The sequence below is a fragment of the Paraburkholderia atlantica genome (genome assembly GCF_000092885.1).
GTDB lineage: Bacteria > Pseudomonadota > Gammaproteobacteria > Burkholderiales > Burkholderiaceae > Paraburkholderia > Paraburkholderia atlantica.
Map to the genome: position 1 here is coordinate 918,578 of NC_014117.1, position 57,671 is coordinate 976,248.

The 57,671-nt window shown below is 64.6% G+C and carries 49 protein-coding genes, 1 tRNA gene and 1 pseudogene (2 of these 51 running past the window's edge); 25 read left to right on the forward strand and 26 right to left on the reverse strand.

Annotated elements, in window-relative coordinates:
* On the forward strand, positions 1-97 hold the 3' portion of the coding sequence (locus BC1002_RS04105) for a hypothetical protein (protein ID WP_013088813.1). Its footprint begins 743 nt before the window's first position; only the last 97 of its 840 coding nucleotides appear in the window; its start codon lies off the left edge, out of view; its stop codon occupies positions 95-97.
* A gap of 24 nt (positions 98-121) precedes the next feature.
* Here the strand turns inward: BC1002_RS04105 and BC1002_RS04110 are convergent, their stop codons facing one another.
* From BC1002_RS04110 to BC1002_RS04120, 3 genes are all read right to left on the reverse strand, one after another.
* Complete coding sequence (locus BC1002_RS04110; RefSeq protein ID WP_013088814.1) at positions 122-1,060, reverse strand: class I SAM-dependent methyltransferase; 939 nt, start codon at positions 1,058-1,060, stop codon at positions 122-124.
* 217 nt (positions 1,061-1,277) lie between these two features.
* A tRNA-Arg gene (locus BC1002_RS04115) sits at positions 1,278-1,352 on the reverse strand.
* Between the two features lie 234 nt (positions 1,353-1,586).
* A complete protein-coding gene (locus tag BC1002_RS04120) occupies positions 1,587-1,778 on the reverse strand; it encodes a rubredoxin (RefSeq protein WP_013088815.1) in 192 nt (63 codons plus the stop codon).
* A gap of 309 nt (positions 1,779-2,087) precedes the next feature.
* Here BC1002_RS04120 and BC1002_RS04125 point away from each other — a divergent pair, with 309 nt between their 5' ends.
* From BC1002_RS04125 to BC1002_RS04145, 5 genes are all read left to right on the forward strand, one after another.
* Positions 2,088-2,489, forward strand: coding sequence for a DUF4399 domain-containing protein (locus BC1002_RS04125; RefSeq protein WP_013088816.1), 402 nt, complete (start codon positions 2,088-2,090; stop codon positions 2,487-2,489).
* 160 nt (positions 2,490-2,649) lie between these two features.
* Positions 2,650-4,584, forward strand: a complete 1,935-nt coding sequence (locus tag BC1002_RS04130; protein WP_013088817.1) for an ATP-binding cassette domain-containing protein — start codon at positions 2,650-2,652, stop codon at positions 4,582-4,584.
* 495 nt (positions 4,585-5,079) lie between these two features.
* Complete coding sequence (locus tag BC1002_RS04135; RefSeq protein ID WP_013088818.1) at positions 5,080-7,065, forward strand: DNA topoisomerase IV subunit B; 1,986 nt, start codon at positions 5,080-5,082, stop codon at positions 7,063-7,065.
* Between the two features lie 60 nt (positions 7,066-7,125).
* A complete protein-coding gene (parC, locus tag BC1002_RS04140; RefSeq protein ID WP_013088819.1) occupies positions 7,126-9,447 on the forward strand; it encodes a DNA topoisomerase IV subunit A in 2,322 nt (773 codons plus the stop codon).
* 291 nt (positions 9,448-9,738) lie between these two features.
* A complete protein-coding gene (locus BC1002_RS04145; RefSeq protein ID WP_013088820.1) occupies positions 9,739-10,197 on the forward strand; it encodes a CopD family protein in 459 nt (152 codons plus the stop codon).
* 51 nt (positions 10,198-10,248) lie between these two features.
* On the opposite strand, the gene BC1002_RS04150 is transcribed toward BC1002_RS04145, so the two are convergent.
* The 6 genes from BC1002_RS04150 to BC1002_RS04175 form a co-directional block, all read right to left on the reverse strand.
* Complete coding sequence (locus tag BC1002_RS04150) at positions 10,249-11,457, reverse strand: chromate transporter (RefSeq protein WP_013088821.1); 1,209 nt, start codon at positions 11,455-11,457, stop codon at positions 10,249-10,251.
* A gap of 37 nt (positions 11,458-11,494) precedes the next feature.
* Positions 11,495-13,858 (reverse strand): bifunctional diguanylate cyclase/phosphodiesterase, encoded by a 2,364-nt coding sequence (locus BC1002_RS04155; protein ID WP_013088822.1) that lies wholly within the window; start codon positions 13,856-13,858, stop codon positions 11,495-11,497.
* A 486-nt stretch (positions 13,859-14,344) separates the two neighbouring features.
* Entirely contained in the window at positions 14,345-15,244 is a 900-nt protein-coding gene (locus tag BC1002_RS04160) for a PhzF family phenazine biosynthesis protein (RefSeq protein ID WP_013088823.1), read from the reverse strand.
* Between the two features lie 184 nt (positions 15,245-15,428).
* The gene (locus BC1002_RS04165; protein WP_013088824.1) at positions 15,429-15,893 is read right to left on the reverse strand and encodes a RidA family protein; all 465 of its coding nucleotides are present in this window, start codon (positions 15,891-15,893) and stop codon (positions 15,429-15,431) included.
* A 103-nt stretch (positions 15,894-15,996) separates the two neighbouring features.
* Positions 15,997-17,193, reverse strand: coding sequence for an aminotransferase-like domain-containing protein (locus BC1002_RS04170; RefSeq protein WP_013088825.1), 1,197 nt, complete (start codon positions 17,191-17,193; stop codon positions 15,997-15,999).
* A 120-nt stretch (positions 17,194-17,313) separates the two neighbouring features.
* Positions 17,314-18,009 carry a VOC family protein gene (locus tag BC1002_RS04175; protein WP_013088826.1) on the reverse strand — a complete coding sequence of 232 codons (696 nt, stop codon included), beginning with the start codon at positions 18,007-18,009 and terminating at the stop codon, positions 17,314-17,316.
* A gap of 223 nt (positions 18,010-18,232) precedes the next feature.
* On the opposite strand from BC1002_RS04175, the gene BC1002_RS04180 reads away from it, so the two are divergent.
* The 4 genes from BC1002_RS04180 to BC1002_RS04195 all read left to right on the forward strand — a co-directional run bounded on the left by BC1002_RS04180 (position 18,233) and on the right by BC1002_RS04195 (position 23,116).
* The gene (locus tag BC1002_RS04180; RefSeq protein WP_013088827.1) at positions 18,233-19,690 is read left to right on the forward strand and encodes an aminotransferase-like domain-containing protein; all 1,458 of its coding nucleotides are present in this window, start codon (positions 18,233-18,235) and stop codon (positions 19,688-19,690) included.
* Positions 19,691-19,823: 133 nt separating this feature from the next.
* Complete coding sequence (gene htpG / locus BC1002_RS04185) at positions 19,824-21,722, forward strand: molecular chaperone HtpG (protein WP_013088828.1); 1,899 nt, start codon at positions 19,824-19,826, stop codon at positions 21,720-21,722.
* A 201-nt stretch (positions 21,723-21,923) separates the two neighbouring features.
* A complete protein-coding gene (locus BC1002_RS04190) occupies positions 21,924-22,640 on the forward strand; it encodes a chorismate--pyruvate lyase family protein (protein WP_013088829.1) in 717 nt (238 codons plus the stop codon).
* On the forward strand, positions 22,640-23,116 hold the full coding sequence (locus BC1002_RS04195) for a DNA-deoxyinosine glycosylase (protein WP_013088830.1): 477 nt from the start codon (positions 22,640-22,642) through the stop codon (positions 23,114-23,116). The genes BC1002_RS04190 and BC1002_RS04195 overlap by 1 nt, the downstream gene beginning before the upstream one ends.
* 17 nt (positions 23,117-23,133) lie before the next feature.
* On the opposite strand, the gene BC1002_RS04200 is transcribed toward BC1002_RS04195, so the two are convergent.
* The 3 genes from BC1002_RS04200 to BC1002_RS04210 all read right to left on the reverse strand — a co-directional run bounded on the left by BC1002_RS04200 (position 23,134) and on the right by BC1002_RS04210 (position 24,929).
* On the reverse strand, positions 23,134-23,610 hold the full coding sequence (locus tag BC1002_RS04200) for a GNAT family N-acetyltransferase (RefSeq protein WP_013088831.1): 477 nt from the start codon (positions 23,608-23,610) through the stop codon (positions 23,134-23,136).
* An 8-nt stretch (positions 23,611-23,618) separates the two neighbouring features.
* Positions 23,619-24,020, reverse strand: a complete 402-nt coding sequence (locus tag BC1002_RS04205; RefSeq protein ID WP_013088832.1) for a cupin domain-containing protein — start codon at positions 24,018-24,020, stop codon at positions 23,619-23,621.
* An 81-nt stretch (positions 24,021-24,101) separates the two neighbouring features.
* Positions 24,102-24,929 (reverse strand): AraC family transcriptional regulator, encoded by an 828-nt coding sequence (locus tag BC1002_RS04210; protein ID WP_013088833.1) that lies wholly within the window; start codon positions 24,927-24,929, stop codon positions 24,102-24,104.
* 359 nt (positions 24,930-25,288) lie between these two features.
* On the opposite strand from BC1002_RS04210, the gene BC1002_RS04215 reads away from it, so the two are divergent.
* From BC1002_RS04215 to BC1002_RS04235, 5 genes are all read left to right on the forward strand, one after another.
* Positions 25,289-27,529, forward strand: a complete 2,241-nt coding sequence (locus tag BC1002_RS04215) for an NADP-dependent isocitrate dehydrogenase (RefSeq protein ID WP_013088834.1) — start codon at positions 25,289-25,291, stop codon at positions 27,527-27,529.
* Positions 27,530-27,658: 129 nt separating this feature from the next.
* Positions 27,659-28,594, forward strand: a complete 936-nt coding sequence (locus tag BC1002_RS04220; RefSeq protein ID WP_013088835.1) for a class I SAM-dependent methyltransferase — start codon at positions 27,659-27,661, stop codon at positions 28,592-28,594.
* Positions 28,595-28,890: 296 nt separating this feature from the next.
* The gene (locus BC1002_RS04225) at positions 28,891-29,133 is read left to right on the forward strand and encodes a DUF3311 domain-containing protein (RefSeq protein ID WP_013088836.1); all 243 of its coding nucleotides are present in this window, start codon (positions 28,891-28,893) and stop codon (positions 29,131-29,133) included.
* Positions 29,130-30,680, forward strand: a complete 1,551-nt coding sequence (gene mctP, locus BC1002_RS04230) for a monocarboxylate uptake permease MctP (protein ID WP_013088837.1) — start codon at positions 29,130-29,132, stop codon at positions 30,678-30,680. Before BC1002_RS04225 ends, mctP begins: the two co-directional genes overlap by 4 nt.
* 129 nt (positions 30,681-30,809) lie before the next feature.
* A complete protein-coding gene (locus BC1002_RS04235) occupies positions 30,810-31,934 on the forward strand; it encodes an FUSC family protein (RefSeq protein ID WP_013088838.1) in 1,125 nt (374 codons plus the stop codon).
* 40 nt (positions 31,935-31,974) lie between these two features.
* Here the strand turns inward: BC1002_RS04235 and BC1002_RS04240 are convergent, their stop codons facing one another.
* From BC1002_RS04240 to BC1002_RS04260, 5 genes are all read right to left on the reverse strand, one after another.
* Complete coding sequence (locus BC1002_RS04240; RefSeq protein WP_013088839.1) at positions 31,975-32,394, reverse strand: VOC family protein; 420 nt, start codon at positions 32,392-32,394, stop codon at positions 31,975-31,977.
* 207 nt (positions 32,395-32,601) lie between these two features.
* Entirely contained in the window at positions 32,602-33,555 is a 954-nt protein-coding gene (tal, locus tag BC1002_RS04245; RefSeq protein WP_013088840.1) for a transaldolase, read from the reverse strand.
* Positions 33,556-33,779: 224 nt separating this feature from the next.
* Positions 33,780-35,000, reverse strand: a complete 1,221-nt coding sequence (locus BC1002_RS04250; RefSeq protein ID WP_013088841.1) for a benzoate/H(+) symporter BenE family transporter — start codon at positions 34,998-35,000, stop codon at positions 33,780-33,782.
* 61 nt (positions 35,001-35,061) lie between these two features.
* The gene (locus BC1002_RS04255; RefSeq protein WP_013088842.1) at positions 35,062-36,237 is read right to left on the reverse strand and encodes a vWA domain-containing protein; all 1,176 of its coding nucleotides are present in this window, start codon (positions 36,235-36,237) and stop codon (positions 35,062-35,064) included.
* 28 nt (positions 36,238-36,265) lie between these two features.
* Positions 36,266-37,108 (reverse strand): AAA family ATPase, encoded by an 843-nt coding sequence (locus tag BC1002_RS04260; RefSeq protein ID WP_013088843.1) that lies wholly within the window; start codon positions 37,106-37,108, stop codon positions 36,266-36,268.
* Positions 37,109-37,435: 327 nt separating this feature from the next.
* On the opposite strand from BC1002_RS04260, the gene BC1002_RS04265 reads away from it, so the two are divergent.
* Entirely contained in the window at positions 37,436-37,804 is a 369-nt protein-coding gene (locus BC1002_RS04265; protein ID WP_013088844.1) for a c-type cytochrome, read from the forward strand.
* A gap of 46 nt (positions 37,805-37,850) precedes the next feature.
* A complete protein-coding gene (locus tag BC1002_RS04270; RefSeq protein WP_013088845.1) occupies positions 37,851-38,231 on the forward strand; it encodes a c-type cytochrome in 381 nt (126 codons plus the stop codon).
* Positions 38,232-38,323: 92 nt separating this feature from the next.
* On the opposite strand, the gene BC1002_RS04275 is transcribed toward BC1002_RS04270, so the two are convergent.
* From BC1002_RS04275 to rsxB, 3 genes are all read right to left on the reverse strand, one after another.
* Entirely contained in the window at positions 38,324-38,758 is a 435-nt protein-coding gene (locus BC1002_RS04275) for a DUF1841 family protein (protein ID WP_013088846.1), read from the reverse strand.
* Between the two features lie 151 nt (positions 38,759-38,909).
* Positions 38,910-39,554 (reverse strand): endonuclease III, encoded by a 645-nt coding sequence (gene nth / locus BC1002_RS04280; protein ID WP_013088847.1) that lies wholly within the window; start codon positions 39,552-39,554, stop codon positions 38,910-38,912.
* Positions 39,555-39,597: 43 nt separating this feature from the next.
* The gene (gene rsxB / locus BC1002_RS04285; RefSeq protein ID WP_013088848.1) at positions 39,598-40,503 is read right to left on the reverse strand and encodes an electron transport complex subunit RsxB; all 906 of its coding nucleotides are present in this window, start codon (positions 40,501-40,503) and stop codon (positions 39,598-39,600) included.
* Positions 40,504-40,744: 241 nt separating this feature from the next.
* Here rsxB and BC1002_RS04290 point away from each other — a divergent pair, with 241 nt between their 5' ends.
* Positions 40,745-41,377 carry a TetR/AcrR family transcriptional regulator gene (locus tag BC1002_RS04290; protein WP_013088849.1) on the forward strand — a complete coding sequence of 211 codons (633 nt, stop codon included), beginning with the start codon at positions 40,745-40,747 and terminating at the stop codon, positions 41,375-41,377.
* Positions 41,378-41,500: 123 nt separating this feature from the next.
* On the opposite strand, the gene BC1002_RS04295 is transcribed toward BC1002_RS04290, so the two are convergent.
* From BC1002_RS04295 to BC1002_RS38375, 3 genes are all read right to left on the reverse strand, one after another.
* On the reverse strand, positions 41,501-42,778 hold the full coding sequence (locus BC1002_RS04295; protein ID WP_013088850.1) for a polyhydroxyalkanoate depolymerase: 1,278 nt from the start codon (positions 42,776-42,778) through the stop codon (positions 41,501-41,503).
* Between the two features lie 179 nt (positions 42,779-42,957).
* Positions 42,958-44,847 (reverse strand): glycoside hydrolase family 15 protein, encoded by a 1,890-nt coding sequence (locus tag BC1002_RS04300; protein ID WP_013088851.1) that lies wholly within the window; start codon positions 44,845-44,847, stop codon positions 42,958-42,960.
* Between the two features lie 69 nt (positions 44,848-44,916).
* On the reverse strand, positions 44,917-45,057 hold the full coding sequence (locus BC1002_RS38375; RefSeq protein ID WP_184139220.1) for a hypothetical protein: 141 nt from the start codon (positions 45,055-45,057) through the stop codon (positions 44,917-44,919).
* A 35-nt stretch (positions 45,058-45,092) separates the two neighbouring features.
* On the opposite strand from BC1002_RS38375, the gene BC1002_RS04305 reads away from it, so the two are divergent.
* The gene (locus BC1002_RS04305; protein ID WP_013088852.1) at positions 45,093-45,338 is read left to right on the forward strand and encodes a hypothetical protein; all 246 of its coding nucleotides are present in this window, start codon (positions 45,093-45,095) and stop codon (positions 45,336-45,338) included.
* Positions 45,339-45,547: 209 nt separating this feature from the next.
* On the opposite strand, the gene BC1002_RS36050 is transcribed toward BC1002_RS04305, so the two are convergent.
* Positions 45,548-45,700 (reverse strand): DUF3096 domain-containing protein, encoded by a 153-nt coding sequence (locus BC1002_RS36050; protein WP_013088853.1) that lies wholly within the window; start codon positions 45,698-45,700, stop codon positions 45,548-45,550.
* A 420-nt stretch (positions 45,701-46,120) separates the two neighbouring features.
* On the opposite strand from BC1002_RS36050, the gene BC1002_RS04310 reads away from it, so the two are divergent.
* Positions 46,121-47,287, forward strand: a complete 1,167-nt coding sequence (locus BC1002_RS04310; RefSeq protein WP_041734303.1) for a lactonase family protein — start codon at positions 46,121-46,123, stop codon at positions 47,285-47,287.
* Between the two features lie 103 nt (positions 47,288-47,390).
* On the opposite strand, the pseudogene BC1002_RS39970 reads toward BC1002_RS04310, so the two are convergent.
* Both BC1002_RS39970 and BC1002_RS04320 read right to left on the reverse strand, forming a co-directional pair.
* A pseudogene (locus BC1002_RS39970) lies at positions 47,391-48,974 on the reverse strand (DNA translocase FtsK); the annotation flags it as partial.
* Between the two features lie 2,606 nt (positions 48,975-51,580).
* The gene (locus tag BC1002_RS04320; protein ID WP_013088856.1) at positions 51,581-52,117 is read right to left on the reverse strand and encodes an META domain-containing protein; all 537 of its coding nucleotides are present in this window, start codon (positions 52,115-52,117) and stop codon (positions 51,581-51,583) included.
* A 247-nt stretch (positions 52,118-52,364) separates the two neighbouring features.
* Here BC1002_RS04320 and purT point away from each other — a divergent pair, with 247 nt between their 5' ends.
* The 5 genes from purT to BC1002_RS04345 form a co-directional block, all read left to right on the forward strand.
* Positions 52,365-53,579, forward strand: coding sequence for a formate-dependent phosphoribosylglycinamide formyltransferase (purT, locus tag BC1002_RS04325; RefSeq protein ID WP_013088857.1), 1,215 nt, complete (start codon positions 52,365-52,367; stop codon positions 53,577-53,579).
* Between the two features lie 78 nt (positions 53,580-53,657).
* The gene (locus BC1002_RS04330; protein ID WP_013088858.1) at positions 53,658-53,870 is read left to right on the forward strand and encodes a DUF6726 family protein; all 213 of its coding nucleotides are present in this window, start codon (positions 53,658-53,660) and stop codon (positions 53,868-53,870) included.
* Positions 53,871-53,982: 112 nt separating this feature from the next.
* Complete coding sequence (locus BC1002_RS04335) at positions 53,983-54,366, forward strand: MliC family protein (RefSeq protein ID WP_013088859.1); 384 nt, start codon at positions 53,983-53,985, stop codon at positions 54,364-54,366.
* Between the two features lie 233 nt (positions 54,367-54,599).
* Positions 54,600-56,252: an acetolactate synthase large subunit gene (locus tag BC1002_RS04340; protein WP_013088860.1), complete on the forward strand. Its 1,653-nt coding sequence runs from the start codon at positions 54,600-54,602 to the stop codon at positions 56,250-56,252.
* Positions 56,253-56,297: 45 nt separating this feature from the next.
* Positions 56,298-57,671: the 5' portion of an aldehyde dehydrogenase family protein gene (locus BC1002_RS04345; RefSeq protein ID WP_013088861.1), read on the forward strand. Its footprint extends 63 nt past the window's final position; the window shows 1,374 of its 1,437 coding nt (coding positions 1-1,374); the start codon lies at positions 56,298-56,300; its stop codon lies beyond the right edge, outside the window.

Here is a 57,671-nt window from a genome sequence, read left to right on the forward strand (position 1 = left end):
CTTCGAGCGAGTATTCGGTGAGCGCCCAAAGGATCAGATGAACGTCGTCGATCCGTCGGTATACGAGCAAAGTCTCCGTCGGCCGATGCAAAAATAACGGAGCCGTCCGACTGGGGTCACCTCAGACGCGTTTCGCGATCACCGTCGTCGAACTCGCAATGGCGAGATTCTTTTTTGCGCTCAGCTGTTTCACGAACGATCGATTCAGTAGCGTCGGCGGTCCCTGCAGAATTTCCTCGACCGTGAGCGCCTTGAATTCCTTCAGGGCATGCTCGTCGAGACCTTCGGCCCACTCGCTCATGATCCAGTAAATCGACCAGATGGCCGTTGTCGATTCCGGCACGTATACGCGTTCGGCTTTGATCTCGGATCCGAAGAGATTGAGAATCCCCTCGGCAGTCATGTTGTAGTAGTGATGCGGGTAGCCGTGAGTGGGTTGAGTGAGCGGAACCACGACGACCAGATCGCCTCCCGGCTTCAACACGCGAAGAATTTCTTTGGCGGCGGTGAATGGGTCCTTCACATGTTCGAGGACATTCAACGACAGAAGGCCATCGAACGATGCATCTTTGAATGGCAGAGCTTCGCCGACACCTCGCACATCGGTGGAGGGATAGTTCGTGATGTCGAAATTGATCACGTTTTCGTAGATCGCGGGACGGCTGCCGGCCCCGCAATCCAGAATGATCCCCGACGGATGGCGCTCGATCATATTCAGCGCATCCTGATCGTACAGATTGCTTCCAGCCAGTTCCGAGTCGTAGATGTCGAACTGGGAGCGCAGATCGGGCGACAAGAAATCGAAAAACTTCCCGTCGTCGCTAAAGGGCATATCAGTGCGAAGGACCGACTCTATTCTTTTTCTGCGTGCCTGCCTGGATTGAGCGGCCACCTGTGCATCTTGCCTGCGATGACTTTCGGAAACGCCGAATACTTCGAAATGCGATCTTCCCGATCGTAATGCGCCGAGTCTGACGGCCTCAGCGACGTCCGGATTTGCGGCGAGATAGGCCTGCTCGCAGAAATTCAACGCGGTAACGCATTCAAGCGTTTGATCCATGTCGGTCCTCGGAAACGTTTCGAAATCGGCTCGCAGATTATAGCGATCCGGGATTTCAGGGCAGTGCTGGTTTGTTGCTGTGGCCGAGCGGGTGGATCGCGTGATGTGTAGGGATCGAACTAATTCCGCGTCGAAAGCAGATGAACAGCAAAAAGCCCCGCAGCGCAACGCATACGGGGCTTTTATGAGCGAATCTGTGAGCCGGTTTGGCTCTGCTTGGTCCCCCTGACAGGAATCGAACCTGTATCTAGCGCTTAGGAGGCACTTGTTCTATCCATTGAACTACAGGGAGAGGACCGGGCCGGACAGATCGGCGAGGACTGGGTGAGTCCATACTGACCGGCGAGCGCAGAGTATATCAAACCGGCGCGGGCAAAAGGAGAGCCAAGCCAGCAGCGCCCGTGCGCACCAAAACCCCCGGAAAAACAAACGGCCCCGCAGACATCGCCTGCCGGGCCGTGCAAACCACCCTGACCATCTGGCGAAGCGCACGCAACCGCGCCCATCGCCCGACGTCATCCCAACCTTAGAACTCCACCACCGCGAACTCCGCCTTGCCCACGTCGCACAGCGGGCAGCGCCAGTCTTCCGGGATGTCGGCGAAGCGCGTGCCCGGCGCGATGCCTTCTTCGGGCAGGCCATCTTCCTCGTTGTAGATCCAGCCGCAAATCAGGCAGACCCAGCTCTTGTATTCTGTCACTTCGATTACTTCGCTCACGACACACTCTCTCGTTCAATGCAATGGCCGGCTTGCTCTGCCCCTTTATGGGGCGGCGCGGCGACCCGCAATATTACCGGAATTAGTCAACCCAGCCGCAGACGACCAGTGCGGCGCGGTGGCAACGGCTCTACGTCGTGCCCGGGCCCGCGGCGACCAGCCTCGTCACATGAGGCGTGTACGCTTTGATCTGCAAGCTGTTTGATTCGACAGATATGGCGCCCGCCCGGCATGGATTGCGACGATCGGTCCCAGAACAGGCCGCTGGCGGCGCCGGATGGCCGGATTTCGTTTCCAAAGGAGAAAACGATGTTTAAAAACAGACGGTTGATCGGCATCGTGGCGGCAGGACTGCTCACCTTGTCGGGCGTGGCGCAGGCGGAGGGCGTGACCTTCGTGCAACCGGCGGACGGCGCGACCGTCACCAATCCGGTGCACGTCGTGTTCGGCCTCGACGGCATGAAGATTGCCCCCGCGGGCACGATGACGGAGGGCACCGGGCATCATCATCTGCTGGTCGACGGCAAGCCGCTGCCGAAAGGCGAGGTCATCGCGGCGACCGACAAGTCGTTGCACTTCGGCAAAGGCCAGACCGAAACCGATCTGACGCTGCCGCCGGGCGACCACACGCTGACGCTGCAATTCGGCGACGGCGCGCATCGCTCGTATGGGCCGCAGATGAGCAAAACGATCACGGTGCATGTGAAATAAGCCGTCGTTCGAAAGGCCGGGCGGGCGCGCGGGTGTCGCCGGCCCGCACCGATCGCGTTGCACGCTGCCTTGCACGCCTCTGCCGCCCGGCATCCCTGCGACCGGCCGCGCGCCCGGTACAATGAGCGGTTCCGACTCATCGCTGTCTTCTCCCATTCCCATGTCGCTTTACACCATTACCGGAGCCCAGCTCGCGTTCGGTCACGTCGCGTTGCTCGATCACGCGGATTTCTCGCTCGAAGCGGGCGAGCGCGTCGGGCTGATCGGGCGCAACGGCGCGGGCAAGTCGTCGCTGTTGAAGATCGTCGCTGATCTGGCCAAACCCGACGACGGCCTCGTCTCGCGTCAACAGCACCTGAGCACGGTCTACGTGCCGCAAGAGCCCGAGTTCAACGCCGACGACACCGTGTTCGAAGCGGTCGCCGCCGGTCTCACCGAGGCGCGCGCGCTGCTCGACGAATACGACGCGGTCGCGCATCAGCTCGCCGATACGCCTGAAGGCGCCGAACACGACGAGTTGCTCGCGCGCATGAACACGCTGCAATCGTCGCTGGATGCCGCCGACGCCTGGAACTGGAGCACCCGCGTCGCGACCACGCTGCAGCAGATCGGCCTGAACGGCGAAGAGCGCGTCGGCTCGCTGTCGGGCGGCATGCAGAAGCGCGTGGCGCTCGCGCGCGCGCTCGTCGTGCAGCCCGACGTGCTGCTGCTCGACGAGCCGACCAACCATCTCGACTTCGACGGCATCCGTTGGCTCGAAGATCTGCTGGTGTCGCTGCGCGCGGGGCTGCTGTTCATCACGCACGATCGCGCGTTTCTCGACCGCGTCGCGACGCGCATCGTCGAGCTCGATCGCGGGCGGCTGCTGTCGTATCCGGGCAATTTCTCCGCGTACCAGACGCGCAAAGCGCAGCAGCTCGAAGTCGAGCGTATCGAGAACGAGAAGTTCGACAAGCTGCTCGCGCAGGAAGAAGTGTGGATCAGGAAAGGCGTCGAGGCGCGCCGCACGCGCAGCGTCGGGCGCATCGCGCGGCTCGTGCAGATGCGCAATGAGCGCGCCGAACGCCGCAACGTGCAGGGCAACGTGAAGCTCGACGTCGGTCAGGGCGAGAAGTCCGGCAAGATAGTCGCGGAACTGACGGACGTGACGAAGCGCTACGGCGAGCGCACGGTGGTGGACCGCTTCACGGCCACGGTAATGCGCGGCGACAAGATCGGCTTCGTCGGTCCGAACGGGGCGGGCAAGACCACGCTGCTGAAGCTGATCCTCGGCGAACTCGCGCCAGATGAAGGCAATGTGCGCGTCGGCACCAATCTGCAGGTCGCCTATTTCGACCAGATGCGCGCGGCGCTCGATCTGGAAAAGAGTCTCGCGGACACGATCAGCCCCGGCAGCGAGTGGGTCGAAATCAACGGCCAGAAGAAGCACGTGATGAGCTACCTCGGCGACTTCCTGTTCGCGCCGGAGCGCGCGCGTTCGCCGGTCAAGTCGCTGTCGGGCGGCGAGCGCAACCGGCTGTTGCTTGCGCGTCTGTTCGCGCGTCCGGCCAACGTGCTGGTGCTCGACGAACCGACCAACGACCTCGACATTCCGACGCTCGAACTGCTCGAAGAACTGCTGATCGATTACGACGGCACGGTGCTGCTCGTCAGCCACGACCGCGCGTTTCTCGATAACGTGGTGACGTCGGTGATCGCATCGGAAGGCGGCGGCAAGTGGCGCGAATACGTCGGCGGATTCACGGACTGGCAGACGCAGCGCGATCGCTCGGAGCAACTCGCGCTCGAAGCACAGAAAGAGTCGAGCAAGGAAGCGCCGAAAGAAGCGGCGACGAAGGAAAGCGCCACGGGCCGCAATGCTCAGCGCAGCGCGAAGCTGTCGTTCAAGGAGCAGCGCGAACTGGAGGCGCTGCCGAAAATGATTGCCGACCTCGAAGCCGAACAGAAGGCGATCGGCGCGCAGCTCGAAGACGGCTCGGTGTTCGCGAAGGATGCACGCGAAGGCGCGCGTCTGACCGAGCGCTATGCCGAGATCGACGAAGAGTTGATGATCGCGCTCGAGCGTTGGGACGAACTGGAAAACCGCGTCAAGTGATACAACGTGGTGCGCGCGCCGCATGGCGCGCCCCCTCACGCATGACCTGATGCAGCATGCGCGGGCGGCACAAAAACAACAGAGAGAACGCCGCCGCGCATGCATTAAATATTCAGCGGGCGCACGTCCGTGCAGTTCCGCCGCTACCCGCCGCTACCCATTGCGCCGCCGTCCCGCGAGACGTTCCTCCTCCGGCGCATGTCCGCCAGTGCCCGCCGCGCCTTATCCAGTCGGCCAATTCAGCGCGACGTCAATTGCCGCCGTGGTCGAAATCAGTACAATACCCCGCGAACAGGCTTCCCCGGCGGGCTGTGAGTCGATGTCCGGCCTTCGAGCACGCCAACGGAAGCCGCGCAACAAAACAGCTTGCCCGCACTGCGGGCACCCCGCCTAACCCTGTTGTTTCGTTTCGCTTTTTTTGAAAACTCAACGCATTGTCCACGGCCCTGTCCACAGGACCTGTGGACAACGATGAACCGACGCACCGAGTCAATCATGTCTACGAAAAAGCCAAACGCCGCGTATAGCGAAGCGTCGATCAAGGTGTTGAAGGGTCTGGAGCCGGTCAAGCAACGACCAGGCATGTACACCCGCACCGAGAATCCGCTGCACATCATTCAGGAAGTCATCGACAACGCATCGGACGAAGCCCTCGGCGGCTACGGCCGGCAAATCACGGTCACGCTGCACGCGGACCATTCGGTGTCGGTCGACGACGACGGCCGCGGCATTCCGTTCGGCCTGCACCCCGATGAGGGCGTACCGGTCGTCGAAATCGTTTTCACGCGCCTGCACGCGGGCGGCAAATTCGACAAGGCCGCCGGCGGCGCTTACACGTTCTCGGGCGGTCTGCACGGCGTCGGCGTGTCGGTCACGAACGCGCTGTCTACGCGGCTCGACGTCACCGTGTGGCGCGACGGCAAGGTGGCCGAACTGAGCTTCGCGCACGGCGACGTCGCGAAGCCGCTCCAGGTGCGCGCCGCCACCAAGGCCGACAAGAAATCCGGCACGCGCGTGACCGCGTGGGCCGATCCGAAGTACTTCGATTCGCCGAACCTGCCGCTCGGTGAGTTGCAGCGTCTGTTGCGCTCGAAAGCGGTGCTGCTGCCGGGCGTCGAAGTCACGCTCGTCAACGAAAAGACCGGCGAGCAGCAAAGCTGGAAATACGAAGACGGCCTGCGCGGCTATCTGCTCGAAGGCATGAACGGCAGCGATCTGCTGATCCCGCTGTTCGAGGGCGAGCGCTACGCGGAAAGCTCGCGTTCGAGCGAAGAGACGTTCGCCGAAGGCGAGGGCGCGGCGTGGGTCGTCGCGTGGAGCGAGGAAGGGCCGCTCACGCGCGAGTCGTACGTGAACCTGATTCCGACGCCCGCGGGCGGCACGCATGAGTCGGGTCTGCGCGACGGTCTTTATCAGGCGGTCAAGAGCTTCGTCGAGTTGCATAACTTGCAGCCGAAGGGCGTGAAGCTGCTCGCCGAAGACGTGTTCGCGCGGGTGTCGTTCGTGCTGTCGGCGAAGGTTCTGGACCCGCAGTTTCAAGGGCAGATCAAGGAGCGCCTGAACAGCCGCGATGCAGTGAAGCTCGTGTCGTCGTTCGCGCGGCCGGCGCTCGAACTGTGGCTGAACCAGCACGTCGAGCACGGCAAGAAACTCGCGGACCTCGTGATCAAGCAGGCCCAGGCGCGCACGCGCGCGGGCCAGAAGGTCGAGAAGCGCAAGAGCTCGGGTGTCGCGGTGCTGCCCGGCAAACTGACCGATTGCGAATCGACGGAAATCGGCCGCAACGAGTTGTTCCTCGTCGAGGGCGACTCGGCGGGCGGCTCCGCGAAGATGGGGCGCGACAAGGAATATCAGGCGATCCTGCCGTTGCGCGGCAAGGTGTTGAACACGTGGGAAACCGAGCGCGATCGCCTGTTCGCGAACAACGAGGTGCACGACATTTCGGTGGCGATCGGCGTCGATCCGCATAACCCGGACGACAAGGTCGATCTGTCGAATCTGCGCTACGGCAAGATCTGCATTCTGTCGGATGCGGACGTCGACGGCTCGCACATCCAGGTGCTGCTGCTCACGCTGTTCTTCAAGCATTTCCCGCAGCTGATCGAGCGCGGCCATGTGTGCGTCGCGCGTCCGCCGCTGTTTCGCGTCGATGCGCCCGCGCGCGGCAAGAAGCCCGCGCAGAAGCTCTATGCGCTCGACGAAGGCGAACTCGAGGCGATTCTCGACAAGCTGCGCAAGGACGGCGTGCGCGACAACCAGTGGTCGATCAGCCGCTTCAAGGGTCTCGGTGAAATGAGCGCCGAGCAGCTGTGGGACACGACGATGAATCCCGACACGCGCCGCCTGCAACCGGTCGCGCTCGGCAAACTCGACTACGACGCGACCGTCGCGCGCATGACGATGCTGATGGGCAAGGGCGAAGCGGCGTCGCGCCGCAGCTGGCTCGAAGAGAAGGGCAACGAAGTGGAAGCGGACATCTGAGCGCCAGGCGCTCCACCGCCGCATACGACACTTCAAGCCAAACACGGACACGGAATCTAGATGGACGACGATAACACTCTCGACCTTTTCAACGAGCCGCCGGCGGACGGCGACGTGCTGACCCTCGGCAACTACGCGGAGCGCGCGTACCTCGAGTATGCGGTCAGCGTGGTCAAGGGCCGCGCGCTGCCGGACGTTTGCGACGGCCAGAAGCCGGTGCAGCGCCGCATCCAGTTCGCGATGAACGAGATGGGCCTCAGCGACAACGCGAAGCCGGTGAAATCGGCGCGCGTGGTCGGCGACGTGCTCGGTAAGTATCACCCGCACGGCGACCAATCCGCATACGACGCACTCGTGCGTCTCGCGCAGGACTTCTCGATGCGCTATCCGCTGATCGACGGTCAGGGCAATTTCGGCTCGCGCGACGGCGATGGCGCGGCGGCGATGCGATACACCGAAGCGCGTCTGACGCCGATCGCGAAGCTGCTGCTCGCCGAAATTGACCAGGGCACGGTCGACTTCATGCCGAACTACGACGGCTCGTTCGACGAGCCGAAGGTGTTGCCGGCGCGTCTGCCGTTCGTGCTGCTCAATGGCGCATCGGGCATCGCGGTCGGTCTCGCGACGGAAATTCCGTCGCACAACCTGCGCGAAGTCGCAAGCGCAGCGGTCGCGCTGATCCGCCATCCGAAGCTGTCGCACGCGGAGCTGATGCAGCATGTGCCGGGTCCGGACTTCCCTGGCGGTGGCCAGATCATTTCGAGCGAGGCGGAAATCGCCGCTGCGTACGAAACCGGCCGCGGCAGCCTGAAGGTGCGTGCGCGCTGGAAGATAGAAGATCTGGCGCGCGGCCAGTGGCAACTCGTGATCACTGAACTGCCGCCGAACACGGCCGCGCAGAAGGTACTCGAGGAAATCGAAGAACAGACCAACCCGAAGATCAAGCTCGGCAAGAAGACGCTGACGCCCGAGCAGTTGCAGACAAAGCAAACGCTGCTCGGGCTCGTCGACGCGGTGCGCGACGAATCGGGCAAGGACGCGCCAGTGCGTCTCGTGTTCGAGCCGAAGTCGAGCCGCATCGATCAGACAGAGTTCGTCAACACGCTGCTCGCGCATACGAGCCTCGAATCGAACGCGCCGCTGAACATGGTGATGGTCGGCGGCGATGGCCGGCCGCGTCAGAAGGGCTTGAGCGAAATCCTGCACGAGTGGATCGCGTTCCGTTTCGCGACGGTCACGCGCCGCACGCGGCATCGTCTGTCGAAGGTCGACGACCGCATCCATATTCTCGAAGGCCGGATGATCGTCTTCCTGAATATCGACGAAGTCATCCGCATCATTCGCGAATCGGACGAGCCGAAGGTCGCGCTGATGGCCGCGTTCGGCCTCACGGATCGCCAGGCCGAGGACATCCTCGAAATCCGGCTGCGTCAGTTGGCGCGTCTCGAAAAGATCAAGATCGAGAAGGAACTGGCCGAGCTGCGCGAAGAGAAGGCCAAGCTCGAAGAGCTGCTCGGCAGCGAACCGGCGATGAAGCGCCAGTTGATCAAGGAAATCGAAGCCGACGCGAAGCAGTACGGCGACGAGCGCCGCACGCTGATCCAGCAGGAAAAGCGCGCTACGTTCGAAGCGCGCGTGGTCGACGAACCGGTCACGGTCGTGGTGTCGCAGAAGGGCTGGGTGCGCGCGCTGAAGGGCCACGGGCTCGATACCGCGGGCTTCACCTTCAAGGCCGGCGACGGTCTCTATGCGGCGTTCCAGTGCCGCACCCCGGACACGCTGATCGCGTGGGGCAGCAACGGGCGCGTCTATTCGGTCGCGGTGGCTCAATTGCCGGGCGGACGTGGCGACGGCGTGCCGGTCACATCGCTGATCGAACTCGAATCGGGCAGCCATCTGATGCATTACTACGCGGCGTCGGCGGATCAGGCGCTGCTGCTCGCGTCGAGCAACGGCTTCGGCTTCATCGCGAAGGTCGGCGACATGGTGAGCCGCGTGAAGGCCGGCAAGTCGTTCATGACGATCGACGCCGGTGCCGCACCGCTCGCACCGATGCCGATGCTGCCGGATGCGGCGCAAGTCGCGTGTCTGTCGTCGGGCGGACGTCTGCTAGTGTTCGGCCTCGATGAGATGAAGACGCTGTCGGGCGGCGGCCGTGGCGTCACGCTGATGGCGCTCGACGACAAGGAAACGCTGGTGCAGGCGCTCGCGATCAACAAGGCCGGCGTGATGCTGATCGGCACACGCCGCGGCGGACGCGTCGACGAGGAGAAACTGGCCGGCGCCGAGCTTGCGGCGCATGTCGGCAAACGCGCGCGAAAGGGACGCACACCCGACAGTAAGATGAAGCTCGACGGCATGCGTCCGGTGCTGCCGGCTTAGTGGTGTCGATTTAACGAAATTTGACGCTGTAAAGCCACGGGCGCCTGCTAGCATGCGGGGCGCTCGCGGTCTGTCGCAAAAAAGTCCGTCGCGCGAAGGGTGTGGAAGCAAACGGGGCGCGGCGGCGTCGCGGCCGGATGATGGTGCCGCGATCACCACGACAAAATACGATGCAATAGACGTCGATACCCGGAACTGCCCGCATCACGTATGGTCGAACGCGCTCAGTTGCTGCTGAGCAGGATCAAGTGTCCAAACGGTGTGGCGTCGTCGTCGGGAGAGGAAAACTACATGAACAAGGCTATCGAAGTCGCGCTTTTTCTGCATCTGCTCGGGGTCGCGGTGTGGGTCGGCGGTATGGTGTTCGCGCATTTCTGTCTACGCCCGGCGCTCGGCGATCTGTCGCCGCAACTGCGCTTGCCGCTGTGGGAGTCGGTGTTCGGCCGCTTCTTCAACTGGGTCGGGGTGTCGGTGCTCGTGATCCTGATCAGCGGCGGATTTCTGCTAATGCAATTCGGCGGCGGTCATGCTACCTGGCCGCTGCATGCGATGGCCGGTCTCGGCATCGTGATGATGCTGATCTTCGGGCATATCCGCTTCGCCGTGTATCCGCGCATTCGCCGCGCCGTGCAGGCGCAGAAGTGGCCCGATGGCGCGCGGGCGGTCGGTACGGTCCGCCGTCTCGTGCTGATCAATCTCGTGCTGGGTGTCGTGACGATCGGCGTCGCGGTGCTGTCGCGCGGGTTCTGATCATCCGCCGATCGCCAACGGCGCAACAGGCGTCGTGCGGCCCGCGACGCGTCACGTCGTGACGCCGTACGCGAGCCATAAACCGCACGCCACCGCCACCATTGCGTACACGGCGTACACCGGTACCTTCAGCTTCGCGAAGCACATTGCGGAGAACGTCGCGGTCAACAGATAGATCGGTTCCAGCGGTACATGCGCGGCAATGCGCAGTACCGCGACCGCGAGAAAGGCGGTCGTGACCGCGCGCAGAATCCTCATGCCGTGCTCGAAGCGCGGGTTCACCTTCAACTGATGAAGATGCCGCTGCGCGAGCACGACGAGGCAGCCCGACGGCACGAATAGCGCGAGCGTCGCGATCAGCGCGCCGAGCCAGCCATCGACGAGATAGCCGAAGAACGGCACTACGTTCAGCAGCGGACCGGGAGACAACGGCGACAGCGTGAACGCGAGCGTGAAGTCGTTATCGGATACGCCGACCGCCGGCGTGACGAACAGCGTCTTCAGCACCGGCAACGCCGAGAAGCCGCCGCCGAACAGCGTCATGCCGGCGCCCGCGAGGCGCGGCCACAGCAGCGCGAGGTCATAGCGGTGCGGCAGCGGCAGCGCGAACAGCACGAGCAGCACGCCGAGCACGGCCAGCAGGCGATAGTCGCCGCGCCGGAGCGACACGGCCAGCCGCGAATCGCGCTCCGGACTCGCGAACCAGCCGGTGCCGAAAGCCGCGCCCAACATCACCACATACGCCGCGGCGCTGTGCGCGTACAGCAGCGCAATGCTGGCGAGCAGCGCCGCCACCCATTCAAGCTTGCCGCGCACGAGCGCGCGCGTCTGCTTGTACCAGGTCACCGCGATCAGTGTCGCAAGCACGACGCTGAAGTGATGCAGCAATGTCTGCGACGCGATCGTGTGCACGACGGGCGTGCGGTAGAAGATCGCGAACAGCGTCATCAGTGTGAAGAAGGGCAGCACGCTCGCCACACCGGCAACCCATGCGCCCGCGCGTCCGCGCAATGCGTGCCCGAGCTGCACGGCGACGTTGCAGCCGACGGGTCCCGGCACCATCCACGCGAGCGCGATCAGATCCGAGAACGCCACGCGCGAGAGCCGCCCCTCGCGTTCCACGTAGTGGTGTTCGAGCTGCGCCATCAACGCGAGGCCGCCCCACGACAGCGCCGACAAGCCGCACACGACCCGGAACAGCGTCCATAGCGGTTCTCGTCGCCCGCGGCGGGCAGCCTCCTCGTTCGTGATGGTCGGCATCGGCGCTGCGGGGGCCCGCGGCGCGGGCGCCCGTCCTTTAATTGTTGGTGCTGGATACGCTGCTTGCGCTGTCGGCTTCGTGCGCGACGCGGCGGCCGCTGGTGTTGTTCATGCCGCATACCCCGAAGCGCTCGAGCAGCGCCGGAATCGCCTCGACCGGCACCGGGCGCGAGAACAGGAAGCCCTGCGCCTCGATATGGCCGAGCGCGGCCAGCCAGGCAATCTGCTCTTCGGTCTCCGTGCCTTCGACCACCACCGTGAGCCCGAGCGAGCGCGCGAGGTTGACGATCGCGGTGACCATCACGCAGACGCTGCGGTCGCCCGGGATCGCCTGCACGAACGAGCGGTCCACCTTCAGCGTGTCGACGGCGAAGCGGTTCAGATAGGACAGCGATGAGTAGCCGGTGCCGAAATCGTCGAGCGCGATGCGTACGCCGAGACGCTTCAACGCGAAGATTTTTTCGGAGACGACTTCCGGAAATTCCATCATCGTCGTTTCGGTGATTTCGAGTTCGAGGCGGCGCGCTGAGATGCCGGTTTCCTCGATCGCACGCGAGATCGTTTCGTACAGGTCGCCGCGCCAGAACTGCACCGCCGATATGTTCACCGCGAGCGACAGCGTGTCGTAGCCCTGCTGCTGCCATTGCGCGAGCTGACGGCATGCGGTCTCGATCACGAAGTCGCCGATCGGCACGATCAAGCCGGTCGACTCGGCAACGGGGATGAACTCGTTGGCAGGGATCAGCCCATGCTGCGGATGGTTCCAGCGCACGAGCGCTTCGAAGCCGGTGATGCAGCGACGCGCCAGATCGATCTTCGGCTGGTAGGCGAGGAACAGTTGCCCTTGGGCCAGCGCGACCCGCAGCTGCTGTTCCCACTTCATCAGGTGGTCCGCGCGATGCGACAGATGCGGCGAATAGAACTGGTAGCAGTTCTTGCCGGCGTCCTTCGCGCTGTACATCGCGAGGTCGGCTTTCTTCAGCAGGTCGATCTCGCTTTCGTTGGCGACCGAGTACAGTGCGATGCCGATGCTCGCATGCAGCACGAACGAACTGCCGCGCACGTCGAACGGCTTCGAGAACGCTTCGCTGGCAGCTTCGGCGAGCGCGACCGCGCGCTTCTCCACATCGTCGCCCTTGATCACGACGACGAACTCGTCGCCGCCGATGCGGCTCAGCGTGCCTTCGTCGCCGACCGCGGTCGCGAGGCGCGAGGCCGTCATCTGCAGCACGATGTCGCCGGCGTTGTGGCCGAGCGTGTCGTTGACGGTCTTGAAGTTGTCGAGGTCGATAAAAAGAATCGCGAGGCGGCCGAGATTGAACGGCTGCGCGACGTCGTGGCGCAGCGCCTGCAGCGTCGCGTAGCGATTGTGCAGCCCGGTCAACAGGTCGTATTCGACGAGGTGCGTCATCTCGCGCTCGCGGCCGAGCAGCTTGCCGATCAGGCCGGTCGCGACGCCGAAGAAGCTGAGCATCGCGAGCGAGATGAAGCCCGCCATCAACAGATAGACGTTGCGCGTGTGGTTGTAGTCGGCGAATTCTTCGCCCTGCGAAAGACCGACGAGCACGCCGAGCGGATAGCCGTCGATGTGCCGATACGACACGATGCGTGTGACGTTGTCGATCGAATCGACGTAGGTGCCCGACACGTGCTCCGAGGTCGGATACGTGCCGCTCGCGGTGAACGTGCTGCTGGTTTTGTTGGCGTTGCCGGTACGACGCGCGAGCACGGTGCCGTTGTCGGAGATCACCGCGATCACGCCTTCGCGGCCGATCGCCGCGTTGTTGTAGAAGTCCGAGGTGAAGTAGCTCGGATCTTCGGACACCACGACGACGCCCGCGAACGAGCCGTCAGGATGATTCAGGCGCCGCGTCATCTGCAGCGTCCAGTGACCCGAGATGCGGCCGAGCACCGGCTTGCTGATGTATAGCTGGTCGTCGTTCTCGTGCTCGTGGACCTTGAAGTGCTCGCGATCGGACAGGTCGATGTGAGCGGGATTGAGTTCCGCCGTATTGGCGATCAGTCTGCCGTGCTCGTCGATCAGCGACACCTGCACGAGCGTTTCGCTTTGCACGACGCCTTTTTCGACCGTGCTCGCGAGATCGAAATGATTAGGCGTCTTTTCGAACTCGTACTTGACGAAGCGCGTGATCTGATCGACCTGGTGAATCGCCTTGACGGTGTGCTGCTCGAGCGCAGAGGAAAGAATGGCGGAAGACGCCATCGCTTCGCGATACGTCGCGTCTTTCTCGACCGATAGCCGCGCGAAGATCACGGTCCACAGCAGGATCAATACGAGTACGCCGAGTGCTGGAATAACGAGCAATGCGCGCCGCCGCGTGATCATCGGATCGCGTCGCGGCCTGGCTTCGCGCGAATCGGAGAAGCGGGACTGAGTCATCGCGCGGCCCTTGGCTGGGGATGGATCGCTTGCAAACGCACGGGCATCGACTGCGCGAAATAAATGGAAGGCTGCATGGTGGCCAAGGTGCCAAAGCTGCTGCGCAGGAGGAGAGGGCGTGGCGCCGCGCCTGACCGTCCACAGGTCATCGGATACGACCGCTATATACCGTTCGATATTACTGAATGCCACTGGATTAAGGAAGGGTCCGGGCATGGGGTATACGCGGGCGCGGCGGGCGCCTCGGCCCCGCCGTTCATGAGCCCTCCATGGCCGGTCTCCAGGTCGCGATCGATCATTGATTCTTCGAGTATTTCATCGGGGATGGGGCGGCGCAGTGCGCGGTCTCTGGCAAGGGTTTTGCCATCCATTCGCCATGAATTCGGACAACCAGGTATGGCGACGCCATAGTGCTGCGGCTTTTTGTGGTGTGAAGCGGCGACATGCGGCATGTCGCGGTGCTTTGCACGCGAGGCCGCGGCCCGCTCACGCAAGCCGGCACGTGCCTTCGATGATCGTCACCGAAGGCCCGCCGATCCAGATCTTGCCGCGTGCATCGTCATAGTGGACCGACACGTCGCCTGCGCGCCCGAGCACGGTGCCCTGACGCGCCGTGTAGCGTGTGCCGGGACGACGTTGCTGCAGGCTCAGCAGACCCGCGAGCGCGGCGTTGGCGCTGCCGGTCACTGGGTCTTCGCCGGTGCCGAAGCCGCCGCCTGCCATCAGGCAACGGACTTCGAACGTCGCTGGGCCGTCGGCGTCGTGCGGCCCGTACACGGCGACGCCGTGCGTGTCGACCGAATGCACGAGTTCGGCGAGCGCCGCCGCATCGGGTTCGAGCGCGAGGCAGGCGCGTGCCGACTCGACCCGCACGACGAGCCACGGCGCGCCGTTATCCACCGCGCATGGCGGCGCGCTGAAGTCGATCGCCTGACTACGTAAAGCCGTAGACAGCGCCTCGTAACGATTCTCGGCGAGCGGCGTCACGCGCGCGGGCGGCGCGGCGAACGCCCATGCGCCGTGCGTAGTGTCGCCGCCATCGAGCGCTTCGAGTTCGACCAGACCTACGCCGCATTGCTGAATCAGCTTGCCGGCCTGCTTCGGCCGGTAGCCGCTTTCGCGCAAAGCATGCGCGGTGCCAAGCGTCGGATGACCGGCGAACGGCAACTCGCCGCCCGGCGTGAAGATGCGCACGCGATAGTCGGCGGCGGCATCGGTCGGCTTCAGCAGAAAGGTGGTTTCGGACAGATTGGTCCAGCGCGCGATGGTCTGCATCTGCGTGGTATCGAGCGTGTCGGCATCGAACACGACGGCAAGCGGATTGCCCTTGAACGGTGTCGACGTGAACACGTCGACCTGTTTGAAGCGAACGGTGTGAGCGGACATCGACAGGCCCCGGCGCAATGGACGTTGAATTCTATCCTCCTGCGCGGCGGCGATCCACCGTCGCCATAAAACAAAAACGCGCCGCCGGTGCGTTACACCAGACAGCGCGTTCGCATCGCGATGCGGCGTGAATTATTTGCGAATCTCACGCGGCATCGCCTGCATCGGCATATCGCTTCGATGCTTATTCGACCTCGGCGATCAGCTCGATCTCGACGCACGCGCCCAGCGGAATCTGCGCAACGCCGAACGCCGAGCGTGCGTGCTTGCCGCGCTCGCCGAACACGTCGGCGATCAGCTCGGACGCGCCGTTGGTGACCACATGCTGCTCGGTGAACTCGAGCGTCGAGTTCACGAGGCTCATCAGCTTGACGATGCGCGTGACGCGGTTCAGGTCGCCGACGTGCGCATGCAACGTGGCGAGCAGATCGATCGCGATCGAGCGCGCGGCGGCCTTGCCTTCGTCGGTGCCGAGCGTCGCGCCGAGCTTGCCGACCCAAACCTTGCCGTCCTTCTTCGCGATGTGACCCGACAGGTACACCGTGTTGCCGCTTTGCGCGCTCATCACATAGGCCGCTGCCGGCGCACCCGCTGCCGGCAGTTCGATGCCGAGTTCCTTGAGCTTGTCGTACACATTCGATTGAGCCATGTCGTGTCCTCGTTTCGGTGAGATTGCATGAATGCAGGCTGGGCGAAGTCCGCACGCAACGCGCGTGCGAACTTCGCCCCGGGGGCAGTGCGGCTAACGCCGTTTAGATTTTCGCGCGCACGAGTGCGCCGAGACGCGCCACGCCTTCGTCGATTTTAGCGGGTGGCACGGTGACGAACGACAGACGCAGCGTGTTGTGCTGCGCCTCGCTCGCAAAGAACGGAGCGCCCGGCACGAACGCGACGTTCTGCGCGACCGCTTCCTCGAGCAGCTTCATCGTGTCGATGCCCGCCGGCAGCTTGACCCAGATGAACATGCCGCCTTCCGGACGGTTCCAGCTGACGCCCTCGGGCATATAGCGTTCCAGCGCGGTGAGCATCGCGTCGCACTGGTTGCGATACAGCTCGCGGATCGTGGGCACGTGCGTGTCGAGGAAGCCGTCCTTGACCACTTCGTGCACGATGCGCTGCGTGAAGCTCGGCGTGTGCAGGTCGGTGGCCTGCTTGGCCTGCACGAGTTTGAAGATCAGCTCCTCGGGCGCGATGATGAAGCCGACGCGCAGACCCGGCGCGAGCACCTTCGAAAACGAGCCCAGATAGACGATGTGATCCGGCGCCATCGACAGCATCGTGGGCAGCGGTTCGCCCGCGTAGTCGAGCGCGCCGTAGGGGTCGTCCTCGATCACCGGGAACGGCGCTTTCTTCGCGAATTCGGCGAGCGCGCGGCGGCGCTCGACCGGCAGACGGCGGCCGGTCGGATTCTGGAAATTCGGCTGCGTGTACAGCAGACGCGCGCCTTTGGTCAGTTCCGGCTCCAGGCCTTCCGGGATCAGGCCGTGGTCGTCGGTCGGCACCTGCACGTAGTGCGGCTCGTACATCGAGAACGATTGCAGCGCGCCGAGATAGGTCGGCGTTTCGACCAGCACCGGGCTATCGACACAGACCAGCACCTTGCCGAGCAGGTCGAGCGCCTGTTGCGAGCCGGTGGTGATCAGCACCTGCGACGGACGGATCTGCGCGCCGTTGATCGAGTAGCGTTGCGCGACCCATTCGCGCAGCGGCAGATAGCCTTCGGTCGCGCTGTACTGCAGCGCCGCGGCGGGCGTGTCGCGCAGTATGCGGTCGGATGCCTCGCGCATGCGCTCGGCCGGGAAGGTGGCCGGCGACGGCAGGCCGCCGGCGAAGGAGATGACTTCGGGCCGTTCCGTGACCTTCAGGATCTCGCGAATCGCGGAGCTGGTGAGCTTGCGCGCGCGTTCGGACAATTGCCACGTCGGGGCTTTCAGGTCGCTTTGGTCCATGATCTCCTCTGCTGGTATTTCTGGAACCGGTCAAAACTTCAATTATCGCGCGACTCGGCAACCGTTGCCGCTGGGGATGCCACCGGGATGGCCACGGCGGTTGCCCCGATCACGCGCTGCTTATCCGAGGGTTCGCGGACCCTCGGGTGTTTCAAATTCGGCGACGAGCGCCGCGGCGCCATCGGCCGGCTGGACGTCGAGCAGGTGCGCAGCACCGAGCCAGCGCAGTTGCTCGCCAATCAGCTCTGGCTGCGGATGCGCGGCTCTCAACGCTTTCAGCGCGAGGTTCGTGGGCGCCAGCGACTGCGACGGATGCCGCGTCGAGTCCCACTGGATCAGCGAAGGCAGCACGCCGTCGCCGGCGCCTTGCCAGGCGGGGAACGATCCGTCGTCGGGCACCGTCAGGCCCCACGTGAACTCGCCGCGCGTCATCGGCACGACCGGCGCGATGCGCTGTGGATACTGGGCCTGCCACGTCGCGAGATGCTTCGGCCGCTCGACGCGCGCGACCCAATGCGACAGATACGGCCCGCTCTCCAGTCGCGCCTGCGTCGCCGGGTCGTCGAGCGCGAACAGGCGCGGGCGCGGCTCGGTGCCATCGGTTGCGTTGGCGACGGCGCGCGGATCGATCGCGATCACTTCCAGGTAGACGCCGCCCCACAGGCCGAGCAGGCGATTGTGGGTCCGCATCAGCGGATGCGCGCCGCCGCCGGCCGGCGCGACGCCGAGCGTATCGGCGACGTACTGGACGCCTTCGTCCAGCGTGCGCGCGGAGACGACGAGATGATCGAGACTGATGAGCGATGGGGCTGTCATGGCGGATCGACGGAAAACGCTGTTCTGCGCAGGGGCCAGTTGCGCGCCACGCTTGAAGGCTGCGCTGCCGGGGCCGTAAGCATAACCGTTTGCCGGATCGGCGGGCCATGCGGATGGTTTTGTATGCCGTGACCATCCTTCGCTGGAATCAAATGTAACGGCCGTGACCTGCACAGTAACGGTACAATCGACTCGATACTGTTCGGTACAGTTGGAGCCCGTCATGTCCGTCCCGCTTGCCCAGATTCCCGCCCCGCACGATACCGCGTCGCTGACGCTGGTCGAACAGCTCGTCCAGTGGGCGCGGCGCCGCATCGAGGAGCGCGTGTTCCGCCCCGGCATGCGCATGCCGTCGATCCGCAAGCTCGCGCTCGACAAGGGCGTGTCGCGCTTCACGGTGGTCGAAGCGTACGAGCGGCTCGTCGCGCAGGGTTTCCTGGAGTCGCGGCGCGGCTCCGGCTTCTATGTGCGCGAGCGCCAGGGCGGCGCTGCGACCGTCTCCGAACTGCACGCCCGCGCCGAGACACTGCCCGCGCCGGCCAATATCGACGTCGTCTGGCTGCTGCGTAACATGCTGCACACGGGCGCGCGGCCCGAGCGCAGTCCGGGGCTCGGCTATCTGCCGGCCCGCTGGCTCGACGGCGACCTGATCACCAACGCGCTGCGCACGCTCGGCCGGCAAAGCGGCATGCAGATGCTCGGCATCGGCACCGCGCAAGGCTTCCTGCCGCTGCGCCAGCAGTTGCAGACGCGTCTCGAGGAGCTGGAGATCGGCGCGTCGCCCGAGCAGATCGTGATGGTCTCCGGCATCACCCAGGCGATCGACCTGATTTCGCGCATCTACGTGAAGCCGGGCGACGCGGTAATCGTCGGCGATCCGGCGTGGTTCCAGATGTTCGGCTGCTTCGCGTCGCAGGGCGCGCGGTTGGTCGGCATGCCGTACACGCCTGACGGTCCCGATCTCGACGCGCTCGAAGCCCTGGTCCAGGAATGGCGCCCCAAAATGCTGGTGATCAACTCGGTGCTGCAAAACCCGACCGGCACCTCGCTGAGCGCCGCGCAGGCGTTCCGCATCCTGCGGCTCGCCGAGGCATACGACTTCATCGTCGTCGAGGACGATATCTACGGCGACCTGTGCCCGCCCGGCTACCCAGGCACGCGGCTCGCGAGCCTCGACCAGTTGAAGCGCGTGATCTACCTCGGCAGCTTTTCGAAGACGCTCGCGCCGAATCTGCGCGTCGGTTTCATCGCGTGCGCGCCGGAAGTCGCGATGGTGGTCAGCAATCAGAAGATGCTGGTCGGCATGACGAGCCCCGAACTCAACGAGCGCGTGATCTACAAGATCCTGACCGAGGGCCACTACCGGCGGCACGTCGAGCGCATCCGCGCGCGGCTCGACGGTGTGCGCGAGAAGGCCGTGCGGATGATCGAGAAGGCCGGCATGAAGCTGTTCCTGACGCCGACGGCCGGCATGTTCCTGTGGGCCGACACCGGCGTCGACGCGGGCGCGCTCGCCGCGGCCGGGCACGAAGCTGGCTTTCTGCTGACACCGGGCGGTCTGTTCTCGCCGCAGCAGTCGCCGAGCACGTGGATGCGCTTCAATATCGCCAATTGCGGCGACCCTGAATTACCGGCGTTCCTGAGCCGATATCTCGACGGCGTCGCGCGCCGCGCCTCTTGAAACAGTGCCGGAGCGTCCCCATTTGCGCGGACGATCCGGCGGTCCGGCGATCCGGCACGGCAGGGCCGAACCGGGGTTTGAATCCGCTTCGGCCGCCACCTATCCCCATTCGCAACAGAGAGGAAGTCCGACCATGGCACAAGAAACCATGAGCTTTCAGGCAGAAGTGAAGCAGCTTCTGCAACTGATGATCCATTCGCTGTACAGCAACAAGGAAATCTTTTTGCGCGAGCTGATCTCGAACGCGTCCGACGCGGCCGACAAGCTGCGCTTCGAGGCGATCGAAAACAGCGCGCTGTACGAGAACGATCCGAACCTGCGGATTCGCGTGTCGTACGACAAGGCCGCGCGCACCGTCACGATCGACGACAACGGCATCGGCATGAGCCGCGACGAAACGATCGCGCATCTCGGCACGATCGCGCGTTCGGGCACCAAGGAGTTCTTCGGCAAGCTGTCGGGCGATCAGCAGAAGGACGCGGCGCTGATCGGCCAGTTCGGCGTGGGCTTCTACTCGGGCTTCATCGTTGCCGACAAGATCACCGTCGAGACGCGCCGCGCCGGTTTGCCGGCCTCGGAAGGCGTGCGTTGGGTCAGCGCGGGCGAGGGCGATTTCGCGGTCGAGACGATCGAGCGCGCCGCGCGCGGCACGACCATCACGCTGCATCTGCGTGCCGACGAGGACGAGCTGCTGTCGTCGTATCGCTTGAAGTCGATCATCCAGAAGTACTCGGACCACGTCGCGCTGCCGATCCTGATGCAGAAGGAAGAGTGGGACGCGGAAAAGAGCGAGATGGTCACGAAGGACGAGGACGAGACCGTCAACCAGGCGAGCGCGCTGTGGACCCGTTCGAAGAACGACATCACCGACGATCAGTACAAGCAGTTCTACCAGCACATCTCGCACGACCACCAGGACCCGCTGACGTGGACGCATAACCGCGTCGAAGGCCGCAGCGAATACACGCAACTGCTGTACGTGCCGGCGCACGCACCGTTCGATCTGTGGAACCGCGAGCAGCGCGGCGGGCTGAAGCTGTACGTGAAGCGCGTGTTCATCATGGATGACGCCGAGCAACTGCTGCCCACGTATCTGCGTTTCGTGAAGGGTGTGGTCGATTCGGCCGATCTGCCGCTCAACGTGTCGCGCGAAATCCTGCAGGAAAGCCGCGACGTGAAGGCGATCCGCGAAGGCGTGACGAAGCGCGCGCTGTCGATGCTGGAAGAACTGGCGAATTCGGATGAAGCCGCCGACAAGGAAAAGTACGCCAGCTTCTGGAAGGAATTCGGCCAGGTGCTGAAGGAAGGCATCGGCGAGGACTTCGCCAATCGCGAGCGCGTCGCGAAGCTCGTGCGTTTCGCGACGACGCATACGGGCACGGCCGAGCAGACCGTGTCGCTGGCCGACTACGTCGCTCGCATGAAGCCCGAGCAGACGAAGATCTACTACGTGACCGCCGACACCTGGCAGGCCGCGTCGAACAGCCCGCATCTCGAAGTGTTCCGCAAGAAGGGCGTCGAAGTGCTGCTGCTGACCGATCGCGTCGATGAATGGATGCTGTCGTTCCTCAACGAATTCGACGGTAAGCCGCTGCAAAGCGTCGCGCGCGGCGACCTCGATCTCGGCGCGCTGAACGACGAGGAAAAGCAGGCGCAGGAGAAAATTGGCGAAGAGTTCAAGCCGCTCGTCGAGAAGATGAAGGAAGCGCTGAAGGACAAGGCGAAGGACGTGCGACTGACGTTCCGCCTGACCGACTCGCCGTCGTGCCTCGTCGCGGACGACGGCGAAATGAGCGGCTACCTGCAGCGCATGCTGAAGGCCGCGGGCCAGCAGGCGCCGGAATTCCATCCGATTCTCGAAGTGAACCCGGAGCACGCGCTGGTCAAAGGTCTGCATGCCGATAGCGCGAATTTCGACGACTGGTGCCATCTGCTGTTCGATCAGGCACTGCTCGCCGAAGGCGGCGCGCTGGAAGATCCGGCGAGCTTCGTGAAGCGGACCAATGCGTTGCTGCTGTCGCGCGTGGGTTGAGTTTTAGTGAAGGTGAACTGGGAGCGTTGATGGCGTTGTCATCGGATTGACGCTCTGTGGTTCGGCAATGCGCTGCTTCGGCAGCGCATTTTTTTTTGCCCTTCGGTTTGCGCCGGCTTCTTGCCAGGCGCGGCGCGCGCGATCAGCGCAAGCGTTGCCCCGAAAAATTGCCGTCGGAGCGCGCCGCTATAATCCGACACCATGCCTATCCGTTTCGATCCCGCCGACATCCACTGGCGCGTCGCGCCGTTACCCACTTTCAGCGCTGCCCAGAAAGACTGGCTGACCCGCGGCGGTTCACTGACCGCGCATTTGCGCGCGCTCGGCGCGGTCGCGGTGCGCGTGACGCGCGAAGCGGTCGCGCTGCCGTGGCCCGACGAAGCCGCCGCGCTCGGACTCGCGCCACGCGCGCCCGTGTGGGTACGCGAAGTGGTGCTGTCGGTCGACGGCGTGCCGTTCGTCGCCGCGCATAGCGTGACGCCGCGCGCGGCGAGCGTCGGCATCTGGCAGGCGACGCGCCGGCTGCGCACGCGGCCGCTCGCGGAGTTGCTGTATAGCGATAGCAGCGTCGCGCGTTCGTCGCTGGTGAGCCGCAGGGTGGGGGCGCGGCATCCGTTGTATCGGCTGGCCGCGCGTGAGATCGGGGGAGGCGCCGCGGGTGCGCCGCATGCGCTGGTCGCGCGACGCTCGGTGTTCGAGCGGCACGGCGCGCCGTTGATGGTGACCGAATGCATGTTGCCGGCACTGTGGGAGCATCTGGCGCGGCTGGACGAAACGGGGCGCTCGAGCGCCGCGACCGAGCCGACGTCAGGCGCGCACGTCGCGCACGAGCGCATACGCGACCACGGCCGTCCGCTCGATCACACCGCGTCGCGCGCGCATGCCGCGCCGCGCGCGTCGGACGATCGGAGCCGCTGATGTTGCGCGGCTTTCCGCCGGTCGTCGCGGCCGACACGCATACGCTGATACTCGGCAGTTTTCCCGGCGAAGCGTCACTGGCCGCGGCGCAGTATTACGCGCATCCGCGCAATCAGTTCTGGCGCCTGCTCGGCGCGGTGCTCGGCGAACCCGCGCTGCACGAGTTGCCCTACGAAGAGCGCCTCGCACGCGTGCTCGCGCATCGAATCGGCATCTGGGATGTGCTCGATGCATGTCACCGTCAGGGAAGTCTCGACTCAGCGATCCGCCATGCGCAGCCGAACGACTTCGAGTCGTTGCGCGAGCACGCGCCGATGCTGAACAAGGTTTGCTTCAATGGGAAAACGGCGGGGCGCTTCGCGCCGGTGATCGGTGCGGCAGGTTATCGAACCCTCGTGTTGCCGTCGTCGAGTCCGGCGCATGCCACGCTCTCTTTCGATCAGAAGCTGGCGGTTTGGCGCGAAATCGTCTGCTGAGCTCGGCGCATTCGTCATCAAAGCTCGAGCGCCAGAAACCGCGTGCCCTCGACCGGATTTGCGTAGTACGGCGCCGTTTCGACGAACCCCAATCGCTCATAGATGCGTTGTGCGAAGGCGGTTTTCGGCACCGAGTCGAGGACCAGTTTCGAGAAGCCCAACGATTTGGCTTTTCCGACCACCGACGTCACCAGCGTTTCGCCCAGACGCATCCCTCTGAATGCGTCGCGAACGAAGAGCCGCTTGATTTCGGCGGTCGTATCACTATGGCGCAGCAGCCCCGCGCAACCGGCGAGTTCGCCGCCCGCATCGGCGACGAAGAACATCCCGGATGGCAACGTGTAGACCGCTTCGAACGCGTCCATTTCGGCATCGAATCCACGATACGAGAGATCCAGATCCAGCCACTGGACATACTCGCGGATCACGGCGACGAGCTTGCGCGTATCGGCGGGGAAAACGGCTTCGCGAACGATCGGCAGCGGAGTTTGCATGGCGCTTCTCAAATCCATACGTCGTTTTCGGCCGTTCTTTCGTTGGTCGTATCGCCGGTATTGACGACGCCACGCGGTTCGATCAGCAGCAGCTTCACTTCGGAGCCGGCATACGGCTTGTGCTCGACTCCCTTCGGAACCACCGCCATTTCTCCGGCGAGCAGTTCGATCGAGCGGTCGCGGAAGTCGATGCGCAAGCGGCCTTCGAGGACGATGAAGGTCTCGTCGGTGTCGGCGTGCCGGTGCCAGACGAAATCGCCCTCTATCTTTACGACCTTGAGCTGATAATCGTTCATTTCGGCAACGACGCGCGGCTGCCAGTGGTCGTCGATCTGACGGATCTTGTCGAGCAGATTGATCGTCTTGTATTGGCCGCGCTGCTCCGGTGTCGGCTGGGAATCGCTGTGCATGGTGGCTCCATTCGGGTGATACCTGGAACAGAGCTTAGGCCCGCCGCCGGCGGGTGTCTTGAACGATTGTGCAAGCGTGCGCTAGCCGACGCGCCGATCGCGCGTCATCGCGAGCCAACGGGCGGGCGGGATCCCGTATGCGTGGCGAAAATGTCGGGTCATGTGGCTCTGGTCGGCGAAGCCGGCGGCCGCCGCCGCGTCCACCAGGGAAAAGCCGCGCAGCATCATCGCGCGCGCCGCTTCGAGTCGGCGCATGACCAGGTAGTGATAGGGGCTGGTGCCGTAAAAGGTTCGGAAATCGCGCGACAGGCTCCAGCGGTCCTGTCCACTGACGGCGGCAAGTTCATCCAGCGAGACGACGCGGGTGCTCGATGCGTGCAGATATTCCCGTGCGCGCTGCGCTGCCGCGAAATCCGCGGACCTGCGCGCCGCTCTGGCGCCCGACACGCTATCCAGCGCGAGCGCGAGGCCGGCGAGCGCGTCGTCGCGCTCGAGCGGCTCCGGGTCGCCGCGCATCTGGCGCAGCGCTGTCTTCGTCGCCTCGAGCAGCCGTGGATCGTTCGTGACGCCGCCTTCGACGAATGGCAGCGGCCGCCCTCCGAGGACCTCCTGGATGGCGGCCGGGTGCACGTAAATCATCTGATAACGGAATCCCTCCTGGGTGCCGGCCTGACCGTCGTGCGCTTCGTCGGGATGCAGGACCATCGTCTGTCCGGGCAGGCTGGTGCGCAATCCGCGCCGGTAGTGAAAGCACTGAACGCCGGCGAGGGTCACGCCGATCGCGTAGGTGTCGTGCCGATGCAAGGAGTACGCGTTGCCGTGGAAAAAGGCTTCGATGCGTTCGACTCCGCCGCTGGATTCCGAACGGAAAATCCAGTCGGATTGGGCTTTGCTGGTATTGCCGTCCATGACGCTCTCCGGCTTCGCTTGGCAGATCTGCGGGATTTCCCGTATCAGCTCATTGTATCGATGTGGAGGTGCGACGCACGGGGTGACAGTCTGGCTGACGAATCGCACGTTCGTGCGCGCCGGTTCGGCCGCTTTTCCGCCAGCCCAAAAATGAGGCAGAATCCAAAGGTGCGACCCGCTGCGCGACGCAGTCCGCCGTGTTCGCTTAATCATTCCGCTTTGGCGTTCCGGGTTACCGCGTCGCCGTCCGCCGCGCACAGCGTTTGTGTCCTCGTGTTGTCGTTTTCCTGATCGACGTTTGCGCATCCTGCGGGTATCACGCGCGAGATGCCTCTCAACCGCCCGCCCAGAGCCTAGCAATGACGACCCAGCAACCGACCATCATCTACACCCTCACCGACGAGGCCCCGCTGCTCGCAACCGCCGCGTTCCTGCCGATCATCCGGACCTTCACGAGGCCGGCCGGCATCGAGGTCGAGACCAGCGACATCTCGGTCGCGGGCCGCATCCTCGGTGAGTTCCCCGAGTTTCTGACCGAAGCGCAGCGGGTGCCCGACAACCTGGCTGAACTCGGTCGCCTGACCTCGTTGCCCGACACCAACATCATCAAGCTGCCCAACATCAGCGCATCGGTGCCGCAACTGACGAGCGCGATCAAGGAGCTACAGGCGAAGGGCTACAAGGTGCCCGACTATCCGGAAGATCCGAAGACCGACGCAGAGAAGGCGATCCGCCAGCGCTACTCGAAGTGTCTCGGCAGCGCGGTGAACCCGGTGCTGCGCGAAGGCAACTCGGACCGCCGCGCGCCGGCCGCGGTGAAGAATTACGCGCGCAAGCATCCGCACAGCATGACCGAATGGAGCATGGCGTCGCGCACGCACGTCGCCACCATGCGACATGGCGACTTCTATCACGGCGAAAAGTCGATGACGCTCGATCGCGCGCGCGACGTCAAGATGGAACTCGTCACGAAGAACGGCAAGACGATCGTGCTGAAGCCAAAGGTCGCGCTAGAGGACGGCGAGATCATCGACAGCATGTTCATGAGCAAAAAGGCGCTGCTCGCGTTCTACGAAGACCAGATGGAAGACGCGCGCAAGACCGGCATGATGCTGTCGCTGCACGTGAAGGCGACGATGATGAAGATCTCGCACCCGATCGTCTTCGGCCACGCGGTGAAGGTGTTCTACAAGGACGCGTTCGCGAAGCACGGCAAGCTGTTCGAAGAACTCGGCGTGAATGTCAACAACGGCCTCGTCAATCTGTACGAGAAGATCGAGGCGTTGCCGGAATCGCAGCGCGAGGAAGTGATCCGCGACCTGCACGCGTGCCACGAGCATCGTCCGGAACTGGCGATGGTCGATTCGGCGAAGGGCATCTCGAACCTGCACGCGCCGAACGACGTGATCGTCGATGCGTCGATGCCGGCGATGATTCGCGCCGGCGGCAAGATGTGGGGCGCCGACGGTCGTCCGAAAGACACCAAGGCGGTGATCCCGGAGAGCACGTTCGCGCGCATCTACCAGGAGATCATCAACTTCTGCAAGACCAACGGCGCGTTCGATCCGGTCACGATGGGCACCGTGCCGAACGTCGGCCTGATGGCGCAGAAGGCGGAAGAATACGGCTCGCACGACAAGACTTTCGAAGTGCCGGAAGACGGCGAAGCGCGCATCGTCGATCTCGCGAGCGGTGAAGTGCTGCTCACGCAGAACGTCGAGCAGGGCGACATCTGGCGCATGTGCGAGGTGAAGGACGCGGCGATTCGCGATTGGGTCAAGCTCGCGGTCACACGCGTGCGCAATTCGCGCACGCCCGCGGTGTTCTGGCTCGACCCGTATCGTCCGCACGAAGCGGAGCTGATCAAGAAGGTCGAGGCCTACCTGAAGGACTACGACACCACCGGCCTCGACATTCAGATCATGTCGCAGGTGCGCGCGATGCGTTACACGCTCGAGCGCGTCGTGCGCGGGCTCGATACGATCTCGGTCACCGGCAACATCCTGCGCGATTATCTGACCGACCTGTTCCCGATCATGGAGCTGGGCACGAGCGCGAAGATGTTGTCGATCGTGCCGTTGATGGCGGGCGGCGGCATGTACGAGACCGGCGCGGGCGGTTCGGCGCCGAAGCACGTGAAGCAGCTCGTCGAAGAAAACCATCTGCGCTGGGACTCGCTCGGCGAATTCCTCGCGCTCGCGGTGTCGCTCGAGGAACTGGGCATCAAGACCGGCAACAACCGGGCGAAGATCCTCGCGAAGACGCTCGACACCGCAACCGGCAAGCTGCTCGACAACAACCGCAGCCCGAGCCCGAAGACGGGCGAGCTCGACAATCGCGGCAGCCAGTTCTATCTGGCGATGTACTGGGCGCAGGAGCTGGCCGCGCAAACGGACGATGCCGCGCTCGCCGCGCAATTCGCGCCGCTCGCGACGCAGCTGACCGCCAACGAGCAGGTGATCGTGGCGGAACTCGCGTCGGTGCAGGGCGCGCCGGCGGACATCGGCGGCTATTACAAGCCGGACTTCAACAAGCTCGAAGAGGTGATGCGGCCGAGCCGTACGTTCAACGAGGCGCTCAAGGCGGTGCGCGTCGAGTGACGTGCTGGGTCTGAAGTGAGGTGATGTGCACACGGGCCGCCGGCGGGCGGCTCGGCGTAATCGTGCGCGCCGCGAATGCTATGCTCTCGGTCGACCAAAAATCATGCGCCCGCGGCGCGAAATCCACACATGACGAAACTGATCAAGCGCGCTTCGGCCGAGGCGCGCGCTTTCCGTAACCGGGACGCCGAAGCCATCGGCGGCAAGCAGAAAATCGCGCCCAGACAGGCGCCAAAAACCGCGCGCAACGCGAACCGCGCCGTCGACCACGAGCTTCACGACGCGCCGCAAATCGAAGCGCCGCGCAAGCCGCGCTTCGCACCGGTGACGTTCTCCGAAGAGAGCGGCGTGCGCTACCTGCATTTCGGCACGGAATGGGTGCAAGGCGCGATGCGCCTGCGCAAGCCCGATCACATCGAACTCGAATACGCGCAGCAGATGATGGCCTGGCTGCTGTTTCTCGAAACGCCGAAGCGCATCGTGCAGCTCGGGCTCGGCGCGGCGGCGCTGACCAAGTTCGCGCACCGCTTCCTGAAGAGCGCGCAGGTCGAGGCCGTCGAGCTGAATCCGGCGGTCGTCGTGGCCGCGCGCACGATGTTCGAACTGCCGCCCGACGATGCGCGCCTGACCGTGCACGAAACTGACGCGTGGGACTTCGTCAACGACAGCGCGAACCACGGCACCATCGGCGCGCTGCAGATCGACGTCTACGACGCGACCGCGCGCGGCCCCGTGCTCGACAGCGTCGGCTTTTACCGCGCGGCACGCGCATGTCTGACCGACGCGGGCATCGTCACGGTGAATCTGTTCGGCGATCATCCGAGCTTCGTGCGCAATATGAAGCGTCTGAACGAAGCCTTCGACGGCCGCGTCGTCGCGCTGCCCGAGGTGCACGACGGCAACCGCATTGCGATCGCGTTCTCGGGCCCCGCGCTGGACGTGCCGTTCACCGCGCTCGACGCGCGCGCGAAGCTGATCGAAGCCGAGCTCGGCTTGCCGGCGCGCAAGTGGATCAAGGGCCTGCGCGAATCGACGGGGCAGACGGGCGAATCGTTTGCGATCTGAGTGATGAATTCCGGTCAGTGAGCGGAGAACCAGGCGGCCGTGCCGGCGTATCAGTCGGCACGGCCGTTTTGCTTCCGGTATTTTTTTCACGTCGATGCTGCAGCGTCATCCAGTCTGCATCGTTGGACGCCGATGTGCCTCGGGGTCGCCCCGGCTTGACCGGGCGTTCGCCACTCCTATACTCTTTCGAGGCTTTCGGGGAGCCCGTGGCGGACCGCGGGACGACCACCCGCTGAGTTCCTCCTCCCGTCGACCACGGGCAGATAAATTCAAAATAGGAAAAAACAGGAGACGTCATGGCTCACGACGCCGACGTGAAGAAAGCCAGCAAGCATTGGCTCTGGCTATTGCTGCTACCGTGGATCGCGATGATCTGGGTGCCGTCCTACAACCGGATCGAGCCGCAGCTATTCGATTTCCCGTTCTTCTACTGGTATCAGCTGCTGTGGGTGCTGATCAGCGCGGTCATTACCGCGTTCGTCTATTTGAAGACCAAGTCCCGCTATACGGGTCGCCCGAACGGGGGCGCACAACGATGAATCCCATTGCAACTTTCGTCTTCGTTCTGTTTTTCATCGGTGTCACGATTCTCGGTTTCGTCGCGGCCCACTGGCGGCGCGGCGATCTCGCGCATCTCGAAGAGTGGGGTCTCGGCGGCCGGCGCTTCGGCACGATCGTCACGTGGTTCCTGCTCGGCGGCGACCTGTACACCGCCTATACCTTCATCGCGGTGCCGGCGCTCGTGTTCGGCGCGGGCGCAACCGGCTTCTTCGCGCTGCCGTACACGATCCTGATCTATCCGTTCGCGTTCGTCGTGTTCCCGAAACTGTGGAGCATCGCCAAACGCCACGGCTACGTGACGTCGGCGGACTTCGTGTCGGCGCGCTACGGTAGCCGCATGCTGGCGCTCGCGGTCGCCGTGACCGGCATCGTCGCGACGATGCCGTACATCGCGCTGCAACTGGTCGGTATCGAAGTGGTGATCGGCGCGCTCGGTTTCGACACCACCGGCTTCGTCGGCGATCTGCCGCTGATCATCGCGTTCGCGATCCTCGCGGCCTACACGTACACGTCGGGCCTGCGCGCGCCGGCGATGATCGCGGTCGTCAAGGACATCCTGATCTACGTGACGATCTTCGCCGCGATCATCGTGATCCCGCCGCAGCTGGGCGGCTTCGGCCATATCTTCGGCGCGGTGCCGCCGGCCAAGCTGCTGCTGAAGTCGCCGGACGTGTCGAGCCTGAACGGCTATAGCGCGTACGCGACGCTCGCGGTGGGTTCGGCGCTCGCGCTGTTCCTGTATCCGCACTCGATCACCGCGGTGCTGTCGTCGAAGTCGGGCAACACGATCCGCCGCAACATGGCGTTGCTGCCGGCGTATTCGCTGGTGCTCGGCCTGCTCGCGCTGCTAGGCTTCATGGCGCTCGCGGCCGGCGTGAAGGACATGCCCGAGTTCGCGCCGTACTTCAAGGCCTTCGGCCCGAACTTCGCGGTGCCGGCGCTGTTCCTGCACTTCTTCCCGTCGTGGTTCGTCGGCGTCGCGTTCGCGGCGATCGGTATCGGCGCGCTGGTGCCGGCGGCCATCATGTCGATCGCGGCGGCGAACCTGTACACGCGCAACGTGCACAAGGAGTTCATCAACCGCAACATGACGCATGACCAGGAGACCAACGTCGCGAAGCTGGTGTCGCTGATCGTCAAGGTCGGCGCTGTCGCGTTCATTCTCGGTCTGCCGCTGACCTACGCGATCCAGCTGCAGCTGCTCGGCGGGATCTGGATCATCCAGACGCTGCCGGCCATCGTGCTCGGTCTCTACACGCGTGTGCTCGACTATCGGGGGCTGCTGCTCGGCTGGGCGGCAGGTATCGCGACCGGCACGTGGATGGCCATTTCGTTGAACCTCGCGAGCTCGATTTTCACGATCCATCTGTTCGGCATGGCGATTCCGGGCTATGCGGCGGTGTGGTCGCTGATCGTGAACCTCGTGGTGTCGGTCGTCGTGAGTCTGATCGTGCGGGCGGTGGGCATGCAGCGCGCCGAGGACCGCACCCGTCCGGAAGACTACCTGGACATCGTCGAAGGCTGATTCCGGCTGCAACTTCAGGTTTTGACACACGCAACGCCCGCCGACGCAAGTTGGCGGGCGTTTGTGTTTGCGGGGCACTCCAGGGCAGGATAGCGGAACCGTCCTTTCACGCGTTCGCCGCGCGCCGCCATGGCTGCTGCCGATACTCCCCCCGTGATCCCGCGCCGCGCGGCGCTGAGCCGGATGGTGCGCGCGGTCACGTCGCCGTATTACCGCTACCGCCACGCGAAAGTGCTGCATAGTCTGCGCGTGGGCCTCGCGATGCTGGTGTCGATTCTGGCGACGACCGGCATCGATGTTCCGCACGGCATCTGGTCGTCGGTGACGCTGCTGGTGGTGATCGGCGGTTTGCAGCATCACGGCAACATCCGCAAGAAAGCGGCCGAGCGCGCGGCCGGCACGCTGCTCGGCGCGTCGATCGGCCTGTTGCTGATCGTGCAGCAGAACATCATCGGCTCGCTGCCACTCACCTACGTGCTGGAGGCGATCATCGCGTCGGTCTGCGCGTGGTTCGCGATCGGCTCGTCCGGCTATATCGGGCTCCTGACCGCGATCACGATGTGCATCGTCGCGGGCCACGGCGATAATCTGATCGACGTCGGCCTGTGGCGCACGCTGAACGTGCTGATCGGCATCGTGATCGCGCTGGCGTTTTCGTTCGCGTTTCCGCTGCACGCGACGTATTCATGGCGCTACGGGCTCGCCGCCAATCTGCGCGAATGCGCGGGCATCTACGCGCGGCTGCTCGATGGCGAGACGATCACCGAGGAGGAGCAGGTCGAGCGCTTCCTGCAGATCAACAAGCGGCTCGTGCAACTGCGTTCGCTGATGCCGTCGGTTGCAAAGGAAATCAACGTGCCGCAATCGCGGCTCGAGGAGATCCAGAGGCTGCATCGCTCGCTGCTCAGTTCGCTCGAACTGCTGGCCACCGGGCCGCTGATGAACGCTGCCGCGGCCGCGCGCAGCGCCTATGCAGCGTATTGCGGCGCCGAGATGCGCGCCGTGCGCGCGATCCTGTTGTCCACCGCGCGCGGACTGCGGTTTGGCCGTCCGTCGCGCCTGGGCATTCCGGCGGCGGCGCCGCTCGCGAAGGGGCGGGGCGACATAGCCACCGCGTTGCCGCCCGACTGGCAAGGGCCGTACTGGCTCGGTCAGCGGCTCGCGGAGCAGGTGGACCGGCTGCGCGCGCTGCTGCTGGAGACCGAACCGAACTGGAAGATCGAGCGGCACGAGCGGGCGACGCGTGGCGGGTAGGGGGCGAGCGGTCGAACCCAAAGGCTCCGGCCCCTGAGCCTCAAACCTGCGGCGGCAGCGTGACCATCCACATCAGGCCGAAGCGGTCCACCACCATTCCGAAGCCCTTGCTCCAGAACGTTTGCTGGAACGGCATCACGACCTGGCCGCCATCGGCGAGCGCGTTGAAGCATTTTTCCGCCGACGCGCCGTCTTCGACGGTCAGCGACAGGCTGAAGCCATTGAACGGGCCGGCCGCCGGATCGCAGTTGCCGTCGGAAGCCATCCACGTGCTCGAGCCCAGCTGCACGTTCGCGTGCATGATCTTGTCGGCGAGTTCGGGGCGCGGCGGATTTTGCGCGTCGGGTGGCGCGTCCTTGAACAGCATCTTGAAGGTCACCTGGGCGCCGAGTTTGTCGGTGTAGTAGTCGAGCGCTTCCTGGCAACGGCCGTTGAAGAACACGTAGGGCTGAACGTACATGATCGTCTCCTTGGTCAGGCGTTGGGCGGGCGCCGTCGTTCCTCGCCAGCACAGGCGGGGGAGGGGCGTGCTGTCGATTGTAGTCGCAGCGTAAACGGGGAGCGGCGCTGAACCGTGAGGTTCAGCGCCGCTTGTCATGGATGGCATGCGCGCGGCGCGGCGATCGGAAGCTTCAATCAGCCAGCCACGTCCGCCGCCTCCGGCATCTCAGCGCAGCGTTTCGATCAGCTTTTCCAGCTTGATTGCGTCTGCCGCGAACGTGCGGATGCCTTCGGCGAGCTTCTCGGTCGCCATTGCGTCGTCGTTGACGAGGAAGCGGAACGACTTTTCGTCGACCGGCACTCGCTCGATGTCCGCGTCGTTCGATGCCTCCGGCGACAGCTTGCGCTCGATCTTGTCGGTGCTGTCGTGCAGCTTCTGCAGCAGGTCGGGGCTGATCGTCAGCAGATCGCAGCCGGCCAGTTCCAGAATCTGCGAGGTCGTGCGGAAGCTCGCGCCCATCACCTCGGTCTTGTAGCCGAACTTCTTGTAGTACGCGTAGATGCGGCGCACCGATTTGACGCCAGGATCGTTGGCGCCGCCGTCTTTCGCTTCGTCCCACGCGCTGCCGGCGCTCTTCTTGTACCAGTCGTAGATGCGGCCGACGAACGGCGAGATCAGCTGTGCGCCGGCTTCCGCGCAGGCCGCCGCCTGCGCGAGCGAGAACAGCAGCGTCATGTTGCAGCTGATGCCTTCCTTCTGCAGCACCTCGGCCGCGCGAACGCCTTCCCACGTCGACGCGAGCTTGATCAGCACGCGGTCGCGTTCGACGCCGTGCTCCTTGTACAGCGCGATCAGCTCATGGGCTTTCTTGATCGAGCCTTCGACGTCGAACGACAGGCGCGCGTCGACTTCGGTCGACACCCGCCCGGGGATGATCTTCAGGATTTCGGTGCCGAACGCGATCAGCAACTGGTCGATGATCGCACCGACCGGCTTCGACGCATGCGCCTTCACGGTCTTTTCGAGCAGCGGCCGGTAGTCGTCTTTCTGCACGGCCTTCAGAATCAGCGACGGATTGGTGGTCGCGTCGCGCGGCTTGTACTGCGCGAGCTGCTGGAAGTCGCCAGTGTCGGCCACCACGGTGGTGTATTGCTTGAGTTGGTCGAGTGCGGTTGTCATGTTCGGGCCTTCAGGGCGCGTGTGCGCCGTGGTTCAGGAGAAGTGAGGACGCCGCCGCGCCGGCTGGATAAAACAGAGCGATCAGCCGGTGCCGGTGGCCGCGGGTCAAGCCGCAGCGCATCCCGCGATGGCGCGGGGAAACGCTGCCGGATACATCTATTCTATGGCGGATCGCCGAGGACGGCATGATCACCGGGTAGCGACAGCCGGGCGTGGCGATCCGTTCACACGCGGCGCGCGTTCAGCACGACTTGCGTGATCACACCGGCGACGAGCCCCCAAAACGCCGAGCCGATCGACAGCAGCGTGAGCCCCGAGGCGGTCACCATGAACGTGACGAGCGCCGCCTCGCGCTGCCGCGTATCCTGCATTGCGTTGGCGAGCCCGCTCATGATCGAGCCGAACAGCGCGAGCGCCGCGACGGAGACGACCAGCTCCTTCGGAAACGCCGCGAACAGCGCGGCGATCGTCGCGCCGAACACCCCCGCGAGCAGATAGAAAATGCCGCCCCATACGGCCGCCGTGTAGCGCCGCGCGGGGTTTTCGTGCGCTTCGGGGCCGGTGCAGATCGCCGCCGTGATCGCCGCAAGATTGATGCCGTGCGAGCCGAACGGCGCGAGCAGTAGCGACGCGACGCCGGTCGTCGCGATCAGCGGCGCGGACGGGGTCGTATAGCCGTCGGCGCGCAGCACCGCGATGCCCGGCACGTTCTGCGAGGCCATCGCGACCACGAACAGCGGAATGCCGATGCTCACGCACGCCGCCACCGAAAACGACGGCATCGTCAGCACCGGATGCGCTAGCGCGACGTGAAAGTGGCTGAAATCGAGCAGCCCGAGGCCGCCGGCGGCTGCCGTGCCGACCACCAGCGTGGTCGGAATCGCGTAACGCGGCACGAACCGTTTGACGATCAGATACGCGAAGAACATCGTCAGCACGAGCGCGGTCTGGTACTGCGCGGCACGAAAAATTTCGATGCCGATCTCGAACAGGATGCCCGCGAGCAGCGCCGCCGCGAGGCCGGACGGAATCCGCTTCATCAGCGCGTCGAACCAGCCGGTGACGCCAACCAACGTCAGCAGCGCAGCGCAGAAGATGAACGCGCCGATCGCCTGCGCATACTCGACATGCGGCAGCGACGACACCAGTAGCGCCGCGCCCGGCGTCGACCACGCGATCACGATCGGCGCGCGATAGCGCAGCGACAGGCCGATCGTGCACAGGCCCATGCCGATCGACAGCGCGCAGATCCACGACGAAATCTGCGCGTCGCTCAGATGCGCGGCCTGGCCCGCCTGGAACATCAGCACGAGCGAGCTCGTGTAGCCGGTCATCGCCGCGACGAAGCCCGCGACGATCGTCGACAGCGACGTATCGGCGAGCGGATTGAAGCGCCTCCGCGACGCGGCGGCGGGGGACAACTGGGGCGACGGGGACGAACTCATGCGAAGGCTTTGTTGTTGTGGAAGTTGAAGCGTCGGGACGTGGGTTCTGAAACGACGGGCGTTACTTGCTCAGCACCCGCATGGCCGTCTCCAGGCCCGCGAGCGTCAGCGGATACATGCGGTGGCCCAGCACTTCGCGGATCGCGCTGACCGACTGCCGGTACGGCCACAGCGCTTCCGGTTCGGGGTTCAGCCACGCGAAGTGCGGGAAGTGATCGGCGAGCCGGCGCAACCATACGGCGCCGGCCTCGGCGTTGTTGTACTCGACGGAGCCGCCCGGCTGCAACACTTCGTACGGGCTCATCGTCGCGTCGCCGACGAAGATCAGCTTGTAGTCGGGCGTGAACTTGTGCAGTACGTCCCATGTCGGCGTGCGCTCGGCGTGGCGACGGCGGTTGTTCTTCCACAGGAAGTCGTACACGCAGTTGTGGAAGTAGTAGAACTCGAGGTGCTTGAACTCGGCCTTCGCGGCGGAGAACAGCTCCTCGGTGCGCTTCACGTGATCGTCCATCGAGCCGCCGACGTCGAGCAGCATCAGCACCTTCACGTTGTTGTGCCGCTCGGGCACCATCTTCAGATCGAGCCAGCCGGCGTTCGCGGCAGTGCTGCGGATCGTGTCGGGCAGGTCGAGTTCTTCCGCGGCGCCCTCGCGGGCGAAGCGGCGCAAGCGCCGCAGCGCGACCTTGATGTTGCGCGTGCCGATCTCGACCTGGTCGTCGTAGTCGCGGTACGCGCGCGCCTCCCAGACCTTGACGGCCGTGCGATTGCCGGCCGCGTCGCCGCCGATGCGCACGCCCTCTGGGTTATAGCCGCCGTTGCCGAACGGCGACGTGCCCCCCGTGCCGATCCATTTGTTGCCGCCCTCGTGACGCTCCTTCTGCTCGTCGAACAATTCCTTCAGACGCTCCATCAGCTTGTCGATGCCGCCCAGCGCCTCGATCTGCGCCTTTTCCTCGGGCGACAGGTCGCGTTGCAGTTTCTTCTTCAGCCAGTCGAGCGGAATGTCGAACGCGAGCTCCGAGCTCGCCGCGACACCGTTGAAAAAAGCGCCGAACGCCTGGTCGAACTTGTCGAAGTACTGCTCGTCTTTCACGAGCGTGATGCGCGAAAGGTAGTAGAACTCGTCGAGCGACGGCGCGATCACGTTGGCCTTCAGCGCTTCGAGCAGCGTCAGGTATTCCTTCACCGAGACCGGCAGTTTGGCGGCGCGCAGCGAGTAGAAGAAGTCGATCAGCATGCTGGATGTCCTGCGGCGCGGTGCACGCTCAACGGTTATTGCGGTTCATGAACAGCAGCCGCTCGAACAGGCTCACGTCCTGTTCGTTCTTCAGCAGCGCGCCGTGCAGCGGCGGCACGACCTGCTTGTGGTCGGCCGAGCGCAGCGCCTCGGGCGGAATGTCTTCGGCGAGCAGCAGCTTGAGCCAGTCGAGCAGTTCCGACGTGGACGGCTTCTTCTTCAGCCCCGCGACGTTGCGCAGCTCGAAGAAGCTCTGCAGCGCGGCGGCGAGCAGGTCCTTCTTGATGCCGGGGTAGTGCACGTCGACGATCTGCTGCATCGTCGTCGCATCGGGAAACTTGATGTAGTGGAAGAAGCAGCGGCGCAGGAACGCGTCGGGCAATTCCTTCTCGTTGTTCGACGTGATGATCACGAGCGGGCGATGCTTCGCGCGCACCAGTTCGCGCGTCTCGTACACGTAGAACTCCATCCGGTCGAGTTCGCGCAGCAGGTCGTTCGGGAATTCGATGTCGGCCTTGTCGATCTCGTCGATCAGCAGCACGCTCTGCTCGTCCGATTCGAACGCCTGCCACAGCACGCCCTTGACGATGTAGTTGCGGATGTCCTTCACGCGCTCGTCGCCGAGCTGCGAATCGCGCAGACGCGACACCGCGTCGTATTCGTATAGCCCCTGCTGGGCCTTGGTGGTCGACTTGATGTGCCATTGCAAGAGCGGCATGCCGAGCGCGGCGGCGACTTCCTCGGCGAGCATGGTCTTGCCGGTGCCGGGTTCGCCCTTGATCAGGAGCGGACGCTTGAGCGTCATCGCGGCATTGACCGCGAGCTTGAGGTCGTCGGTGGCGACGTACTGCGATGAGCCTTCGAAACGCATGGCGAGATGCTCTGGTTCGGGAAAAAACCCAGTATAAGTCAGAAGGCCTGTTGGCCTGAAACCGGCTCACGTATGGTGTCAGCCGCGCCGGGAAGACGCGACGCAGCCGCTGCGGTGCCCGCCGTGGCGTCATCGCGAAGCCGCTGCGAGCACCGCGCGCGGCCCGTCCAGACGGGCGTTGCGCGGCTCCCGCGTGTTGTGGACGTTCGGCGCGGCGTCGCGGTACAATGGGCCCGATTTTTTTGGCCTGCGTGGCCACCCTATAAGAAGAACGGCCGGACCGCTGCCTTTGTGGGCACCCGTTTCCCCTCAAGCCAGGTTACATCTATGAATAAATTCGTCGGCAAACACGTCGTGATCGCAGCGCTGTCAGTGCTCGCGGGGTACGCGGTCAGTGCGCAGGCAGCGGATGTCGTAGGCAACGCCAAGGCGGGCCAGGACAAGGTCGCGATGTGTATCGGCTGCCACGGCATCCCTGAATACCGCACGGCTTATCCAGAGGTTTTCCGCGTGCCGAAGCTCGGTGGGCAAAATCAGGCCTACCTCGAGATCGCGCTGCGCGCCTACAAGAAGGGCGACCGCCATTTCGACACGATGCACGCGATCGCGACGTCGCTGTCGGATCAGGACATTGCCGACATCGCCGCCTACTACGCAGCGCAAACTGCCGCTTCGAAAAACAATCCCGACAAGTGATCGGCGTCGGTCACCAGTACATCCAATTCGCGGGATAGGAGATTTCATGATCAAGCCCCAACAGGCACTCCACACGGTATTCAAGACGGTCGGCGCGGCGGCGGTAATCGGTCTGGCCGTGGCGAACATCGCTCACGCGGCTGACGCGGGCAACGGCAAGGTGCTCGCCGACAGTCATAACTGCGCGGCCTGCCACGGTCCCGGCCTGAACAAGCCGGTGAGCCCGGAGTATCCGAAGCTGGCCGGTCAGCACTCCGACTACGTGTACTGGGCGCTGCGTCAGTACCAGATGGGCACCGGCAATCCGCACCTCGGCCGCAACAACGCGATCATGCAGGCACAGGTGCAGAGCCTGTCGCTAGGCGATATGAAGGACATCGCTGCTTACGTCGAATCGCTGGAAGGCGACCTCGTGCAGAAGAAGTAAGCGTAGGGCGCGGGTTTCGCGCCGCGGCTTCAAAAGCAAAACACCCCGCCTCGGCGGGGTGTTTTGCTTTCGGGGCGTCGCGCCCGGTTTTGTCAGTCGCGCGTCGCGCGCCGTTCGATACGCTGCAGATATGCGTCCGTGTCCGGCGGTGTGCCGGTGCGCTGCGCTTCCCAGATGGTTTCGCCGAGGCAGTCCATAATCGCGTGCTGCGCCTCGTGCGTCGAGCCGAGGCGCGCGGCGAGCCGTTCGTGCGCGGCGCGAATGCCCGGCGGCTGATCGATCGACAACTGTTCGGAGATCGCCAGATGCATCGACAGGTGCAGGAACGGATTGGTCTGGCCGCGTTCCGGCGAATAGTCTTGCGCCTGGGCGGCGGGGGCGTCGGCGAGGTCGGCGTGATATTCCGGATGCTCGACGATCCAGTCGGCGGCGATCGCCTCGAGCGGCGTCAGAATCTCGCCTTGGCGCTGTTTGCGCCAGGTGTCGGTGAAAAAGAGGCGAACTTCGTCGCGGCTGGGATTGAACATCGTGGGACCGGTGGATGCGTGGGAGTGGGGCGTGCGTGGCGCGCGACAGCGTGTGTACGCAGTGCGCACTGCATGTAAAGCATCATTTTACGCGGCGGCCGTTCGGGCTGCAGGCGCGCTGCGCGGTCCGGAGTTTCGGGCTGGGCCGCCCTTACAGATCGGGCGGCGGGGTCTTCGGCCGGAACTCGCACAGCGGCTCGATCACGCAATGCCAACATTCCGGGCGGCGCGCCTTGCACACGTAGCGTCCATGCAGGATCAGCCAGTGGTGCGCGTCCTTCTTGAATTCAGCGGGCGTGAATTTTTCGAGCGCTGCTTCGACCGCGCGCACGTCCTTGCCGGGCGCGAGGCCGGTGCGGTTGGCGACGCGGAAGATGTGCGTGTCGACCGCGATGGTCGAATGGCCGAACGCGGTGTTCAGGATCACGTTGGCCGTTTTGCGGCCGACACCCGGCAGCCCTTCGAGCGCCGCGCGATCCTCGGGCACTTCGCCGCCGTACTGGTCGAGCAGAATGCGACAGGTCGCGATCACGTTCTTCGCCTTCGTGCGATACAGGCCGATCGTCTTGATATAGCTCGCGACACCTTCCTCGCCCAGGTCGAACACCTTTTGCGGTGTGTTCGCGACCGGGAACATCCGGCGCATCGCCTTGTTGACCGACACGTCGGTCGCTTGCGCCGACAGCAGCACCGCGATCAGCAGTTCGAACGGCGTCGTGTACTCGAGCTCGGTGGTTGGATGCGGATTCAGGCTCTGGAGCGTTTCGTAGATCGCGCGGCGTTTGTTCGCGTTCATGCGGAGCGGGTCCGTGTGGGTGGGGAAGGGTGCGCGAGGGTGGTCAACGCGCGGTCGGCGGCACGTTCGACGGCGGCTCCGACTCGCCGGACTCGTTGGACGACGGCTGCGAGCCGCGTGAGTCTTCGCCGCTGGCAAGACCAAGACGGCGGCGGCGCGCTTCGGCGGCGTCGATCTGCGCCTGCACGTCGGCGCTGACGTTCTCGGTGTTCAGCGGTCCCTGGCCTTTCGCGGCCAGCTCTTCCTTCTTCTTGCGCGCGCGTTCGAGCGCGGCCTGGATGATCGCGCGTTTCTTCGCTTCGGCGTCGTCCGCGATCGGGGCGGTGGGGGCCTCGGACGGCGCTGTCGCGCCGCTGGCGCCAACCGCGCCGGACGCCGCCGCCACCGGCCCGCTCGTACTCGCGGCTCGCCGCGCCGCAGCACGCGCTTCGGCGGCGTCGCGCTCGCGCGCGAGACGGCTGTCGTGGCGGTTGTGACGCGCTCGCGCCGCGTCTGCCTCGCTCTGGCTCCATGCATCCCAGCCGGTGGCCTCGCCGGTCACGGGCAGCATCGCGATGCAGTCGACCGGGCAGGGCGGCACGCACAGGTCGCAGCCGGTACAGAGTTCGGCGATCACGGTGTGCATCTGTTTCGGTGCGCCAACTATCGCGTCGACCGGACATGCCTGCATGCACAGCGTGCAGCCGATGCACACCTGTTCGTCGATAACCGCCAAGGGGCGCGGACGTTCGACGCCATTGGCGGAATTGAGCGGAATCACCGGTTTGCCGAGTAGCGCGGCGAGGCGCGCGATGCCCTCGGCACCGCCGGGCGGGCACTGGTTATAGTTCGCCTCGCCGCTGGCGACGGCTTCGGCATATGGACGGCATGCGGGATAACCGCACTTCGTGCATTGCGTTTGGGGCAGCAGATCTTCGATGCGATCCGCGAGTGTTTTGACGTCTGTCACGGTTACGGCGCGGGGGTTTGCCGTGCGATCGCACGACCTGAACTAAATAGCACATTATCGCCGATTTCCCGGATTGCCATTCGCAATCCATGTGCCATAATCGAAGCGCTTCATTCGAAAGACCGCAGAAAAGGGTGTGTTTCCCAACCACGACGCGCCCGCTAAACGCCGCCAACAAAAAGGCTCGAGGAGAGGCCGGCGGCGCGATCCGGATAACGCGGCTCACGAAGACGATGCCACCATGAATCAGCCGAAAATCAAAAGAGATCCTGAAGGCACGAGGCGCCGCATTTTGCTTGCGGCGGCGGAAGAGTTTGCAAATGGAGGACTGTTCGGCGCACGAGTCGATCAGATCGCTCGCCGCGCCGAAACCAATGAACGAATGCTCTATTACTACTTCGGTAGCAAGGAGCAGCTATTCACCGCTGTACTCGAGCACGCGTTCAGCGCGCTCAATGAAGCGGAACGCACGCTCGAACTCAACGGAATCGCGCCCGTCGAGGCGGTTACGCGTCTCGCACATTTCGTGTGGGACTACTACCGCGATCATCCTGAGTTATTGAGACTCATCAACAACGAGAATCTGCATGAAGCACGCTATATGCAGAAATCGACGCGCATACGCGAAATGATCTCGCCGATCGTCGCCACGCTCGGCGGCATTCTCGAGCGCGGGCAGCGCGCGGGGTTGTTTCGCACGAACATCGACCCGCTGCGCTTTTACGTGACGCTTTCGGGCATGGGCTACTACATCGTGTCGAACCGCTTCACGCTCGAAGCGACGCTCGGCCGCGATTTCAGCAGCGCCGCCGAACGCAGCGAGGTGATTCAGATGAATACCGAACTGCTGCTCGCGTATCTGTTGAGAAAGTAACGGGGAGTACCGCGGTGATGATTGCCGCGGCCAAACATCAGTATCACGAATGAAGCGCGATAAAAAAGCCAACGGCCTCGAAGGAGGCCGTTGGCTTTTTATATGCTATTGCAAGTTTAATGCTCAGGCTTCGACTTTTTCTTTCGCCGGTTTTGCTGTCTTGTTGTGCTCGAGGATGAAGTCGCGCAATTGCGGATAAATGATCGTGCGCCAGCGGCGGCCCGAGAAAATGCCGTAGTGGCCGCATTTCTCCGCGGTGAAGTGACGCTTGTTCTTCTCCGCTATGCCGCTGCACAGGTCGTGCGCCGCGTAGGTCTGGCCGTCGCCTGAAATGTCGTCGAGTTCGCCTTCAATCGTAAACAGCGCGGTCGTCGTGATGTCCTGCGGCCGCACCCGCTCGCCGTTGACGACCCACGTGCCCTCGGCGAGACGGAATTCCTGGAACACGACGCGGATCGTGTCGAGGTAATAGTCGGCATCCATGTCGAGCACCGCGTTGTACTCGTCGTAGAAGCGGCGGTGCGCTTCGGCGTCGTCTTCGTCGCCGCGCAGCAGGCTCTGGTAGAAATCCCAGTGCGATGCCGCATGACGCTCCGGATTCATCGCGACGAAGCCAGTGTGCTGCAGGAAGCCGGGATAGACCTTGCGGCCCGTGCCCGGATAGTTCGGCGGCACGGTGAAGATCACGTTGTTCTCGAACCATTCGTACGAGTGCTGCGTGGCAAGCGAATTGACCGCGGTCGGGCTCTTCCGAGCGTCGATCGGGCCGCCCATCATCGTCATTGTGCGCGGCGTGTCCTCGCCGCGGCTCGCCATCAGCGAAATGGCGGCGAGCACCGGCACGGTCGGCTGGCACACCGAAATCACGTGCAGATTCTTCGCCCCGATATGGCGAATGAATTCCTGGATATACGCGATGTAATCGTTCAGACCGAACCAGCCGGCCTCGAGCGGCACCATGCGCGCGTCGATCCAGTCGGTGATGTAGACCTTGTGGTCTTGCAGCAACGTGCGCACGGTATCGCGAAGCAGCGTGGCGTGGTGTCCTGACAACGGTGCGCAAACCAGCACGACCGGCTCGTCTTTCAATTGGCTGACTGCTTCACTGTCGTCCGCGAAACGCTTGAAGCGCATCAGACGGCAGAATGGCTTCTCGATGATCGTCTGCTCGACGATCGGAATGTTATGTCCGTCCTTAACAATCTGATGAATGTTGAACTCGGGTTTTTCGTAATCCTTGCCGAGCCGGTAAAGCAGTTCGTAGCCGGCGGACAGGCGCGTGGCGCCCGGCACATAGGCTAAGGGACTGGCCGGGTTCGCAAATGATTTCGATGCGGCCTGGGCCCAGGCGGTAAGGGGGCTCAACATCGCCCGGCTGAATTCGTGCAGTTGATAGAGCATGTTTGCTCCGTTTTAAGCGGTTCGCATTGGGCTTCGCAAACACGCGTGAAGCGTTGCGGCGGGCCATTCTGGTTGTGGGCACATTGTTGTTGGCCGACAGTCGGATCGATAATATCGAACAAAGCAATCTTGTGCAATGCAACAATTTTCGCATTCAGTGTACGCAAACTGTCACGGCGTCATGCTAGTGGCGATGCTGCCCCGCCGCTATCAGGGCTTGCCTGACCCTCAAGCTCCATCGAGCGCATGCCGTTATGCGCCGGATGGCCGGTTGCCTGCGCCATCTCCTGCTCGTGCTTCATCAGGTTCAGGCCGGTGTGCACGAGCGCCACGTGTGAGAACGCCTGCGGAAAATTGCCGACCAGACGTTTTTCGGCTGGATCGTACTCCTCGGACAGCAGGCCGACGTCGTTGCACAGCGCGAGCAGCCGCTCGTACATTTCGATCGCTTCCGGCACGCGCCCCTGCAGCGCGAGGTTATCCACCATCCAGAACGAACACGCAAGAAAGGTGCCCTCTCCGGGCGGCAAGCCATCATCGTATTCGTTGGTGCGGTAGCGCAGCACGAAGCCGCCGTGCATCAGATCCCGCTCGATTGCCTCGACGGTACCCTTGATGCGTGGGTCCTGCGGCGGCAGGAAGGCGACCAGAGGCATCAGCAGCACGCTCGCGTCGAGCTGGTCGCTGCCGTAGTACTGCGAGAACGCGTTCAGCTTCGGATTCCACGCCTTCTCGCAGACCTCGGCGTGGATCGTGTCGCGCGTCGCGCGCCATTGGTCGAGCGGGCCGTCGAGCTTGAACATTTCCGCCGAGCGGATCGCGCGGTCGAACGCGACCCACGCCATCACCTTCGAAAACGTGAAATGCTCGCGGCCACCACGGGTCTCCCAGATGCCTTCGTCGGGTTCGCGCCAGATCTTGGTCAGATGCTCGAGCATCGCGCGCTGCACGCTCCACGCGGTAACGTCCGCCTGCAGGCCGCCCACGCGCGCGAGATGCAGCGCGTTCATCACTTCGCCGTAGACGTCGAGCTGAAGCTGCCCGACCGCGTTGTTGCCGATGCGCACCGGTTTCGCGCCTTCATAGCCGGGCAGCCAGTCGATTTCGGATTCGGGCAGGCGTCGCTCGCCGCCGATGCCGTACATGATCTGCAACTGGTCCGGCGCACCCGCCATCACGCGGCCGAGCCAGCTGCGCCAGGCGCGCGCTTCGTCGTAGTAGCCGCCGCGCATCATCGCGAGCAGCGTGATGGTCGCGTCGCGCAGCCAGCAGTAGCGATAGTCCCAGTTGCGCGTGCCGCCGAGCTTCTCGGGCAGCGACGTGGTGGGCGCCGCGACGATGCCGCCGGTCGGCTCGTAGGCGAGCGCGCGCAGTGTGATCAGCGAACGGCGGATCGGCTCGGCCCAGCGTCCTTCGACGGTGCCGCGCGCCGCCCATTCGAGCCAGTGGTTCTCGGTGCGCGCGAGCGACGTGTGCGGGTCGCGCGCGGGCGGAATGCGCAGATGCGACGCCGCGTAGGCGAGCGAGAACGGCACCCGCTCGCCCTCGGTCACCGTGAATTCCGCGACGGTCTTCATATCTTCGCCGTGCAGTTCGACCGGCGTGCGCAGCACGGCGTTGTCGGGGCCGACGATCGCCTTGATGCCGCTGTCATGCTTGAGTTTGTCGACCCATGGGATCGAGAAGCCGTAGTCGAAGCGCAGCACGAGTTCCATCTTCATGCGCACTGTGCCGCGCTTGCCGACGACGATGCGGATCAGCTCCGACCAGCCGTTGCCGGGCGGCATGAAATCGATCAGTGTGACGGCGCCGTCGGGTGTTTCGAAGTCGGTTTCGAGGATCAGCGTTTCGCCCCGATAGCGCCGCGTGATGGTCGGCGCGCCGTGTTCGCCCTGGGTGGCGGGGGCGATCTGCCAGCGGCCGTTGTCGGGCGTGCCGAGCAGCGCGGCGAAGCAGGCGCCCGAGTCGAAGCGCGGCCAGCAGAGCCAGTCGACGGAACCCTCGCGGGAGATGAGCGCAGCAGTATGGCCGTCGCCGATGAGTGCGTAGTCTTCGAGGTGTGAAGGCATGGAAAGCGTGTCGAAAAACGAGTCGTTATTACGGACGGCGACAGCAGCCGCGCTTCGAGTGGGTGTTAATTACCGGACCGCGATCGGCAGTGTTTGGTTCACCGCATAGTGCGGCAAAACGCGGGTTGGAAAATTGTCAAATCCATGCATAAAATCAAAGTTCATGCCGATGTCCGGTGACCTGCCGGACTGCGAATCGGCCTTGCTCATGGCGCATGCAGACGCCGTTTCCGAGGACGAAAGCCATGCTGAACCCTTCGAAATCCGATTGCATCACGATTCTCTCGGCCGCCAGCCAGCTTGCCGGCGACTCCATGCTGCCACTCGATCACGGCCGGCTCGGCCTGAGCCGCAATGGCATGTTGGCTGCAGCGTCCTTCCTGGTCGAGCGGGCCTGCTTCCGGCGCTATCAGCAGAATGCCGATCATTATGCGGTCGGCGCGCTGTCGTTGCAGGGGCGTTTGCGGCTCGAACAGCTGGCGAACGGCTGAGCGGTCGCGAGGAGCTTTCGTAGCACGGGTCGCTTGCGTCTACGCGCCTTCGCATTCCGTATCCGCATCTTCGCGCTGCGTCGCGCCACGTCACGTCGATTGTTCGCGTGGCGCGGCGAGTGCCGCTGGCACCGCGCGAAGCTTCCCTTCGCGCAAATCCATCTCGATACCGGGCGCAAACTCGCGCCCGGTATCACGTCGCCTGTCGCTCACAGATGCGACGAGCCCACGCCGAAGATCCCGATGATGCCGATGATGATCAGGTAAAGCGCGACGATGTAGTTCAACAGGCGCGGCATGATCAGGATCAGGATGCCGGCGATCAGCGAAACGAGCGGGCCCAGGCTGAGAGTGACGTTCATGGAGACTCCGTGGTTGATACGCGTGATGCGCGATTGAGAAAACGCTCGAAAAAACGCCCCGGCGCGCGGGACCAAAGCCGCTGGCGCAGCCCGCGCGTCAGCGGTGGATTCACTGCATGATCCGACCTAACGCTCTTATACTCACTTCGACAACAACAACGCGGAACGACGCTCGCTTCGCGGCGCGGCAGACCAGACACCGTTACAACCGCTCGTACCCGGGCTCGTTCGCGAGCCCGTACAGACAATCGATGTCGAGGAGGTCTCATGCTTCACCGTCGCCGTGCCGCCGGGCGAGTTGCCGCGCGCCCAGTTCCGACTTCCGCTTTTACTTCTGCTCTTGCCAGTGTTGCCGTCCAGGGTTCCGGTCCGCGGGGCGCGGACCGCGTCGCCGGTTCGATAATAAAAGGTTTCGTGCTCATGGTTTCGATGCTTGCTTCGCACGCGTATGCGCAAGATTCTGGCCCGGTTCCCGCGGACGGCGTCTATACGATGCTGGTCGGCACTTACACCAGCGGCAAGAGCGAGGGCATCTACGTGTTTCGCTTCGATACGAAGACCGGCGCGGCGACCCAGGTGTCGGTCGCACAGACGGTCAATCCGTCGTTTCTGGTCGTGAGCCGCGACCGCCGCTTCGTCTATTCGGTCAACGAACTGCCAGGCGACAACGGCCCGGCCACGCAGCGCGGCAACATCAGCGCGTTCGGCTTCGATGCCGCGCGCGGCCAGCTGACGTTTCTGAACAAGGTGTCGTCGGAAGGCAATGATCCGTGTTATCTGAGCATCTCACCGGACGGCAAGTATCTGCTGACCGCGAACTATTCGGTCGCGCCCGACCCGGGAGGCAGCTTCGCGGTGTTTCCGCTGCAGACGAACGGCCAGGTGGGCGCCGCGGTGCAGACCGTGCATCACGAGGGCGGCGGCCCGGTGAAAGGGCGGCAGGACAACTCGCACGTGCATTCGACCGTGTTCTCGCCTGACGGCCACTATCTGTTCGCGCAGGATCTCGGCGCCGACAAGCTGTACTCATACCGTTACGCGCCGCAGAGCAGCACCGGCGCGGGCCCATTCGTCGTGACGGACTGGGGCTACGCGCAGCAGAAGGCCGGCACGGGTCCACGCCATCTGATTTTCAGCGCCGACGGCAGGCACGCGTATCTGACGAGCGAACTCGCGGCGAGCGTCAGCACGTTCGACTACCACGACGGCAGACTGAAGCTCGTGCAGACGTTGCCTTTGAGCGAGCCCGGCTTCAAGGGGCAGGTGGCCGCGGCGGCGATCCATCTGTCGCCGGACGGACGCTTCGTGTATGCGTCCAATCGCGGCGACGCGAACGAGATCGTGATCTTCTCGGTCGATCCCGCCAATGGGCATCTGAAGCAGATCGGCCGGCAGTCGAGCCTCGGCAAATCGCCGCGCGAGTTCACCATCGATCCGACCGGCAACTGGCTGATCGTTGGCAATCAGTTGAGCGACACCGTCTACGTGTTCAAGCGCGATCAGCAGACGGGGCTGCTCGAGCCGAATCCGAAGCAGCATTTCGAGCTCGGTTCGCCGGTCGATTTCAAGCTGGTGTCGCCGTCATGATGCACGGTGCGCGCGGATAAATAAAAACGGACAGCTCACATCGTGAGGCTGTCCATTTTTTCACCGTGTCATTGCCGACCCGGCCTGGCTATTCACCGGCCGCTCATTCCGCCGGTCCCGGCGCCAGCACTTCGCGGCTGCCGTTGATGCTCATCGCCGACACGAGCCCGGCCGTCTCCATCTGCTCGACGAGCCGCGCCGCACGGTTATAGCCGATGCGCAATTGCCGCTGCACCGACGAGATCGACGCACGCCGCGTGCGCACGACGAACGCCACCGCTTCGTCGTACAGCGGATCGGCTTCCGCATCCGGCGCTTCGCCGAACAGGTCCTGGGCCGCGCCGCCATCGGTGGCCGGGCCGTCGAGAATGCCTTCCTCGTATTGCGGCTCGCCGAACTGCTTCAGATACTCGACGATCGCATGCACTTCCTCGTCGGCGACGAACGCGCCGTGCACGCGCTGCGGATAGCCGGTGCCCGGCGGCAGGAACAGCATGTCGCCCTGGCCGAGCAGCGACTCGGCGCCCATCTGGTCGAGAATCGTGCGCGAGTCGATTTTCGACGACACCTGGAACGCGACGCGCGTCGGAATGTTCGCCTTGATGAGGCCGGTGATCACGTCGACGGACGGCCGCTGCGTCGCGAGGATCAGGTGAATGCCGGCCGCGCGCGCCTTCTGCGCGAGCCGCGCGATCAGTTCCTCGATCTTCTTGCCGGCGACCATCATCAGGTCGGCGAGCTCGTCGATGACGACGACGATCAGCGGCAGCGGCGCGAGCGGCTCGGGCGCATCGGGCGTCAGCGAGAACGGGTTGCCGAGCTTCTTGCCCTTCGCCTCGGTGTCGCGGATCTTCTGGTTGAAGCCGGCGAGATTGCGCACGCCGACCGCCGACATCAGCCGGTAGCGCTTCTCCATTTCGCCGACGCACCAGTTCAGCGCGTTGGCCGCGAGCTTCATGTCGGTGACGACCGGCGCGAGCAGATGCGGAATGCCTTCGTAGACCGAAAGCTCGAGCATCTTCGGGTCGATCATGATCAGGCGCACTTCCTCGGGCGTCGCTTTGAACAGCAGCGAGCAGATCATCGCGTTGATCGCAACGGACTTGCCCGAACCGGTCGTGCCGGCCACCAGCATATGCGGCGCCTTCGCGAGATCGGCGACGACCGGATGGCCGGTGATGTCCTTGCCCATCGCGAGCGTCAGTTGCGAGTGCGAATTCTGGTAGACGCTTGCTTCGAGAATTTCCGACAGGCGGATCGTTTGACGCTTCGCGTTCGGCAGTTCGAGGCCCATGCAGGTCTTGCCCGGAATCGTCTCGACCACGCGGATCGACGTGAGACCGAGACCGCGCGACAGGTCCTTCATCAGACCGACGATCTGGCTGCCGCGCACACCGAGCGCCGGCTCCACTTCGAAACGCGTGATGACCGGCCCCGCCGATGCGCCGACCACCGTCACCGGCACCTTGAATTCCTGCAGGCGCTGCTCGATCAGCTGGCCGGTTTCGCGGAGCTTTTCGTCCGGGATCGGTTCGATGTCGGCGTCGGCGGGGGCGAGCAGATCGAGCGTCGGCAGTTCGACCATCGATGCGGCCGGCGCATGGAACTCGAAGCCGTTGACCGGCGCGTGGCCGCGCAGCGGCGCGCGGGCGGCGGGCTCGCTGGCGGGTTGGGCCTGCGGTTGCGGTGTGGGTGCGGGAGCGGGCGACAGAGTGGGTGACGGTTCGGCTGCCGGTGTGTTCGTGGCAGGCGTCGCGTTTGCGCCGATCGAAGGCTGGAGGCTGGTCGCCGGCGCGGCGAGGCCCGGGAAACGGACCACATTCGAGACGACGGCTGGTGCGGTCGCCAGCGTAGCGGGGTTCGGCGCACTCGTCGAGGTCGACGACGGCGAGTCGTTCGTCGGCTCGTTGGCGGGCTCAGTCCCAGCCGGCAGGGCAGGGGCGTGCGACGTCGGGTGCGTTGGCGGCGTTGCGGGCTCACCTGGCCGCGCGCTTTCGCTCGCGAACTCTGATGCGGGCGCGCCGGACCACGGCGGCACGCTTGCGCTCGGTGGTGCGGCCTCCGTTTGCGACGGGTCCGCCGGTGCAACCACGCGTTGAGCCGAGGCCGGGCCGAGCTTGCTCTCCCAAGGCACGAGCGTTTTGTCGATGACGATTTCGACGACGGGCGCCGGCGCTGGCAGCGGCGTGGAGGAGGCGACGGAAGCAGGTTCGACGGTTCGTGCGGATTCTTCCCCTTCCGATGCCGGGACGCTAGTGCTTGTCCCCGTGTGCGGCGAATCGTCTTCGATCGCCGGGTCGTCCTCGTGCTTGGCGTCGTCCTGCAAGCTGGCTGCAAAGCGCTGGAACGGCGTCGCCATCGCAGGCTCGGGTTGCGGCGCGCTTACAGCAGATTCCGCGACGGCAGGCTCAGCCGCAAGGGATGCCGACGGCTCGACAGCCGCGGGCGTGCCGGTGACAGGGGCCGTAGACACGGGAACATGCGGCGTCTCTGCGACAGAGAGTGGCTCCATAATCGCGGCTTCGACAACCGCAGCCGCCACGTCGGCCACCGGCTCGATCGCGGTCGTCGTCTGTGGCGCAGCCGTGAGCGGCGGATGAATGACCGGCGGTTCGGTCGGCCATTGCGCAACCGCTTCGTTGCCGCCCTCGACTGACGTGTCGGACTCGGTAACAGCATGCTCAGCCGGCAACTCGACCGGTGCGGCTTCTTGCTGCGACTGCGCTGGCAACACCGTCTCGCCCTTTTCGACAGGCAGCACGTCCCGCTGCGTCGGCGGCACATCGAACGTTGTCGACGTACGTTCCACATCGCCAATCTTCGCGCTATCGGCGCCACGGCTGCGCGCGAGGCTCACGCCGGCCATGTCGGTCCAGCGCGCGGCGTTTTCCGCGATGCTGCGCAGCGTTTCCTCGACGCTCGCCGGCGGCTCGACCGTCGACGCGTTCGCCATCGTCCGCGTGAAGTCCGGTGTAGCCCGGCGCGCTGTTGACGGCAATGTGACGCCGTTGGCGCGCTGAGCGGCCGGGAACGGTTGACGCGCGGTCGCGCCGCGATTGAGCGGCGCGCTGCCATCGGTCGGACGTGGCAGCGACGACGCACGGCCGCCGCGGCCCGCGGCATTGATCGATCCCGCCGTCATGCCGACCCCAGCACCGGACGCTGCGGACCGGCCCGCCATTGCCTGTGCCGCTCGCGCCGACACGCCGGACGCATTGGCGGCCGTCGCGGCCAATGCGGCGCTGGAACCGAACGGCGCGGCCACGCGCTGTTCGCCGACCGAGCGCCGGCCGGCCTGCGCAGCGCCATCACGCACCGGCATGCCCGCTGCGGGCGACGCACCTGGCGATCCCGCCGCCGCCGTTGCCGCACGCGGCTCCGTCGTGCGTAGCCAGCCGGCCGGCGCGACCGGCTCGGTCGGCACGAATGGTGCGGCGGACATGTCCGCGCCTTTGTCTACCTGCGGCGCCTGCGTTGCGATCGACGCTGCCGGACGCGGCGACGCGCTCGACCCTGTGCGCAACACCGGCTCGATCTGCTTGACCGGCGCACGCGCCGCGCTAGCGGCCGCATCGGCGCGCCAGCTTGCGCCGGCGCCACGGGCGGCAGCCTCCTTGCTACCCGCGATGCCAGCCGCAGCGGCGGCGCCCGCGCCGCGCCCGCTCGCGGGCGGACGCCACACGGTCGGCCGCGCGTAGCGACCCCTGCTATTGCGCGGCGCCATCGTGTTGGTTGCGGGCGAAACATGCGACGGCGCGCCGTCGTCGACGGAGCGGTGGCGGCGCGCATCTTCGTCGCGCTTCGCGAGTCCGCGCGACAGACCGAGGCCGAACGCGCCGTCGGCCCACGCGGCGACCTCGCTCCAGCGAAAGTCGATCAGCCACGGCAGGCTGATCAACAGCAGCGCGAGCGCCGCGAGCGGCGTGCCGATATGGCCGAGTAAATGCCCAAGCCCCGCGGCGAGCGCATGACCGAACCCATTGACGCCGGCGATGCCGATTAGCGAGCCCTCGAGCGTGCAGCTCGCGATCAGCACGCAGACGAAGCCGAGCCACAGCCGGATCGTGCCGGGGCCGCGCAGACCCGCGCCGCCCGGCAGCACCGACTTCACGAGGCGCCACAAAAGAGGAATGAACCAGACGGCCGACCCGCCGAACCAGCCGAAAACTACCGTGTGCATACCAGAGATCTACGAATGACGGAGCGCGCGAGAAGCGCGATCCGTCGAGTTTAAACGGCGCAGCGTGCGGCTTCGAAGGCCGGCGCGAGTCCCGAACGCGGCGCAAACTCGCATCACTTGTCGCTGCGATCGAACATCAGCGTGTCGCCGTTGTCGAGGATCAGCTGCATCTGCTGCGGTGCTCGCATCTGCACGCCGGTGCGAGCGATGCGCTCGAGCGCTTCGAGGAACGGCTTTTCGATGTCGCCGGCCGGCGACACGCACGCCTTGCGCGTGCCGGCGAGGGTGCCGAAGCTCAGCTTGCCGTCCTTCAGCATGTACGAACCCATGAAGCGGTTGCAGCCCGAAAAGCCGCTCGCATGGCGTCGGCCGCCTTCGGTCGACAACGTGAGCGTGAGCGGGCCCTGATCGTTCGCCGGCACCGCGCGCGCCGTGCCGTCGGCGTTCTTCCACGAGTTCAGCACCCAGCTGGTGTCGTCGAGTAGTTGCACGGCGGCGGGATTGAACGGATCGGGTGGCGGCGCCGATGCATCCGGATGCTTCGGGATCGCGCAGGCACCGAGAAGCGCGGTGATGCTCAACGCGGCGACGGCCGTGCGCAGGCACGGAGTGATGCGCGCAAGACGTCGCGGGCGGGAGCGGATGAGCATGGCGTCGTTCCTGTTCAAACTGGCGAAGGCGTAAGGGTAACGTACTAAGCTTGTCGTGCGCGAGCGATGCTAGCGGTGACGCGCTCGCGGCTGCGAACGTCGACGCGGCGATACGCTTGCGCCCGACCGCGACGGCCTCATAAGCGCATCCTGAGAGCACCCCGAGCGCCGCGCGGCAAGGGGTCCGCATGTTAACATCGCGGTCTATCCAATCCCACCCTCATCCCGACTTTTATCTGGAGTTCCCATGCAGATCGGCCAACGGATCGGCACCCCCCTTTCTGAATCCGCGACGCGCGTGATGCTGCTCGGCGCCGGCGAGCTCGGCAAGGAAGTGATCATCGCGCTGCAACGGCTGGGCGTCGAAGTGATCGCCGTCGACCGTTACCCGAACGCGCCGGGCCATCAGGTCGCGCATCGCGCGCACGTGATCGACATGACCGACCGCGCCGCGCTGCGCGCGCTGGTCGAGCAGGAGCGCCCGCATCTGATCGTCCCCGAAATCGAGGCGATTGCCACCGACGAGCTCGCCGCGATCGAAACCGAGGCGCTCGCCGAAGTGATTCCGACCGCGCGCGCCACCCAGCTGACGATGAACCGCGAAGGCATCCGCCGCCTCGCTGCGGAAGAGCTCGGCCTCGCGACCTCGCCGTACGCGTTCGCCGATTCGCTCGACGAGCTGCGCGCGGGCATCGCGAAGGTCGGCTATCCGTGCGTCGTGAAGCCGGTGATGTCGTCCTCGGGCAAGGGGCAGTCGGTATTGCGCCGCGACGCCGACATCGAACCCGCCTGGCAGTACGCGATGGCGGGCGGCCGCGTGAATTTCGGGCGCGTGATCGTCGAGGGTTTCATCGACTTCGAATATGAAATCACGCAGCTCACCGTGCGCGCGATCGACCCGGCGAACGGCGCGGTCAGCACGTATTTCTGCGACCCGATCGGCCACGTGCAGGTGGCGGGCGACTATGTCGAATCGTGGCAGCCGCAGCCGATGAGCCCGCTCGCACTCGAGCGCTCGCGCGAGATCGCGCACAAGGTGACGGCGGCGCTCGGCGGCCGCGGCCTCTTCGGCGTGGAACTTTTCGTGCGCGGCGACGACGTATGGTTTTCGGAAGTCAGCCCGCGTCCGCACGACACGGGGCTCGTCACGCTGTGCTCGCAGCGCTTCTCGGAGTTCGAACTGCATGCGCGCGCGATCCTCGGCCTGCCGGTCGATACGTCGTTGCGTGCGCCGGGCGCGTCGGCGGTGATCTACGGTGGGCGCGACGAGACCGGCATCGCGTTCGAAGGCGTCGCGGCGGCACTCGCGGTGCCCAACTCGGACCTGCGCCTGTTCGGTAAGCCGGAGAGCTTCGTCAAACGCCGCATGGGCGTCGCCCTTGCGACCGGCGAGAATATCGACGAAGCGCGCTCGCGTGCGAAGCAGGCTGCGGCGGCGGTTCGGCCGGTGTCGGCGAAGTAACGGGCAGACGGCGACGCGCGGCGTACGCCGGATTCGATGCTGGCTTATCGCGGCAAAAAGATCGGAGTAGAGGATCGTATGGCGCTTGAATCGCGTAGCAATCCTTGGCGCGGCGCGCTTCGCCTGGTCGGCGCACTCGGCGTGGCGTTCGCGCTGTGTGCCGGTATCAGCGGCTGCGGGCTCGCGGCGGCGCCTTGCCGGGTCGCTTCGGCGGGACTAAAGATCGTGCCGGTGGTCGGGCACGTCGCCGCCGCGCCGACCGATGCGTGCGCCGACGTGATCGATCCTTGAAACGTCGTTAGCTGTCCGCGAGTTGCCCATGAGCTGCCCGTAACCCGTCTGTGACCGGCGTGGCGGCCGGTATGCCTTCCCTGCCTGACCCCCGCAACAATCGAGGTGTTCGATGAAGACACGGCGTGTCGCATTTCTCACGGTGGCAGCATCGATGGTGGCCTGGCTGGCGGCATCTTCCGGCGGCGCATCGGCCGCGCCGTTGCAGTTCAAGAACATCGAAGGCAAAAACCACCAGACGCGCAAATACACGTGCGCGACCGGCAAGATCCTGCAGGTCACTTACTGGAACGCGTCGAACGGCCAGAGCTTCGCCGTGCTGCCGGTGAAAGGCACGTCGATGCTGTTCGTCAACACTGTCTCGGCGTCCGGCGTGAAGTACCAGGCCGGCAGCTATACGTGGTGGACCAAGGGTCCGCGCGCCAATCTATATGACTTGACGAGCGGCGAGAACGCGCCGCCGATTCTCTCCGACTGCGTAACGGTGATTCGCTGATTCATTGAACGGCGCACGCCTCATGCGGCGGCTTCATCATCTGCCGCCGCCTGCTTCTTCTTGCGCCCGGCTTGCTGCCCCTCGCGCACATCGTTTCCATTCGAGTAGTAAGCTGTCCAGCATGGCGTTCGCCATGCCGTTTGCCATGCCGCGCGCGCGATCCGGTGTTTCGCGCGCAGCCGTCGTTGTCGTCTTCGATTGTCCGTCCCCCGAGTCATCAAGCGAGACCCTCAATGAAAGCATCGGACCTGTTCGTCAAATCGCTGGAAGCCGAAGGTGTCGAGTATGTGTTCGGCATCCCCGGTGAAGAAAATCTCGATCTGCTCGAGTCGCTGCGCCGCTCGAAAATCCGTCTGATCCTCACGCGCCACGAGCAGGCGGCCGGCTTCATGGCCGCCACCTACGGCCGGCTCACCGGCCGCACGGGAGTATGTCTGGCGACGCTCGGCCCCGGCGCGACCAACTTCGTGACCGCGGCCGCTTACGCCCAACTGGGCGGCATGCCGATGCTGATGGTCACGGGCCAGAAGCCGATCAAGTCGAGCAAGCAGGGCCATTTCCAGATCGTCGACGTGGTGCGGATGATGGAGCCGCTCACCAAGTACACGCGCCAGATCGTGTCGATCGGCAATATTCCGGCGGCGGTGCGCGAGGCCGTGCGCCGCGCCGAGGAGGAGCGCCCGGGCGCCACGCACCTCGAATTGCCCGAGGACGTTGCGCACGAGGAGGGCGACGGCAAGCCGATTCCGAAGAGCTACAGCCGCCGCCCGGTCGCCGAAGAGAAAGGGGTCGCGCGCGCGGTCGAGGCGATCACCGCCGCGAAGCATCCGCTCTTGATGATCGGCGCGGGCGGCAACCGCAAGACCACGACGAAGATGCTGCGCGAATTCGTCGACCAGATCGGCATTCCGTTTTTCACGACGCAGATGGGCAAGGGTGTGATCGACGAATCGCATCCGATGTGGCTCGGCAACGCGACGCTCTCCGACGGCGACTTCGTGCATCGCGCGATCGAGCACGCGGACTGCATCATCAACGTCGGTCACGACGTGATCGAAAAGCCGCCGTTTTTCATGCGCAGCGGCGAGGCGGGCGAAAAGACGGTGATCCACGTGAACTTCCTCGGCGCTGAAGTCGATCCGGTGTACTTCCCGCAGATCGAAGTGGTCGGCGATATCGCGAATGCGGTGTGGCAGCTGAAGGAGAGCCTGAAGACGCGTCAGGAGCATTGGGACTTCACGCGCTTCAAGGAGATCAAGGAGCACTTCGAGGCGCATCTGGTCAAGGGCCAGCACGACGACCGCTTTCCGATGTATCCGGTGCGGATCGTCAACGACGTATACGAGGCCACGCCGGTCGACGGCATCGTGTGTCTGGACAACGGCATGTACAAGATCTGGTTCGCGCGCTACTACCGCGCGCACGAACCGAATTCGCTGCTGCTCGACAACGCATTGGCGTCGATGGGCGCGGGGCTGCCGTCGGCGATCGCGAGCAAGATCGTGCATCCGGAGCGCAAGGTGATCGCCGTGTGCGGCGACGGCGGCTTCATGATGAACTCGCAGGAGCTCGAAACGGCGGTGCGCCTGAAGCTCGATCTGGTGATCCTGATCCTGCGCGACGACGCGTTCGGCATGATCCGCTGGAAGCAGGAAAACATGAACTTCCCGGACTACGGCATGACGCTTGCGAACCCGGATTTCGTCGCCTATGCGCAGAGCTATGGCGCGCAGGGGCATCGGGTCGAGGCCGCCGAACAGTTCGCGCCGCTGTTGCGCGAGTGCTTCGTGACGCCCGGCGTGCACGTGATCGACGTGCCGATCGACTATTCGGACAACGAGCGCGTGCTCAACCGCGAGATCAAGCGGTTGTCCGCGCGGCTTTGAGTCTCTGTGCATCGACGCCGTGAATCGCTTAAAGGAGAGCGCGACATGTTGCAGAAAACCTATCCTTACTACCTCGCGAACGAGCCGGTCGCCGCCAACACCGATCTCGAAGTCACCGACAAATTCAGCGGCGAAGTCGCCACCCGCGTCGCGATGGCCGACGCGGCCGCGATCGACAAGGCGATCGGCCTTGCGGTCGATGCGATGCCCGCGATGCGCGCCTATCCACCGTTCAAGCGCCAGGCCGTGCTCGAACACTGCGTGAAGCGCTTTCGCGAGCGCTACGACGAACTGGCGCTTGCGCTGTGCATCGAGGCGGGCAAGCCGATCAACGATTCGAAGGGCGAAGTCACGCGCCTGATCGACACGTTCAAGGTCGCTGCGGAAGAGAGTGTGCGGATCGACGGCGAGATCATCAACCTGCAGATTTCGCCGCGCGCGAACGGTTACCACGCCTACGTGAAGCGCGTGCCGATCGGGCCGTGCTCGTTCATCTCGCCGTTCAATTTTCCGTTGAACCTGACCGCGCACAAGGTCGCGCCGGCGATCGCGGCGGGCGTGCCGTTCGTGCTGAAGCCGGCGAGCCGCACGCCGGTCGGTGCGCTGATCATGGGCGAAATTCTCGCTGAAACCGATCTGCCGAAGGGCGCGTTCTCGATTTTGCCCGCGCACCGCGACGGCGCCGACCTGTTTACGACCGACGAGCGCTTCAAGCTGCTGTCGTTCACCGGGTCGCCGGCGGTCGGCTGGGAGCTGAAGCGCAAAGCCGGCAAGAAGAAGGTGATTCTCGAGCTGGGCGGCAACGCCGCGGCGATCGTCGACGGCGATCAGGGCGGCAAGCTCGACTACGTGGTCGAGCGGCTCGCATTCGGCGCGTTCTATCAGTCGGGGCAGAGCTGCATCGGCGTGCAGCGGATTCTCGCGCATGCGAGCGTCTACGACGCGCTGCGCGAGAAGCTGATCGCGAAGACGAAGTCGCTGGTGATGGGCGATCCGAAGCACGAGAAGACCTTCGTCGGGCCGATGATCTCGGAATCGGAGGCGAAGCGGCTCGCCGGCTGGATGGAGGGAGCCGTGCAGGCGGGCGCGCAAATCGTCGCGGGCGGCAAAGTCGACGGCGCGATGTTCGAGGCGACGCTGCTCGAAGGCGTGAAGCGCGACACCGATCTGTATCGCAAGGAGGCGTTCGGGCCGGTTGCGATCCTCGAGCGCTTCAACGATTTCGAAGCGGCGCTCGCTCAGGTCAACGACAGCGACTTCGGCCTGCAGGCCGGCGTGTTCACCGATTCGCTCGCGCATGCGCATCGCGCGTGGGATGCGCTCGAAGTGGGCGGCGTCGTGATCAACGACGTGCCGTCGTTTCGCGTCGACAACATGCCGTATGGCGGCGTCAAGGATTCGGGGCTCGGACGCGAGGGC

Coding starts and splice junctions, on each gene's coding strand:
- BC1002_RS04165 (WP_013088824.1), bottom strand. CDS start 15,893: ATGGCTCAATCGAATGTGTACGACAAGCTCAAGGAACTCGGCATCGAA.
- purT (WP_013088857.1), top strand. CDS start 52,365: ATGCAGATCGGCCAACGGATCGGCACCCCCCTTTCTGAATCCGCGACG.
- BC1002_RS04330 (WP_013088858.1), top strand. CDS start 53,658: ATGGCGCTTGAATCGCGTAGCAATCCTTGGCGCGGCGCGCTTCGCCTG.
- BC1002_RS04275 (WP_013088846.1), bottom strand. CDS start 38,758: ATGTTCAATCCCAGCCGCGACGAAGTTCGCCTCTTTTTCACCGACACC.
- BC1002_RS04270 (WP_013088845.1), top strand. CDS start 37,851: ATGATCAAGCCCCAACAGGCACTCCACACGGTATTCAAGACGGTCGGC.
- BC1002_RS04175 (WP_013088826.1), bottom strand. CDS start 18,009: ATGACAGCCCCATCGCTCATCAGTCTCGATCATCTCGTCGTCTCCGCG.
- BC1002_RS04125 (WP_013088816.1), top strand. CDS start 2,088: ATGTTTAAAAACAGACGGTTGATCGGCATCGTGGCGGCAGGACTGCTC.
- BC1002_RS04210 (WP_013088833.1), bottom strand. CDS start 24,929: ATGGACGGCAATACCAGCAAAGCCCAATCCGACTGGATTTTCCGTTCG.
- BC1002_RS04240 (WP_013088839.1), bottom strand. CDS start 32,394: ATGTACGTTCAGCCCTACGTGTTCTTCAACGGCCGTTGCCAGGAAGCG.
- BC1002_RS04130 (WP_013088817.1), top strand. CDS start 2,650: ATGTCGCTTTACACCATTACCGGAGCCCAGCTCGCGTTCGGTCACGTC.
- parC (WP_013088819.1), top strand. CDS start 7,126: ATGGACGACGATAACACTCTCGACCTTTTCAACGAGCCGCCGGCGGAC.
- BC1002_RS36050 (WP_013088853.1), bottom strand. CDS start 45,700: ATGAACGTCACTCTCAGCCTGGGCCCGCTCGTTTCGCTGATCGCCGGC.
- BC1002_RS04260 (WP_013088843.1), bottom strand. CDS start 37,108: ATGCGTTTCGAAGGCTCATCGCAGTACGTCGCCACCGACGACCTCAAG.
- BC1002_RS04135 (WP_013088818.1), top strand. CDS start 5,080: ATGTCTACGAAAAAGCCAAACGCCGCGTATAGCGAAGCGTCGATCAAG.
- BC1002_RS04170 (WP_013088825.1), bottom strand. CDS start 17,193: ATGGACCAAAGCGACCTGAAAGCCCCGACGTGGCAATTGTCCGAACGC.
- BC1002_RS04335 (WP_013088859.1), top strand. CDS start 53,983: ATGAAGACACGGCGTGTCGCATTTCTCACGGTGGCAGCATCGATGGTG.
- BC1002_RS04110 (WP_013088814.1), bottom strand. CDS start 1,060: ATGGATCAAACGCTTGAATGCGTTACCGCGTTGAATTTCTGCGAGCAG.
- htpG (WP_013088828.1), top strand. CDS start 19,824: ATGGCACAAGAAACCATGAGCTTTCAGGCAGAAGTGAAGCAGCTTCTG.
- BC1002_RS04155 (WP_013088822.1), bottom strand. CDS start 13,858: ATGACTCAGTCCCGCTTCTCCGATTCGCGCGAAGCCAGGCCGCGACGC.
- BC1002_RS04265 (WP_013088844.1), top strand. CDS start 37,436: ATGAATAAATTCGTCGGCAAACACGTCGTGATCGCAGCGCTGTCAGTG.
- BC1002_RS04160 (WP_013088823.1), bottom strand. CDS start 15,244: ATGTCCGCTCACACCGTTCGCTTCAAACAGGTCGACGTGTTCACGTCG.
- BC1002_RS04255 (WP_013088842.1), bottom strand. CDS start 36,237: ATGCTGATCGACTTCTTCTACTCGCTGCGCGCCGCCAAACTGCCGGTC.
- BC1002_RS38375 (WP_184139220.1), bottom strand. CDS start 45,057: ATGAGCAAGGCCGATTCGCAGTCCGGCAGGTCACCGGACATCGGCATG.
- BC1002_RS04310 (WP_041734303.1), top strand. CDS start 46,121: ATGGTTTCGATGCTTGCTTCGCACGCGTATGCGCAAGATTCTGGCCCG.
- BC1002_RS04290 (WP_013088849.1), top strand. CDS start 40,745: ATGAATCAGCCGAAAATCAAAAGAGATCCTGAAGGCACGAGGCGCCGC.
- mctP (WP_013088837.1), top strand. CDS start 29,130: ATGAATCCCATTGCAACTTTCGTCTTCGTTCTGTTTTTCATCGGTGTC.
- BC1002_RS04215 (WP_013088834.1), top strand. CDS start 25,289: ATGACGACCCAGCAACCGACCATCATCTACACCCTCACCGACGAGGCC.
- nth (WP_013088847.1), bottom strand. CDS start 39,554: ATGAACGCGAACAAACGCCGCGCGATCTACGAAACGCTCCAGAGCCTG.
- BC1002_RS04235 (WP_013088838.1), top strand. CDS start 30,810: ATGGCTGCTGCCGATACTCCCCCCGTGATCCCGCGCCGCGCGGCGCTG.
- BC1002_RS04190 (WP_013088829.1), top strand. CDS start 21,924: ATGCCTATCCGTTTCGATCCCGCCGACATCCACTGGCGCGTCGCGCCG.
- BC1002_RS04250 (WP_013088841.1), bottom strand. CDS start 35,000: ATGAGTTCGTCCCCGTCGCCCCAGTTGTCCCCCGCCGCCGCGTCGCGG.
- BC1002_RS04220 (WP_013088835.1), top strand. CDS start 27,659: ATGACGAAACTGATCAAGCGCGCTTCGGCCGAGGCGCGCGCTTTCCGT.
- BC1002_RS04195 (WP_013088830.1), top strand. CDS start 22,640: ATGTTGCGCGGCTTTCCGCCGGTCGTCGCGGCCGACACGCATACGCTG.
- BC1002_RS04145 (WP_013088820.1), top strand. CDS start 9,739: ATGAACAAGGCTATCGAAGTCGCGCTTTTTCTGCATCTGCTCGGGGTC.
- BC1002_RS04180 (WP_013088827.1), top strand. CDS start 18,233: ATGTCCGTCCCGCTTGCCCAGATTCCCGCCCCGCACGATACCGCGTCG.
- BC1002_RS04150 (WP_013088821.1), bottom strand. CDS start 11,457: ATGCCGACCATCACGAACGAGGAGGCTGCCCGCCGCGGGCGACGAGAA.
- BC1002_RS04340 (WP_013088860.1), top strand. CDS start 54,600: ATGAAAGCATCGGACCTGTTCGTCAAATCGCTGGAAGCCGAAGGTGTC.
- BC1002_RS04295 (WP_013088850.1), bottom strand. CDS start 42,778: ATGCTCTATCAACTGCACGAATTCAGCCGGGCGATGTTGAGCCCCCTT.
- BC1002_RS04305 (WP_013088852.1), top strand. CDS start 45,093: ATGCTGAACCCTTCGAAATCCGATTGCATCACGATTCTCTCGGCCGCC.
- BC1002_RS04205 (WP_013088832.1), bottom strand. CDS start 24,020: ATGCACAGCGATTCCCAGCCGACACCGGAGCAGCGCGGCCAATACAAG.
- BC1002_RS04200 (WP_013088831.1), bottom strand. CDS start 23,610: ATGCAAACTCCGCTGCCGATCGTTCGCGAAGCCGTTTTCCCCGCCGAT.
- BC1002_RS04300 (WP_013088851.1), bottom strand. CDS start 44,847: ATGCCTTCACACCTCGAAGACTACGCACTCATCGGCGACGGCCATACT.
- BC1002_RS04320 (WP_013088856.1), bottom strand. CDS start 52,117: ATGCTCATCCGCTCCCGCCCGCGACGTCTTGCGCGCATCACTCCGTGC.
- tal (WP_013088840.1), bottom strand. CDS start 33,555: ATGACAACCGCACTCGACCAACTCAAGCAATACACCACCGTGGTGGCC.
- BC1002_RS04225 (WP_013088836.1), top strand. CDS start 28,891: ATGGCTCACGACGCCGACGTGAAGAAAGCCAGCAAGCATTGGCTCTGG.